At 42.6% G+C, this 57,671-nt stretch carries 50 protein-coding genes, 1 other RNA gene and 1 pseudogene; 23 read left to right on the top strand and 29 right to left on the bottom strand.

What is annotated here, in order from left to right:
- Positions 1-729: 729 nt before the first annotated feature.
- Together AB4160_RS02555 and AB4160_RS02550 are read left to right on the top strand one after the other, a co-directional pair.
- Positions 730-1,041, top strand: a complete 312-nt coding sequence (locus AB4160_RS02555; protein ID WP_303415020.1) for a hypothetical protein — start codon at positions 730-732, stop codon at positions 1,039-1,041.
- Positions 1,042-1,160: 119 nt separating this feature from the next.
- Positions 1,161-1,523, top strand: a complete 363-nt coding sequence (locus AB4160_RS02550) for a hypothetical protein (RefSeq protein WP_102437056.1) — start codon at positions 1,161-1,163, stop codon at positions 1,521-1,523.
- Positions 1,524-1,625: 102 nt separating this feature from the next.
- Here the strand turns inward: AB4160_RS02550 and ltrA are convergent.
- Positions 1,626-2,965 (bottom strand): annotated as a pseudogene (ltrA, locus tag AB4160_RS02545) (group II intron reverse transcriptase/maturase).
- A gap of 150 nt (positions 2,966-3,115) precedes the next feature.
- Here ltrA and AB4160_RS02540 point away from each other — a divergent pair.
- The 3 genes from AB4160_RS02540 to AB4160_RS02530 all read left to right on the top strand — a co-directional run bounded on the left by AB4160_RS02540 (position 3,116) and on the right by AB4160_RS02530 (position 4,938).
- On the top strand, positions 3,116-3,247 hold the full coding sequence (locus AB4160_RS02540; protein ID WP_303461426.1) for a hypothetical protein: 132 nt from the start codon (positions 3,116-3,118) through the stop codon (positions 3,245-3,247).
- A gap of 471 nt (positions 3,248-3,718) precedes the next feature.
- On the top strand, positions 3,719-4,477 hold the full coding sequence (locus AB4160_RS02535; protein WP_303413412.1) for a trypsin-like serine protease: 759 nt from the start codon (positions 3,719-3,721) through the stop codon (positions 4,475-4,477).
- A 113-nt stretch (positions 4,478-4,590) separates the two neighbouring features.
- Positions 4,591-4,938 (top strand): hypothetical protein, encoded by a 348-nt coding sequence (locus tag AB4160_RS02530; RefSeq protein ID WP_102440604.1) that lies wholly within the window; start codon positions 4,591-4,593, stop codon positions 4,936-4,938.
- A 256-nt stretch (positions 4,939-5,194) separates the two neighbouring features.
- Here AB4160_RS02530 and purL read toward each other — a convergent pair whose 3' ends face one another.
- Complete coding sequence (gene purL, locus AB4160_RS02525; RefSeq protein ID WP_303446300.1) at positions 5,195-9,076, bottom strand: phosphoribosylformylglycinamidine synthase; 3,882 nt, start codon at positions 9,074-9,076, stop codon at positions 5,195-5,197.
- A 369-nt stretch (positions 9,077-9,445) separates the two neighbouring features.
- Here purL and mltF point away from each other — a divergent pair, with 369 nt between their 5' ends.
- A complete protein-coding gene (gene mltF, locus AB4160_RS02520; RefSeq protein ID WP_102477228.1) occupies positions 9,446-10,903 on the top strand; it encodes a membrane-bound lytic murein transglycosylase MltF in 1,458 nt (485 codons plus the stop codon).
- A gap of 297 nt (positions 10,904-11,200) precedes the next feature.
- On the opposite strand, the gene tadA is transcribed toward mltF, so the two are convergent.
- From tadA to guaB, 3 genes are all read right to left on the bottom strand, one after another.
- Positions 11,201-11,875 carry a tRNA adenosine(34) deaminase TadA gene (gene tadA / locus AB4160_RS02515; RefSeq protein WP_102440607.1) on the bottom strand — a complete coding sequence of 225 codons (675 nt, stop codon included), beginning with the start codon at positions 11,873-11,875 and terminating at the stop codon, positions 11,201-11,203.
- Between the two features lie 128 nt (positions 11,876-12,003).
- On the bottom strand, positions 12,004-13,581 hold the full coding sequence (gene guaA / locus AB4160_RS02510; protein ID WP_076542725.1) for a glutamine-hydrolyzing GMP synthase: 1,578 nt from the start codon (positions 13,579-13,581) through the stop codon (positions 12,004-12,006).
- A 117-nt stretch (positions 13,582-13,698) separates the two neighbouring features.
- On the bottom strand, positions 13,699-15,171 hold the full coding sequence (gene guaB / locus AB4160_RS02505) for an IMP dehydrogenase (RefSeq protein ID WP_303413421.1): 1,473 nt from the start codon (positions 15,169-15,171) through the stop codon (positions 13,699-13,701).
- Between the two features lie 121 nt (positions 15,172-15,292).
- On the opposite strand from guaB, the gene xseA reads away from it, so the two are divergent.
- Complete coding sequence (gene xseA, locus AB4160_RS02500) at positions 15,293-16,621, top strand: exodeoxyribonuclease VII large subunit (RefSeq protein ID WP_372003512.1); 1,329 nt, start codon at positions 15,293-15,295, stop codon at positions 16,619-16,621.
- 83 nt (positions 16,622-16,704) lie between these two features.
- Here xseA and AB4160_RS02495 read toward each other — a convergent pair whose 3' ends face one another.
- On the bottom strand, positions 16,705-17,634 hold the full coding sequence (locus AB4160_RS02495) for a choice-of-anchor H family protein (protein WP_372003510.1): 930 nt from the start codon (positions 17,632-17,634) through the stop codon (positions 16,705-16,707).
- Positions 17,635-17,866: 232 nt separating this feature from the next.
- Between AB4160_RS02495 and AB4160_RS02490 the strand changes: the two genes are divergently transcribed.
- The 4 genes from AB4160_RS02490 to AB4160_RS02475 all read left to right on the top strand — a co-directional run bounded on the left by AB4160_RS02490 (position 17,867) and on the right by AB4160_RS02475 (position 21,960).
- A complete protein-coding gene (locus AB4160_RS02490; protein ID WP_133126440.1) occupies positions 17,867-18,238 on the top strand; it encodes a PepSY domain-containing protein in 372 nt (123 codons plus the stop codon).
- A gap of 60 nt (positions 18,239-18,298) precedes the next feature.
- Positions 18,299-18,976 carry a response regulator transcription factor gene (locus tag AB4160_RS02485; protein WP_102477216.1) on the top strand — a complete coding sequence of 226 codons (678 nt, stop codon included), beginning with the start codon at positions 18,299-18,301 and terminating at the stop codon, positions 18,974-18,976.
- A 7-nt stretch (positions 18,977-18,983) separates the two neighbouring features.
- Positions 18,984-20,360, top strand: a complete 1,377-nt coding sequence (locus AB4160_RS02480; protein WP_102531698.1) for an ATP-binding protein — start codon at positions 18,984-18,986, stop codon at positions 20,358-20,360.
- A 127-nt stretch (positions 20,361-20,487) separates the two neighbouring features.
- Complete coding sequence (locus tag AB4160_RS02475; protein ID WP_372003508.1) at positions 20,488-21,960, top strand: DUF3300 domain-containing protein; 1,473 nt, start codon at positions 20,488-20,490, stop codon at positions 21,958-21,960.
- Positions 21,961-22,116: 156 nt separating this feature from the next.
- Here the strand turns inward: AB4160_RS02475 and AB4160_RS02470 are convergent, their stop codons facing one another.
- The 15 genes from AB4160_RS02470 to AB4160_RS02400 all read right to left on the bottom strand — a co-directional run bounded on the left by AB4160_RS02470 (position 22,117) and on the right by AB4160_RS02400 (position 37,276).
- Positions 22,117-23,514: an ATP-binding protein gene (locus AB4160_RS02470; protein WP_372003506.1), complete on the bottom strand. Its 1,398-nt coding sequence runs from the start codon at positions 23,512-23,514 to the stop codon at positions 22,117-22,119.
- 33 nt (positions 23,515-23,547) lie between these two features.
- A complete protein-coding gene (locus AB4160_RS02465; RefSeq protein ID WP_102440584.1) occupies positions 23,548-24,207 on the bottom strand; it encodes a response regulator transcription factor in 660 nt (219 codons plus the stop codon).
- Between the two features lie 73 nt (positions 24,208-24,280).
- Positions 24,281-25,108 carry an FAD:protein FMN transferase gene (locus tag AB4160_RS02460; RefSeq protein ID WP_372003524.1) on the bottom strand — a complete coding sequence of 276 codons (828 nt, stop codon included), beginning with the start codon at positions 25,106-25,108 and terminating at the stop codon, positions 24,281-24,283.
- 153 nt (positions 25,109-25,261) lie between these two features.
- Complete coding sequence (locus AB4160_RS02455) at positions 25,262-26,572, bottom strand: DUF3570 domain-containing protein (RefSeq protein WP_102440586.1); 1,311 nt, start codon at positions 26,570-26,572, stop codon at positions 25,262-25,264.
- Entirely contained in the window at positions 26,563-26,802 is a 240-nt protein-coding gene (locus AB4160_RS02450; RefSeq protein ID WP_102440587.1) for a DUF4266 domain-containing protein, read from the bottom strand. The genes AB4160_RS02455 and AB4160_RS02450 overlap by 10 nt, the downstream gene beginning before the upstream one ends.
- A 4-nt stretch (positions 26,803-26,806) precedes the next feature.
- Positions 26,807-27,286 (bottom strand): TlpA disulfide reductase family protein, encoded by a 480-nt coding sequence (locus AB4160_RS02445; protein WP_303413437.1) that lies wholly within the window; start codon positions 27,284-27,286, stop codon positions 26,807-26,809.
- 333 nt (positions 27,287-27,619) lie between these two features.
- Positions 27,620-28,186: a cytochrome b/b6 domain-containing protein gene (locus AB4160_RS02440; protein ID WP_372003505.1), complete on the bottom strand. Its 567-nt coding sequence runs from the start codon at positions 28,184-28,186 to the stop codon at positions 27,620-27,622.
- A gap of 214 nt (positions 28,187-28,400) precedes the next feature.
- On the bottom strand, positions 28,401-29,867 hold the full coding sequence (gene der / locus AB4160_RS02435; protein ID WP_076542701.1) for a ribosome biogenesis GTPase Der: 1,467 nt from the start codon (positions 29,865-29,867) through the stop codon (positions 28,401-28,403).
- 79 nt (positions 29,868-29,946) lie between these two features.
- On the bottom strand, positions 29,947-31,131 hold the full coding sequence (gene bamB, locus AB4160_RS02430; RefSeq protein WP_372003502.1) for an outer membrane protein assembly factor BamB: 1,185 nt from the start codon (positions 31,129-31,131) through the stop codon (positions 29,947-29,949).
- 12 nt (positions 31,132-31,143) lie between these two features.
- Positions 31,144-31,761: a YfgM family protein gene (locus tag AB4160_RS02425; protein WP_372003500.1), complete on the bottom strand. Its 618-nt coding sequence runs from the start codon at positions 31,759-31,761 to the stop codon at positions 31,144-31,146.
- A 52-nt stretch (positions 31,762-31,813) separates the two neighbouring features.
- Positions 31,814-33,088: a histidine--tRNA ligase gene (gene hisS / locus AB4160_RS02420; RefSeq protein WP_102440590.1), complete on the bottom strand. Its 1,275-nt coding sequence runs from the start codon at positions 33,086-33,088 to the stop codon at positions 31,814-31,816.
- A gap of 98 nt (positions 33,089-33,186) precedes the next feature.
- A complete protein-coding gene (gene ispG / locus AB4160_RS02415; protein WP_076542693.1) occupies positions 33,187-34,302 on the bottom strand; it encodes a flavodoxin-dependent (E)-4-hydroxy-3-methylbut-2-enyl-diphosphate synthase in 1,116 nt (371 codons plus the stop codon).
- A gap of 52 nt (positions 34,303-34,354) precedes the next feature.
- Positions 34,355-35,338: a RodZ domain-containing protein gene (locus AB4160_RS02410; protein WP_102440591.1), complete on the bottom strand. Its 984-nt coding sequence runs from the start codon at positions 35,336-35,338 to the stop codon at positions 34,355-34,357.
- Positions 35,338-36,120 carry a type IV pilus biogenesis/stability protein PilW gene (pilW, locus tag AB4160_RS02405; protein ID WP_102477209.1) on the bottom strand — a complete coding sequence of 261 codons (783 nt, stop codon included), beginning with the start codon at positions 36,118-36,120 and terminating at the stop codon, positions 35,338-35,340. The genes AB4160_RS02410 and pilW overlap by 1 nt, the downstream gene beginning before the upstream one ends.
- Before the next feature lie 34 nt (positions 36,121-36,154).
- On the bottom strand, positions 36,155-37,276 hold the full coding sequence (locus tag AB4160_RS02400; protein WP_076542685.1) for a bifunctional tRNA (adenosine(37)-C2)-methyltransferase TrmG/ribosomal RNA large subunit methyltransferase RlmN: 1,122 nt from the start codon (positions 37,274-37,276) through the stop codon (positions 36,155-36,157).
- Between the two features lie 159 nt (positions 37,277-37,435).
- Here AB4160_RS02400 and AB4160_RS02395 point away from each other — a divergent pair, with 159 nt between their 5' ends.
- The 4 genes from AB4160_RS02395 (at position 37,436) to AB4160_RS02380 (ending at position 41,549) form a co-directional block, all read left to right on the top strand.
- The gene (locus AB4160_RS02395; RefSeq protein WP_372003498.1) at positions 37,436-38,518 is read left to right on the top strand and encodes a CNNM domain-containing protein; all 1,083 of its coding nucleotides are present in this window, start codon (positions 37,436-37,438) and stop codon (positions 38,516-38,518) included.
- Between the two features lie 209 nt (positions 38,519-38,727).
- The gene (locus tag AB4160_RS02390; protein WP_102440594.1) at positions 38,728-40,488 is read left to right on the top strand and encodes a bifunctional UDP-sugar hydrolase/5'-nucleotidase; all 1,761 of its coding nucleotides are present in this window, start codon (positions 38,728-38,730) and stop codon (positions 40,486-40,488) included.
- 160 nt (positions 40,489-40,648) lie between these two features.
- Positions 40,649-40,951: an NrfJ gene (locus tag AB4160_RS02385; RefSeq protein ID WP_102440595.1), complete on the top strand. Its 303-nt coding sequence runs from the start codon at positions 40,649-40,651 to the stop codon at positions 40,949-40,951.
- 73 nt (positions 40,952-41,024) lie between these two features.
- Complete coding sequence (locus AB4160_RS02380; RefSeq protein WP_102440596.1) at positions 41,025-41,549, top strand: GNAT family N-acetyltransferase; 525 nt, start codon at positions 41,025-41,027, stop codon at positions 41,547-41,549.
- 75 nt (positions 41,550-41,624) lie between these two features.
- On the opposite strand, the gene AB4160_RS02375 is transcribed toward AB4160_RS02380, so the two are convergent.
- Positions 41,625-41,837: a DUF3820 family protein gene (locus AB4160_RS02375; protein WP_102440597.1), complete on the bottom strand. Its 213-nt coding sequence runs from the start codon at positions 41,835-41,837 to the stop codon at positions 41,625-41,627.
- A gap of 442 nt (positions 41,838-42,279) precedes the next feature.
- Between AB4160_RS02375 and AB4160_RS02370 the strand changes: the two genes are divergently transcribed.
- The 4 genes from AB4160_RS02370 (at position 42,280) to AB4160_RS02355 (ending at position 44,920) form a co-directional block, all read left to right on the top strand.
- Positions 42,280-43,026, top strand: coding sequence for an AAA family ATPase (locus AB4160_RS02370; RefSeq protein WP_076542673.1), 747 nt, complete (start codon positions 42,280-42,282; stop codon positions 43,024-43,026).
- Positions 42,986-43,384: a CopG family transcriptional regulator gene (locus AB4160_RS02365; protein ID WP_133126441.1), complete on the top strand. Its 399-nt coding sequence runs from the start codon at positions 42,986-42,988 to the stop codon at positions 43,382-43,384. Before AB4160_RS02370 ends, AB4160_RS02365 begins: the two co-directional genes overlap by 41 nt.
- A gap of 153 nt (positions 43,385-43,537) precedes the next feature.
- Complete coding sequence (locus tag AB4160_RS02360; protein WP_372003496.1) at positions 43,538-44,362, top strand: zinc-dependent peptidase; 825 nt, start codon at positions 43,538-43,540, stop codon at positions 44,360-44,362.
- 69 nt (positions 44,363-44,431) lie between these two features.
- On the top strand, positions 44,432-44,920 hold the full coding sequence (locus AB4160_RS02355) for a nuclear transport factor 2 family protein (RefSeq protein WP_102440600.1): 489 nt from the start codon (positions 44,432-44,434) through the stop codon (positions 44,918-44,920).
- A 695-nt stretch (positions 44,921-45,615) separates the two neighbouring features.
- Here AB4160_RS02355 and aceB read toward each other — a convergent pair.
- The 4 genes from aceB to AB4160_RS02335 all read right to left on the bottom strand — a co-directional run bounded on the left by aceB (position 45,616) and on the right by AB4160_RS02335 (position 50,921).
- On the bottom strand, positions 45,616-47,271 hold the full coding sequence (gene aceB, locus AB4160_RS02350; RefSeq protein WP_372003494.1) for a malate synthase A: 1,656 nt from the start codon (positions 47,269-47,271) through the stop codon (positions 45,616-45,618).
- A 769-nt stretch (positions 47,272-48,040) separates the two neighbouring features.
- Entirely contained in the window at positions 48,041-49,732 is a 1,692-nt protein-coding gene (locus AB4160_RS02345) for a diguanylate cyclase (RefSeq protein WP_372003492.1), read from the bottom strand.
- Positions 49,733-49,799: 67 nt separating this feature from the next.
- Positions 49,800-50,009 (bottom strand): hypothetical protein, encoded by a 210-nt coding sequence (locus AB4160_RS02340; protein ID WP_372003490.1) that lies wholly within the window; start codon positions 50,007-50,009, stop codon positions 49,800-49,802.
- Between the two features lie 90 nt (positions 50,010-50,099).
- Positions 50,100-50,921 (bottom strand): SAM-dependent methyltransferase, encoded by an 822-nt coding sequence (locus AB4160_RS02335; protein ID WP_372003488.1) that lies wholly within the window; start codon positions 50,919-50,921, stop codon positions 50,100-50,102.
- Positions 50,922-51,243: 322 nt separating this feature from the next.
- Here AB4160_RS02335 and AB4160_RS02330 point away from each other — a divergent pair, with 322 nt between their 5' ends.
- Positions 51,244-51,759, top strand: coding sequence for an outer membrane protein assembly factor BamE (locus AB4160_RS02330; RefSeq protein ID WP_102520534.1), 516 nt, complete (start codon positions 51,244-51,246; stop codon positions 51,757-51,759).
- Positions 51,760-51,863: 104 nt separating this feature from the next.
- Here AB4160_RS02330 and AB4160_RS02325 read toward each other — a convergent pair whose 3' ends face one another.
- Together AB4160_RS02325 and AB4160_RS02320 are read right to left on the bottom strand one after the other, a co-directional pair.
- A complete protein-coding gene (locus AB4160_RS02325) occupies positions 51,864-52,199 on the bottom strand; it encodes an RnfH family protein (RefSeq protein ID WP_102440492.1) in 336 nt (111 codons plus the stop codon).
- Complete coding sequence (locus AB4160_RS02320; protein ID WP_102440491.1) at positions 52,189-52,626, bottom strand: type II toxin-antitoxin system RatA family toxin; 438 nt, start codon at positions 52,624-52,626, stop codon at positions 52,189-52,191. The genes AB4160_RS02325 and AB4160_RS02320 overlap by 11 nt, the downstream gene beginning before the upstream one ends.
- A gap of 204 nt (positions 52,627-52,830) precedes the next feature.
- On the opposite strand from AB4160_RS02320, the gene smpB reads away from it, so the two are divergent.
- Entirely contained in the window at positions 52,831-53,328 is a 498-nt protein-coding gene (gene smpB / locus AB4160_RS02315; protein WP_076542647.1) for an SsrA-binding protein SmpB, read from the top strand.
- A gap of 73 nt (positions 53,329-53,401) precedes the next feature.
- Positions 53,402-53,756, top strand: a transfer-messenger RNA (tmRNA) gene (gene ssrA, locus AB4160_RS02310).
- 176 nt (positions 53,757-53,932) lie between these two features.
- On the opposite strand, the gene AB4160_RS02305 is transcribed toward ssrA, so the two are convergent.
- A complete protein-coding gene (locus tag AB4160_RS02305; protein WP_076542642.1) occupies positions 53,933-54,274 on the bottom strand; it encodes a zinc ribbon domain-containing protein YjdM in 342 nt (113 codons plus the stop codon).
- 396 nt (positions 54,275-54,670) lie between these two features.
- On the opposite strand from AB4160_RS02305, the gene AB4160_RS02300 reads away from it, so the two are divergent.
- Positions 54,671-57,409, top strand: a complete 2,739-nt coding sequence (locus tag AB4160_RS02300) for an EAL domain-containing protein (RefSeq protein WP_372003486.1) — start codon at positions 54,671-54,673, stop codon at positions 57,407-57,409.
- Positions 57,410-57,671 lie beyond the last annotated feature (262 nt).

Raw genomic sequence — 57,671 nt, 5'->3', positions numbered from 1 at the left:
CCCAATGCTGGCTTCTGTATTATCAACGCCAACACTCCTAAACCCGGTCGGGCATGAAATATTGAGTTGCACAGGCTCCTCACTGATCTTTAGGTTCAGGCCTTCACCATGTCCCAACCATTACGATGGGCGTTCGGCTACTATGCCGTCTGCTGACTTCTGCTTAATCACATCCCGAGTTACCCCGTTATGCGCTATCGGTTTTCATCTGGTTCGCTCTTTTCAGTCGATGACGCTGAAAAGCCAAGGCACTTATAAACCAGAGCCTCACTGGTTAGCTTGTACAAAAACTTCGCGATCGCGAGTTAAGCAGATCACCCCACTCTTTATTGGTAGAGAAGGAGCATGAACTTTCTTTGCACTGCTGCATCATTTACGGTGGCCATTAGATCACGTGATTTAGTCGTCTTGTGCCAACTCATCTCTAGCCTACGCCTCATATGATGTTCTTGTTCATCAGCTCGCAAATTTGCTAGCGGCTTCCTCCAGACCAATCCTCGCGGATAAGCCCTTGCCATTCGCTAGTAGTTAACGTTTAATAACAGCATGTTAATAAACGGTGACCTTCCTACAGAGGACTTTCACCTCATTAGTTCATGCCCATGCTGGGCGTACACAAGTGCCGGCAACCGACTGCAAAAACTGTCACTTGTTTTGCTAAAAACCAGCAAAACAACCACCAGTCTTTGCAGCGGCTGCGGCAGGCGTTAGCAGTACAAGGAAAGTTTCGTGGATTCATCTAGTTTCAGAGATAAAATGCTCTCCCAAATCACCATTGGATATGATTGGGATACATTAAATAATTTCGCTGAAATCAAGCTTGTCTCAAATAATGGAGATATATCTTCATTTAAAATTTGTAGACTCACAGAATATTCACTTTACGAAGATTTTTCAGCTAGTTACATTAGTCAATGTAAACTCATTACAAAGAACTCAATGGTCTATTTAAGCTTGGATCCATACGATGAGCTTTCTAACCTCATAGATTTAGACAATGATTGTTTATGGTTTAAAGGTAGTAGCATTGAGCAAGTGTAATGTACTGCTAACAAGTTACTCAAAAGGACGTAAAACACTTGGCTTGCGCTCCTTCGTCGCTAATTTTAGCCAAGTATTTTACGCCCATTAGTAAGGCGTTATAACGATAGGAGTCAGAATTGTCTAAAGATGATATTACAAAGCTGGTAACAACAGCTTTAACATTACCAATTTTCTTTTTTTTACTTGGGTATTCTTTTGAAGGTTTAGAACTATCTTTTATGGCCTTTGCATTTTTATTGTTACTAGCCGTTGTAGGTGGTGCAATTGGTGGTGTGTATGCCTACTTTGCACATAATTTATTTTTCAAGAGCTCATTCTTTGCTGGTCTAATTCCCTCAGTTATTTTAATGTTTATTGCTATAAAAATGGATCTAGATAATTTAATTGTACTTGGCGATTTATGTTTAATTGTAGCTTGTTGGGTTACAGCTTCTGAACTTGCATTTATCAAAAATAAATCAATGAAATCATCGTTATAATCGGGTAGCCGGAGGTATCTAGCCTCCAGCCCCCACACCACCCTGCATGCGGCTCCGCACAGGGCGGTTCATTTAGAACACCTAACTTACTTTCTGGTTAGCCTATTTATTACAATAATGAACTTCGATCCATCCATCTCTTAGTGAATATAATCCTGCTTTCTTCAGATACTCATTACTCAGAGCTTGCTGTATCCCTGGCGTTTTAGAGCTACGCCAAGGGCCTTTGCTTGTGATACCACAACCAACGGCCACTTGAATTTTGACGCCACGTTTAAGTAGGTTTTGCACCTTAGTCCGTGGTTTTCGCCACTGACGCCAGTAGCACATACGTACGCGACGACGGATCCAGTGGTCTAAATCGACACACCCTTGATAAGCATTAGCGATGCCAAAATAGTTGATCCAGCCTTGCATGTATTGACGCACTTTAAACAATTGATAACCCATGCTCAGCCCCAGTTTCGGTTCGTCAGCCGCCTCATCTTTTGTTTGAAAATGTGTAATGTTTTAGCATGCCACTGGATCTTTCCTTGGTTAAAGGTAAACCCGAGGAACTTGCTTTGACTTACCTTAACCACTTGGCTTTTCTGTGTATTAACGACCAGTTTTAGCTTAGTAGCAAGATAGTGAGTAATGCTATTAAGTACCCGTTCACCTGCTCGTTGAGATTTAACCAATATGATAAAGTCGTCCGCGTAGCGGGCGAATTTATGCCCTCGGCTTTCCAGCTCTTTATCCAAACTATCCAACATAATGTTTGATAGTAAAGGCGAGAGTGGACCGCCTTGAGGTACTCCTTCAAAGCTTGCTTCAAATTGGTCGTTGACCATCACCCCTGCACGTAGGTATTTACCAATAAGCGCCAACAGACGCTTATCCTGCACCTTAGTTCTAAGTTGAGTCATCAAGAGATCATGATTAACTCGGTCAAAGAACTTAGACAGATCAACATCGACGGCAAATTTGCGTTTCTGTTTGATGATATCCCTTACTTGCAGTACCGCTTGTTTGGCATTTCTATTCGGCCTAAAACCAAAGCTGTTAGTCGAGAAGAATGGGTCAAACAGTGGCGTGAGTATTTGAGCTATCGCTTGCTGTATCACACGGTCAATGACGTTAGGGATCCCCAATTTGCGTATACCGCCATCGGGTTTGTCGATCTCAACACGCCTTACTGCTGAGGGCTTATACTCACCTCGCTCTAATTGAGATTTACACTGTTGCCAGCCGCCTTGTTGCATCCAAAGCGGGAAAGCTTCGATGGTCATGCCATCGATGCCTGGTGCGCCTTTATTGGCTTTAACTTGACGCCACGCTCGGTGTAGATTTTCAGGTTCGAGTAGTTGCTGGAATAAATCGCTGTTGAAGGCGGGTTGCAGATCAATACGCTGCTGATAGTAATCGTCTGGCGACGTAGTGGGTATCGACAAGTTTGACAAGACTCCTCCTTCTTCTGAATGTTCAGGCCTTCACCATATCCCATCCATTACGATGGGCGTTGGGCTACTCGGCAACTGCTCCTGCGTTGCTCTACCTCCTGCATCCATGCAGTCGTATGCCGTCTGCTGAAATCTCCATGGAAGGAGTGAATGCCAAAAAATGTCGGGAACATTTTAGGTCTTCTGCTTAATCACATGCCAAGTTACCCCGTCATGCGCTATCGGTTTCCATCTGATTCGCTCTTTTCAGTCGATGGCGCTGAAAAGCCAAGGCACTTATAAACCAAAGTCTTACTGGTTAGCTTGTACAAAAACTTCGCGATCGCGAGTTAAGCAGATCTCCCCACTCTTTATTGGTAGATAAGAGCATGAACTTTCTTTGCACTGCTGCATCATTTACGGTGGCCATTAGATCACGTGATTTCGTCGTCTTGTACCCTTGCTTCGCGGGGCAGACCCTGCCAACTCATCTCTAGCCTACGCCTCATATGATGTTCTTGTTCATCAGCTCGCCTGTTGCCGATAAAAAAGTGCTAGCGGCTTCCTCCAGACCAATCCTCGCGGATAAGCCCTTGCCATTCGCTAGTAGTTAACGTTTAATAACAGCATGTTAATAAACGGTGACCTTCCTACAGAGGACTTTCACCTCATTAGTTCATGCCCATGCTGGGCGTACACAAGTCACTGCACTCGGAAATTTTACTCGCTTCGCTCCCAAAATTCCGGTGAGTGAGGCGTTAGAGGACCTTTTAAATGAAATGGATGTATTTACTTACTTTGGTTATTTCTTTGAATGCTCACGCAATTGTTATAAGGCATGACGTACCAGATCAAAAATATCAAGACGCCGCAAAAAGCGATAATTCAACTGTTACATTTTATGGGATTTATCAGGGTGAGGAAATCGTCGAAGGTACGGGTGCACTTATCGCTAGAGATTGGGTTGTTACAGCGGCGCACGTTGCTAAATACTTAAAGAAAGATGGAAAAGTACTGTTCAAAAACTCTCAACATAAAATTGAACAAGTAGTAAGCCATCCGTTGTGGGAGGATAAAAAATTCCCAAACGATATAGCTCTTGTCAAATTGACCAAGCCAATCGAGTCTGCAACGATTGCTAGTCTGTATACGTCTAGCAACGAAATTGGAAAAACAGCAACTTTTATTGGTCGTGGGGATCATGGCAATGGTCTCACTGGAGTAACTGGTGCAGACGGCAAAATCAGACTGGCAAAGAACCAAGTTGATAGTGCGGAAGATCAATGGATAAGGTTTATTTTCGAACAAGGAGATACAGCTCTGCCTTTGGAAGGAATAAGCGGCCCCGGAGACTCGGGAGGGCCTGCTTATGTGAATTTGGACGGGCAATTATACATTATTGGTGTTAGTTCATGGCAGAACGCGGAACCCACTGAGTGGAGAGAGGCCAGATATGGAGTTATCGAAAACTATTCAAGAATTTCACACTTTAAAGAGTGGATTAAAAAAACAGTGGCGGGCGGGGTCCTCTAACAAAACGCTTAACTCGCTCACTTCGTTCACTGGGACAGTAACGCAGCGGCGCTCCGCGATTATGCCGCTACGTCACTGCCCGTTAGCTTAGCGTTATATTTCTAGGAGAACATGTGCTCAATCGTGCAGCCTTAATATTAAGATATAAACAACCCGCAGTTGATTGGGTTAATAAAGCAGATCCATATAACTCCCCAGGGTTGACACTAGATTCAGCTAACGAAGATTTAAATGTTTATCTTATCTCAAACGAAGACTCTGATGATCCCGAGTCATTACAACGATGGATTAAGTTAAACTTAGATTTACTATTCATTGACGAATTAAGTGGGTGGTATACTGATGAATCTCTGTGGCCAAAAACTAGAAATATGAAACTTTTTAATAGTTGGTTCTCTGTAGAGTGTCATACAGTTCTCAATGACACAGTAGGTACACCGTTCGTTGACGACGAAATATAACAAGAATTTAAAGCGGGACTGCTAACAGTTTGCTCGGTTTCGCTTCGCTACACATTTTAGCAAACAAATTTTTAGCCCCTTAACGTGGGCGTTAATTCATCGAAATTTTAATCTGAAACTCACAGATAGAGTTAAATGTCTAACGCGTTTCTATCCAGAAATGAGTTAGCAATACTCTCCACACAAGTCCCATCCAATAAAAAGGCGACCATTTGGTCGCCTTTTTGCTGTTAACTCAATCTAGGTTAAGTGAAGCTTAACCTAACTTAACCCGTGCATTGCGGAACATACGCATCCATGGGCTGTCTTCGCCCCATTCATCTGGATGCCAAGAGTTGGCAACGGTTCTGAATACTCGTTCTGGATGCGGCATCATAATCGTCACTCGGCCATCAGTGGTAGTTAATGCGGTAATCGCATTTGGCGAACCATTGGGGTTTTGTGGGTATTGGGTTGCTATAGCGCCATTACCGTCAACGTAACGCAGTGCCACTGTGCCTGTCGCTTCAGCGGCGGCTAAGGCTTCAACTGACTTAAACTCAGCGCGGCCTTCACCGTGTGATACTGCGATTGGCATACGTGAACCTTGCATACCTTCAAAGAAGATTGATGGGCTCTTTTGTACTTCAACCAAACTCGCACGTGCTTCAAAACGTTCTGAACGGTTACGGACAAAGTGTGGCCAATGCTCACTTCCTGGAATGATTTCTTTCAGGTTAGATAACATCTGACAACCGTTACATACACCTAATGCTAAAGTGCCATCACGTTCAAAGAACTGTGAGAACTCACTGCGAGCACGGTCGTTAAATAAGATTGACTTAGCCCAACCTTCACCTGCGCCCAGTACATCACCGTAAGAGAATCCACCACAAGCCACTAGGCCTTGGAATTCTTCTAGGTTGATGCGACCCGATAAGATGTCAGACATATGCACGTCGCGGCTTTCGAAACCTGCGCGATCAAAGGCTGCTGCCATTTCAACGTGGGAGTTAACCCCTTGCTCACGGATAATCGCCATCTTAGGTGCGACACCTTTTAAGATAAATGGCGCGGCAACGTCTTCGCTTGGGTTAAAGCGTAAATCAACTGTAAGACCTGGGTCTTTGGCTTGCTGCTTAAGTTCAAACTCTTCTTTAGCACATTCAGGATTGTCACGTAGTGACTGCATGCGATAAGTGGTTTCAGACCACATGGTGCGCAGTGCTACGCGGCTGTCACTAAATACTGGCGTCTGGCCATCAACGATAGTGATTTGATCATCTTGGGTGAGCTTGGCAATATATTGGCAAGACACGCCCACGGCAGCGAACTGAGCTTGAATGTTAGCTGAATCAGCTTTAGACACCTGAATAACCGCGCCTAACTCTTCATTAAACAAGCGCTCAAGGTCTGTGCCTTTAAGTGCTGCTAAATCAATATTAAGGCCGGTATTACCCGCAAATGCCATTTCCACTAGTGTCGTGAATAAACCGCCGTCACTGCGGTCATGATAAGCAATGACTTTTTGAGCAGCGACTAATGGCTGAATCACTTCAAAGAAGCCACGTAAGCTTGCTGCATCATCTAAGTCTGGCGCCACATCACCTAACTGGCTGTAAACTTGCGCTAAACAAGAACCGCCTAAACGGTTTTGACCATTAGCCAAATCAATCAGTAACAGTTCTGTATCGCCTTTATCAGTGCGAAGCTCTGGAGTCACAGTGTTGCGAATGTCTTTGACCACACCGAATGCAGTGATAACCAGTGACATTGGTGAAGTAACAGCTTTATCTTCACCGGCTTCGTTCCACGCAGTTTTCATCGACATTGAGTCTTTACCCACTGGGATAGTTAACTCAAGTTCAGGACAAAGCTCTTCACCCACTGCTTTTACTGCTTCATAAAGACCGGCATCTTCACCTGGGTGACCTGCTGCCGACATCCAGTTAGCTGATAATTTAATATGCTTGAATGAACCAATATCAGTACCCGCAATGTTTAAGATTGACTCGGCGACGGCCATACGAGCTGAAGCGCCAAAATCAAGTAATGCTAATGGAGTACGTTCACCAATAGACATGGCTTCACCGGCGTAGCTGTCATAACTTGCTGCAGTTACGGCACAATCAGCAACAGGAACCTGCCAAGGTCCAACCATTTGGTCACGGTTAACTAAACCTGTTACCGAGCGGTCACCAATGGTGATAAGGAAAGACTTATCGGCCACAGTTGGTAAATGCAAGATGCGCGATACCGCTTCTTTAAGGTCAATATTAGCGGTTTCGAGCGCTGAAAACTCAGCATTGGCAGTGACCACATCGCGGCTCATTTTAGGTGCTTTACCTAATAAAACCTCAAGGGGTAAATCAATTGGCTTGTTGTCAAAGTGGCTATCTTCAAGGGTGAGGTGCTGCTCTTCAGTTGCATCACCTACCACAGAAAACGGCGCACGTTCACGCTCACAAATTTTCTTGAAGGTTTCTAAATTCTCAGGTGCCACAGACAGAACATAACGTTCTTGAGATTCGTTACACCAGATCTCAAGTGGGCTCATGCCCGGCTCATCAGATGGTACGTTACGTAAATTAAACAATGCGCCTCTGTCGGCATCATTCACCAGCTCAGGGAAGGCATTTGATAAACCGCCCGCGCCCACATCGTGAATAAATTGAATTGGGTTATCGTCACCCATCTGCCAGCAACGGTCGATCACTTCCTGACAACGACGTTCCATTTCTGGGTTTTCACGTTGTACAGAAGCAAAATCTAAGTCTTCACTTGATTGACCAGAGGCCATTGATGACGCAGCGCCGCCGCCTAAACCAATGTTCATTGCAGGGCCGCCAAGTACAATCAGCTTAGCGCCAACGGTAATTTCGCCTTTTTGAACATGATCTTCACGAATATTACCTAAACCACCAGCAAGCATGATTGGCTTGTGGTAACCGCGTACTTCAACACCGTTATGGCTGGCAACTTCTTGCTCGTAAGTACGGAAGTAACCCACAAGGGCTGGACGACCAAATTCGTTATTAAATGCTGCGCCGCCTAATGGGCCTTCAGTCATGATTTCAAGTGGCGTTACAATACGGCTAGGTTTGCCGTAGTCGCCTTCCCATGGCTGCACAAAGCCTGGGATTTTAAGGTTTGATACGCTAAAGCCTGTTAAACCTGCTTTAGGTTTTGAACCGCGACCGGTTGCGCCTTCATCACGGATCTCACCGCCTGATCCTGTGGCAGCGCCCGGATAGGGGCTAATTGCTGTTGGGTGATTGTGGGTTTCAACCTTCATCAACACGTGCATTGGCTCGGTGTGATAGTTATAAACGCCATCTTGATCAGGGAAGAATCGACCGGCAACAGAGCCTGTCATGACAGCGGCATTATCTTTATAAGCTGATAACACGTTGTCTGGGGTGACTTCGAAGGTGTTTTTAATCATTTTGAATAATGATTTAGGCTGAACTTCACCATCGATAGTCCAGTCTGCATTGAAAATCTTGTGACGACAATGCTCTGAGTTTGCTTGAGCAAACATCATTAGCTCGATGTCGTTAGGATTACGGTTTAAGCGCACAAAGTTATCAACTAAGTAGTCGATTTCATCTTCTGCTAGCGCTAAGCCTAATTGCACGTTTGCCACTTCAAGGGCGCGGCGACCTTCAGCTAAAATATTGATGCTTTTGAAGGGCAATGGCTCAGTGCGTTCAAACAATACTGATGCTGCGGCAAACTCAGGTAAAATCACTTCAACCATACGGTCGTGGATTAAGCCTTTCACTTGCTCTAACTGCTGCGCTGTTAATGATGCTCCTGCAACATAGTAGGCAATACCGCGTTCTAGGCGTTTTACTTTGCCTAAACCACAATTTTGGGCGATGTCAGTTGCTTTAGATGACCAAGGAGAAATCGTTCCAGGGCGAGGTGTTACAAATATCAATGATCCTTCTGGAGTATGAGATTCAATTGCAGGTCCGTAGGTTAGAATGGTTTCAAGTTGCTGATATTCTTTATCATCAAGCTTGTCACTTAAATCGGCTAAATGGACATACTCAGCATAGATTTGCTCAACAGGAAGCGCTGCTGTTTCACAGGCCTCCATAAGCTTTTGAACTCTAAAAGCTGAAAGTGCTGGGGCTCCGCGAATGATCTCAATCACGTCAATTCACCTTATTAATTATAATGGCAGGGTAAGAATTGGCGCTATTATAGGGAATCACACCCTATAAATCACCCACCAAGGCGCGTGAGAACAGTGTTTCCCGTTAACGAAAACAATCAATTTAAATAACACATAAAAGCGCTTAAAATTTAAGCGTTAATTCGCGATTAAAAGCCAATTGTCATTTGGTTTTCTTTAATCAATTCAAACGTGTATTTTACTCAGCTTGAGCCGGTTTCTAGGTGAAATAGCAAACTACTGCTAAAATATCTAAAGCGCTGACATTTTTTAAAACGGTATTATATTTTCAGGCTCAACATTGAATAGTGCACAGTGCCTAATACCAATAGCTTACAGATGGATATGACCAAACTTTTAACGATTATTTCATTCAGCTTTTTACTGGTGGCCTGTGAGCCACCTAGGTTTGAAGTCACTGAATTTGTTGAAACCTCCCCCAAACGTACCGTCTTAAAGGTAGGGACGCTTTACGGCTCGCAAACCTACCTCAACTCAGATCTTGGCGAGAGTGGTTTTGATTATGAAATGGCGGCAAAGTTTGCAGCGTATCTTGATGTGCCATTAGAAATGGTGCCTTACACCCACAGGCAGCAGTTATTCGCCGCTCTGCGAAATGATGAAATCGATATTGTTGCCGCCGCAATTACCACTACCCAAAACCGTCGTGAACAATTTTTACTGGGGCCAGCTTTATATGAGGTCAATCAAGTATTGATTTATAAAACCGGCACTCAAAAGCCAAGAAATCTTGATAATCTGAGCGGTGATATTTATGTCATCTCTGAGTCTGCGGCGGTAGATACATTAACCAGCTTGCAGCAATCACACCCAAACCTTAAATGGCAGCAAGTGTATGACAAAGACAACGAAGAATTGTTTTCTTTGGTGGCGAAAGGCGAGTTGCTTTATACGGTGGCAGACTCTAAAAGTCTACGAATAAATCAACGCTATTTACCTGAGTTACGGGGCAGTATCGTCCTAGATGATAAAACTGACGTTGTATGGTTATTGCGCCCCAATGGCAGCGACCGCTTAATGGGCTCGTTATTGTCGTTTTGGCATCAGCAAAAACGGAATGGCACCCTTGAGCATTTAAATGAAAAGTATTTTGGCCATGTTAAGCGCTTTGACTATGTTGATACTCGCGCGTTTATTCGCGCTATTGATAATGTGCTACCTGAATACCAAGCCTTATTTGAAAAACATGCTGGCGATCTCGACTGGCGTAAAGTGGCCGCCGCCGGTTATCAAGAGTCCCATTGGAACCCTAAAGCGCGCTCACCCACTGGCGTTCGCGGCATGATGATGCTCACCCAGCCAACGGCAAGCTCTGTGGGGGTGGATAACCGCCTCGATGCAGAACAAAGCATTCGCGGTGGCGCAATTTATTTGCAAAAAATGATCGATCGTTTACCAGCATCAATCCCTGACAGTCAGCGTATTTGGTTTGCCCTTGCCTCCTATAATGTGGGTTTAGGTCATGTGGAGGATGCCCGCAAAATAGCCCAAGGGATGGGTAAAGATCCCAGTGCATGGCGAGATGTCAAAGAGGTCTTGCCACTGCTGCAACAACGCAAATATTATCAACATACTCGTTATGGTTATGCTCGTGGTAATGAAGCGGTTCACTATGTGGAAAACATCCGCCGATATTACGACACCTTAGTGTGGGTCGATAGTCAAAATAAACAGCTTGAACTTATGCAGCAACAAGCAGAAAATGACACCACAGGCCAAGCTAAGACTTCAGCCAATGATGATAAAAATCCAGAAGATATTGTAAAATCAGCGGCGCAATAAAACCGTCACTTACTGGCTTTACACTGTCTAGGGTAACTTTTTAACCATCACCTTTATGCTAGTGAATGCAAGTAAGGGATACGAATTAGCAAATGGGGATTGTGAGCTAACCCAGTTTTAGATTTACAGCGAACCGGGCAGCGATGGTTTGTTTTCGAAAGTGATTTATGCTCGCTTTAACTAATATAAAACCTCACCAATGTAGTAAGGCTTAACATGAGAAGAAACACTAATAACAGCGCTCGTCGCCGTAATGCTATCAAGCTTAAACAACGTAAAATGCTTAACCGCCAGAAATTATTTTTCGCCTTTTTGCAGCAACAAGTCTGATTGCTGTTTCAGTAACTTTTTAAGTGCTTTTTTTTCTTCTCTGCGACGTTTAAAAAAAGCACTTAATTGCCCAGCACACTCGCTCGCTAATACCCCAGACGTCACCTCTAGCTGATGATTAAAATCAGCATGTTGAACTAAATTAACCACACTGCCAGCGGCGCCGGTTTTTAAATCATCTGCGCCAAATACCACTCGTTTTATTCGGCTATGCACCATAGCGCCAGCGCACATGGAACAAGGCTCTAGGGTGACATACAAGCTAGTGTCTAACATGCGGTAGTTTTCAAGCACCTGCCCTGCGGCGCGAATACATTCAATTTCAGCATGGGCTGTGGGGTTATGCTCGCAAATACTTAAATTAAAGCCACTAGCAAGCAACTCATCATCTTTAACCAAGACTGCGCCCACGGGCACCTCTCCTTTGGCTTCTGCTAACCTGGCTTGCGCCATTGCTACTCGCATCCACTTTTCATCAATAGCTGTTTGTTCAGCGGTCAGCTCGGTTTCAACTAATTGACCGAGTTGATTGATCTGCTTATTAACCAGTTTATTCACTGGCTCTGAGCTAGGCTCAGTTTCAGGCTTGGTTTCAAGATCGGCATCAATGATAGGATCTGCAATGTCAGTAGATGTTGGCATGGGGGCTCGATAATTCATAACGCTTTAGTTGTAAAAAATAGCTGTAAAACAGTTAGATTGAATTAGATAGTTTAAAACAAAAAAGACGCCGAAGCGCCTTTTTGTTTATTCAGCAATATCTAAATGGGTTATTCCCATTCAATGGTTGCCGGTGGCTTACCTGAAATATCGTAAACCACACGTGAAATACCATCGATTTCATTAATAATGCGGTTAGATACACGACCTAAGAAGTCATAAGGTAAATGTGCCCAGTGGGCTGTCATAAAGTCGATAGTTTCAACTGCGCGCAGCGATACTACCCAATCATATTTACGACCATCGCCCATAACGCCGACAGAACGAACAGGTAGGAATACGGTAAATGCTTGGCTGACTTTGTTGTAAAGGTCAGCTTTGTGCAGCTCTTCAATGAAGATAGCATCCGCTAAACGCAGTAAGTCACAGTACTCTTTTTTCACCTCACCTAAAACGCGCACACCCAGACCCGGTCCTGGGAACGGATGACGGTAAAGCATGTCGTATGGCAGACCAAGCTCTAAACCAATTTTACGCACTTCATCTTTAAATAACTCACGTAATGGCTCAACTAGTCCCATTTCCATATCATCTGGCAAACCGCCAACGTTATGGTGCGACTTAATCACATGGGCTTTGCCTGTGGCGCTGCCTGCAGATTCAATTACATCAGGGTAAATCGTGCCTTGTGCTAACCATTTTGCATTAACGCATTTCTTTGACTCTTCATCGAAAATCTCAACGAAAACGCGGCCAATGATTTTACGTTTAGCTTCTGGCTCTGCTTCGCCAGCCATTTGCTCTAAGAAACGGTGCTCAGCATTAACGTGAACAATATTCAGTCCGAAGTGATCGCCAAACATTTCCATGACTTGGTTGGCTTCGTTTAAACGTAGCAGACCGTTATCAACAAATACACAGGTCAGTTTGTCGCCTATTGCGCGGTGCAATAGCATGGCCACAACCGATGAATCAACACCACCTGATAAACCTAAAATAACTTCATCGTTGCCGATTTGTTTTTTAAGTTTTTCAATAGCATCTTCAATAATTGATGATGGTTTCCAGTTAGCAGGACAGCCACAGATCTCTAGCGCGAAGTGCTCAAGCATGCGCTTACCTTGACGAGTGTGGGTCACTTCTGGGTGAAATTGCACCCCGTAGAAATGCTTATCTTCATTGGCCATTGCAGCGTATGGGCAAGTGTCAGTTTTAGCGACAGTAACAAAACCTTCTGGGATTTCAGATACTTTATCGCCGTGGCTCATCCATACATCCAGTAATGGCTTACCTGTTTCACTGATGGCATCTTCAATGCTTTTGAATAAGGCTGATTCCGTTTGCAGTTCAACCTGCGCGTAACCGAACTCGCCTTCGCCAACGCCTTGGATCACTTTGCCGCCAAGCTGCTCAGACATGGTTTGCATGCCGTAACAAATACCTAAAACAGGTACGCCAGCATTGAACACATATTCTGGTGCTCGTGGTGAGTTAGCAGCGGTAACGCTTTCAGGGCCACCAGCTAAAATGATGCCGTTAGGAGCAAAACCTTTAATTTGCTCTTCAGATACATCCCAAGCCCAAAGCTCACAATAAACACCGATTTCACGAATACGGCGGGCGATTAACTGCGTGTATTGCGATCCAAAATCTAGGATCAGGATTTTATGCTCATGAATGTTGCTCATGGGTTACCTTATATCTGGTTTGATCTAGTAGGTTTGCTTCAATCTCAAATGCATAATTTCAAATGCATAATGAAATTGAAAAAAAGGCGCTCAAATAAATGAGCGCCTTATTAATTATTAAGTGCCGCTACGATAGTTCGGCGCTTCTTTACTGATGGTGACATCGTGCACATGAGACTCGCCCATGCCTGCTGAAGTAATTTTAACGAACTCAGCTTTTTCATTTAATTCTTTAATGGTGGCACAACCGGTAAGACCCATACATGAACGTAAGCCGCCCATGTGCTGGTGAATAATCTCTTTTAATTTACCTTTGTAAGCAACGCGGCCTTCAATACCTTCTGGTACTAATTTGTCAGCAGCATTGTCACTTTGGAAATAGCGATCTGATGAACCTTGAGTTTGAGTCATCGCACCTAAAGAGCCCATACCGCGGTATGACTTATAAGCACGACCATTGTATAGCTCAGTTTCGCCCGGCGCTTCATCAGTACCAGCAAACATTGAACCTGCCATGATGCAAGATGCACCCGCTGCCAATGCTTTAGCTAAATCACCTGAAAAACGAATACCGCCATCGGCAATAACCGGAATATCAAGATGCTTAACTGCCGCTGCTGCGTCAGATACTGCAGTAATTTGCGGCACGCCAACACCGGTTACGATACGCGTAGTACAGATTGACCCTGGGCCAATACCCACTTTAACCGCATCAACGCCAGCTTCAACTAGGGCTAATGCGCCTTCAGCTGTTGCAACGTTACCGCCAACAATTTGTAAGTCAGGGAATGATGCGCGAGTATCACGAATACGTTGCAATACGCCTTCTGAGTGACCATGAGATGAGTCAATCAATAATACGTCAACACCGGCTTTAACCAATGCAGCAATACGCTCTTCGTTACCTGCACCAGCGCCAACGGCTGCACCTACACGTAAACGACCTAACTCGTCTTTACATGCATTTGGTTTACGTTCAGCTTTTTGGAAATCTTTTACAGTAATAAGGCCTTTAAGCTTGAAGTTAACGTCAACCACTAGCACTTTCTCAACGCGGTGAGAATGCATTAATGTTTGTACTTCATCTAATTTAGTGCCTTCTTGAACCGTCACAAGACGATCTTTTGGGGTCATAACTTGTTCAACAGTCATGGTCCAGTCAGTGACAAAGCGCACATCACGGCCAGTGATAATACCCACAAGTTCACTTGCGTCATTAACCACTGGGTAACCAGCAAAACCATTGCGCTCAGTTAATTGCTTAACGTCAGCTAAGGTTGTTGATGGATTAACTGTAACAGGTTGCTGAACAATACCCGCTTCGTAAATTTTAACTTTACGAACTTCTTCAGCTTGCTGCTCAATGGTCATATTTTTATGAATAAAACCTAAACCACCTTCTTGCGCCATTGCGATCGCTAAGCGAGCTTCAGTTACGGTATCCATAGCTGCAGAAACAATTGGGGTGTTTAATTCTATTTTTCTAGTTAGACGTGTTTTTAGAACAGCGGTATTTGGGAGGACGGTTGAGTGAGCAGGCACCAGTAGTACATCATCAAATGTTAGTGCGTCATTTCTTAATCTTAACATGCAACATCTCCCAGAAAGTGTAGGGTTTAGAAAGGGTAAATATTGCGGCGGGATTATACCTTGCATATTGGGGTTGGTAAATGGAAAATAGTCAAAAGTTCCGATTGGGTGGCCTAAATTGATGAAAAGCTCAAAAAATAATGTTTACTCCGTTTCGCGATTAAACGGTGAAGTCCGCCAGCTGCTTGAAGGAGAGCTTGGTAAGGTCTGGCTAGAGGCCGAAATCTCGAACTTTGTTTCCCCAAATTCAGGTCATTGGTATATGACTTTAAAGGACAGTCGCTCACAAATTCGTTGTGCGATGTTTAAAGGTCGTAATCAATCAGTCGCCTTTAGACCGGTTAATGGACAACAGGTTTTAGTTAAAGGCGCCATCAGTGTTTACGAGCCCCGCGGCGATTATCAATTACTATTAGAGTCGATGTTGCCTGCGGGTGATGGATTGCTAGCACAGCAATATGAGGCGCTTAAGCTAAAATTAGCCGCAGAAGGCTTATTTGCAACAGAAACTAAGCGCCCTATTCCACAAAATATCCAACGAATAGGTGTGATTACCTCCGCCACTGGCGCTGCGGTTCGCGATGTTGTGCATGTGTTATCGCGGCGCGATCCGTCCATTGAAGTGGTGATTTACCCCACTCAAGTACAAGGTGCTACTGCCAGTAAATTAATTATCGATGCCATCACTACCGCCAATAAGCGCCTTGAGGTTGATGTGATACTACTCACCCGCGGTGGTGGTTCACTGGAAGACTTATGGTGTTTTAACGATGAAGACTTAGCCCACGCGATTTATAACAGTGCATTGCCCGTAGTGAGCGCTGTGGGCCATGAAATTGATACCACCATCAGTGACTATGTTGCTGATGTAAGAGCGCCGACGCCATCGGCAGGGGCTGAGTTGTTATCTGATGATAAAGGCAATAAAAGCCAAAAATTGACTGCGACTTTTGCGCGTTTAAGACAAGCCTACCGTCATTACATATTGCATCAAAGCACTCAACTTGCTGAATTAAGCCACCAGCTGCAAAGACAAGATCCTAAAAGGCAGCTACAACAGCTTGAACAACGTTTTGATGAAATGCAGTTAAAGCTTGAATCTGCGTTGCTGCACAAACTGGCCCGCGCCCAAATGAGGCAACAACAATTAAAAAGCCGTTTGCAGCAGCAATCGCCAGTGCACAAACTCACCCTTGAGCAAAACAAAATGACCTATCTAAGTAATCGATTAAATGAAGCGATGAAAAGCCGAGTTGATAACGCCAGTAAGCAACTCAGTTACAGCGCTCATAAGCTGGAAACCGTAAGCCCGTTAGCCACCTTAAGCCGTGGTTACAGTATTACTAAAGACAGTGATGGCAAGGTAGTTGAACAGGCGAACCAAGTAAGCTCAGGTGACTTACTGGTTACTCAGCTACATCATGGTGAGATTGAGTCCCTAGTTAAATAAATAGTGAAGTTACAGTGAAGTAGAAATGAATAACCACCGCGACGCTGTTAATTAATAAGAGTCGCGGTGGTGAGTTAATAAGCTCATGACGTCATACTTTTTCGTCTCATTATTAGCAAACCTACAGCTAAGATTAACATGACACCTGAGGTACTACCGCCACTGACTATCACTTCAGTTTCAATGATTTCTTCTTCAATATAAACCGTATCTCTATCGCTACTTTCTAACGGCAAGGCATATAAGCTATCAGCCTCTTCACTACTGATGGTGGCAACAATATCCCCATAACCCACCTCATATAAATCAATCAGTACGTCATAGTAATCAGTTTTATACCCTTGGGCTAAGGTGGTTAGCACCTCATAACTGTCATCTTCAGCTTCGCCATAAATGGTAAAAATATCGGTTGAGTAATAATGCTCCCACGGGCCGCCATTTCGGCTTAAATACAATTCAGCATAAACATTAGCAGGCTCGCCGACACTAAAGCCGTAAACATCAGCATCAAAGGTCACGGTAAAAGTTTGATAAAAACCATCTTCATCAAAATCATCATATAAATGACTGTAGGCCTGATAAATCGTAAAATCCCTAAGCCCCGGCTGCACATACATCATAGAGGCAGTATTGGTTATGGCATTATTGGTTAAGGTATTTTTAGGCGCTGCTTGTGATGTGGTTTGTTTAGATAACTGCGATGGCTGCGATAACTGCGATAACTGCTTGATACGCACTGAACGCTCAACGGCTAGCGCAGGCTCAAGCAGCTTGGCATTATTTACCAATGCGTTAATGCGCTGCGGGTCAACTTTCACTTGGTTTTGCTTTTCTGAGGTAGTTAATTGTCGCCCTTCACTGCTCACTCGCACTTTTGCCTGTGCTTCAGTTGATAAAGCCGCCGTATTTGACAAAGCAGCCGCTTCAGAGGCGACAGCAGTGTGTACAAATCCGCTCATCGATAAAAGCACTACTGCCGTCAGCGACCATTTTGAAATAGATAAAGTCATCATAATCAATCCTTGTTTTCAATGCGCTTGGTGAAACCTGCTTTCTATTTAAGTGCATTGAAAATGAATATAAGCTGAACACGTTCAGCTAGAATTCATCAAAGCCATTAGATAATGATTAAAACTACTGCTGTGAGATAGGCAGTTTTGATAGCGAAGCGCTATTTCTATATTGCAGCAGATCTTTTACACTGATGACTGATTTCAAAGATAAATATTCAATTGGACTTGGCAAATGAGCAAAGTAACAACGAAATTACGCATTCCCCTGACTATCTTAATATTGAGTTTTCTCAGTATCGGATTAGTTCAGGCTGCGCCAGTTTCAGGCAATTGGAGTCAACAAGGCATCCATCAGCGTGCCCATCAATCGCCCAATCAGCATGCGCCCAATCAAAAAAAAACCAACCAGTCGAAAAAGTTAGCCGTTAATAGCTCACAGCAGGCAGCGCAACTGGCTAAAAGGCAATACTCGGCTAAAGTGCTGTCGGTGCAATCAACCTCAGTGAACGGCTCTCCTGGCTATCGGGTTAAACTACTGTCAAATAAAGGCATGGTGTTTTACGCCACCGTCAATGCACGTTCAGGTTCAGTTTCAAGAAACTAATCTTTAACCGCCATCGTTGCCAAAGCTTAATTTTTAGCAACTAAATTCAAGAGGCTAGGCATGAGAATATTATTAGTTGAAGATGATTTAGGCTTACAACACAATCTCACTGAGCACCTTCAAGGGGCAAATTACAGCGTTGATATTTCATCTGATGGCGAAGACGGATTGTTTCAAGCCTCTGAGTATCAATATGATGCCGCTATCATCGATGTGGGGTTACCTAAAATAGATGGCCTGAGCTTAATTACCCAGCTGCGTGAAAAACAAATCGATTATCCGATTTTGATTTTAACCGCTAGAGATGGCTGGCAAGACAAGGTGCTAGGGCTAGATTCTGGCGCAGATGATTACCTCACTAAACCATTTCAGCCTGAAGAGTTAGTCGCCCGTCTCAATGCATTAATCCGCCGCTCAGCTGGGCAAGCAAGTCCGGTGATCAGTAATGGCCCTTTTAGTCTTAATACCCGCACCTTAGCGTTAACGCATTTACAGCAGTCGGTTATTTTAAGTAGCTCTGAATTCAAACTGTTTGAATATTTTATGATGCATCAGGGTGAAGTGATTTCTAAACCCACCTTAATTGAACATATTTACGATCAGGATTTTGACTTGGACTCCAACGTCATTGAAGTGTTTATCCGCCGCTTACGTAAAAAGCTCGACCCTGATAACCAATATAAATTAATTGAAACTTTGCGTGGCCAAGGTTATCGCCTACGCCAGCTAAGTAAATAACCTTCTGATGAAAAAGCCATTAACTTTGCCTCGACTCGCACTCTTTAACTCCTTAAAAGTAAGGTTGATGCTCAGTGGCTTAGTGTTAATTGTGGTGTTACTGCCTCTCATTGGCGCGGCGGTTAATAATGCCTTTAAACATCAAATCGCCCAATCGATTAATAACCAGTTAAAAGCCTATGTGTATTCGGTGCTGGCAGTGGCAGAAGTCAAAGACAATAAGGTGGTGATGCCCAATTACTTATTGGAAAATCAATTTAATATTGTCGGCTCGGGTTTGTATGCACTTATCACTTCAAATTCTCCCTCTGGCGTTAATGAAGTATGGTCATCAGAATCATTTTTAGGCTTAACCCTGCCTCAATTGCCAATACCGGCCATGGGCGAAGGCAAGCTCACTCAAATCATCTTTGATGATGACATTAGTAATGAACCCAATAATCATGTGGTATATAGCTTCACCGTTTCTTTTGAAACAGATGACAAACCGATGCAAATAACGGTTCATATCATTAAAGATGACGCAGATTTTCAAAGGCAAATTAGTGAGTTTAGCAACACTCTATGGACATGGTTAGCAGTGTTAATGGTGGTACTAGCCTTGATACAGGCCATATGGTTGCTGTGGACATTAAAACCGTTAAACCGTTTTACTCAAGAGCTCACGTTAGTCGAGCAAGGTGAGCAAACTCGCATTGAGCAAAACTACCCTATAGAGCTCAACGCGGTGGCAAAACAGCTCAATGTGCTATTAAAAACCGAGCAACAGCAAAGGCAGCGTTATAAAAATGCCTTAGCCGATCTAGCCCATAGTTTAAAAACCCCCTTAGCTGTGCTGCAAAGCCAAAAAGACTTAAGTGCCGACTCCAAAGAGCAAGCCAGCAATATCAATAACATCATTAGCTATCAGCTCAATAAAGCCAAAACTAGCGGTAATAAGCCTTGGCATTTAGGGGTTAAAGTGGATGATGTCGCCAGCAAGTTAATCAGAACCTTAAGTAAAATATACCAACAGCAACACCTTGATATCGATTACCAAGCCCAAGCCAACATACTATTTAAAGGTGAAGAAGCTGACTTAAGTGAAATGCTTGGCAACCTGTTAGACAACGCCTGTAAAGCCGCTAAGGCCCAAGTTTGCCTTAGCGTAGTTCAAACCGATAACCAATTACACTTTATCATTGAAGATGACGGCAAAGGCCTAAGCCCTGAGCAGCAGCAAGGGATTTTTGAACGTGGCATCAGAGCCGATACCTACCAACAAGGTCACGGTATTGGCTTAGCCATAGTGCGTGATATTGTCGAAAGTTATCAGGGGCAATTAAGCGTCGGTGCATCTGACACTTATGGCGGCGCTAAATTCACCATCACATTTAATGACTAGCTTTTACCATTAGCCGCTTAATTCACTCAAAATAAATTCCCTGCTTTCATCTTGTGTTCATTTTCACTTCGTTATCCTATATCTAACATTCAAAAACTGCCTTTATCAAAAAGGAGTTGGAGACGATATGATATTAATGAATACGACGTTTAATCGCATCAGAACAAGCCTAGTTGCCGTGTGCATTATGCTTTCTCCTGCGGCATTCGCGGCCACAGACAGTGGCGCACAAACACTGGTAAGCGATCAAGCCTACAGTCAAGATGCTGAGCAGCTGTCTGAAGCGCAGCTGGCGCAAATGCTTGCTCCTATAGCCTTATATCCAGATAGTTTGTTAACCCATATTCTGATTGCGTCTACCTACCCTCTAGAGGTAGTACAAGCCCATCGCTGGCAGCAAGAAAATAGTCAGCTTGATAGCGAACAGAAAATGCAGCAAGCCGAGCAACAGGATTGGGACCCTAGCGTCATGGCATTGGTGGCCTTTCCCACTGTGCTTGAAAAGCTTAATGAAGATCTTGATTGGACTCAGGAGTTAGGTGAAGCATTTCTGCAAGATGAAGAAACGGTATTAGCCAGCATTCAAACATTGCGCCATCAAGCCGATGAAGCCAATAGTTTTGATGATATGGATAACATGACCATCACCCGTGAAGAAAAGCAGATCATTATTGAGCCTGCCCGTACGGAAGTGGTTTATGTTCCCTATTACGACCCAAGAATTGTTTACGGTAGCTGGCGCTGGAATGCATACCCACCAGTATATTGGCGTTATCCATCTTATGTGCATTACCGCCCGAACCGCCCGATTTATTGGGGGCCAAGTGTTTACATTAACTTTAACTACTTCTTTGGCGCGGTGCATTGGTCAAGTAGACGCGTGGTGGTGATTAATCATCATAAGACTCGTTACTATCGTAAGCCCCATAAGATTGCCTATAGCCAAGGCTCACACCGCTGGAAGCACAAACCTGCTCATCGCCGCGGGGTTGCATATAAAGCGCCGAGAGTAAGCCATAAGTATGATCGTGCCCGTTACAATAAAAGCCACAAGGTGGCTCATTCTCAAAAACCTGGTCATAAAGGTAAGCCTGCACAGCTGCATAACTCTAAGCCAAGCCATATAGCAAAGCAGCAACGTGTTAATAAAGCATTAAAAAATAATCATAATGCTAAGCCGAGCTATAGCTCAAGACCCAGCACTAAGCCCAGTACTAGACCGAGCACTAGACCGAGCACTAGACCAAGTAATACGAATAAAATGCATAATGGCCAGCAGGATAAAGCGCTGAGAACGGCAAATAAATCACAGCCAAACCGTTCAAATAAGGCTAATCAAAGCCAAAAAGCGACCAAGCAACCGAGCAGCAGACAAGCGACAAACAGGCAGGTTACTAATAGACAAGCGACCAGCAGACCGACTGTTAATAAACAGCAAAGTAGCAAGCACTATAACCAAACAGCGCGAGTGAATAACAACCGTAGCGCCCAAAACCACAGCATCAAGCCGCAGCAAAGAGCGAGTAATGCATCCCACAACAACCGTGGTGGTAGTCGCTCAAGCAGTCATCACTCGTCGTCTAAACAGCGAGTGAAATAAGTAACGAGTGAAATAAACTGCGCTTTGTCTGAGTCAGAAGTTAAGTCATAAGCTGGGCCAGAAGCTGAGTTAGAAGCTGGGTCTGAAATAAATAAAAAGCCTGAATCACATTCACTGTGACTCAGGCTTTTTTATCCCAAGATTAAATAAGTTAGTTTAATTGGGTAACACAATGTTGACCTTTAGCCCTTGAGGCTTAGCTTGATGAAAACTCAAATCACCTTGGTGCAACATAATAATTAGCTGACAAATGGATAACCCTAACCCTGCACCTTGGGATACATTTTCATCAACCCGATAAAAACGGTTCTTGGCTAAATCAATTTCGCTTGCAGACATGCCTATGCCTTGATCAATGATATTTATAACGCATTGGTTAGCTTCTTGCTCAGCACCAATGCTAATAACCGATTCTTTAGGGCTGTATTTACAGGCATTTTCGATAATATTTTTTAATACTAATTCAAGATAAAAGCTATCAGCTTTAACGGTAAGTCCCTTAGGAATATCAAGCTGCCACTGATAATCGGCCACAATATGCACTAACTGATTAATCACATTATCAATTAGGCTTTGTAAGTCGCATTCAGCCTTATTAATCGCTTCAATGGCATCAACCCTTGAGAGTAATAACAGTTGCTCAACAGTATGACTCATACGCTTAATGCCCTGCCCCATGGCTTGGGTGTAAGGTATTGCTTGTTGCTTTAAGCTTTCATCGGTTGATGAATTAATCACGCTTTCTAAACCATCACCATGAAGTTTAATGATGGCTAAGGGGGTCTTTAACTCGTGGGCCGCATCAGCACTAAAGCGTCGTTCGCGGATCATCATATCGGCGATACGGGCTAAATAACTATTAAGCGACTGCTGAATTGAAATAAGTTCTGACGGTAAGTGGATATTAATTGGCGCTAGATCTTGAGCACTGCGATAAGCTAAGTGACGTTCAAGTAGTTTGATGGGTTTAAATAAGTAGTAAGTCACCAATAGCATAATCAGCAACATGATAGGCGCAATAATCAGTGGCGTTCGCCAGCTATTGGCGTTAATTTTATCCACCAACTCTTGGCGCACATCATCACGCTGTGCAGTCACAATCCACACCTGTTGCGCCGTTGAAAACAAGCTGTACACATGCCAAGTGTGCTCACCGACGGCCTTATACACATAGCCGTGGTTAAAATCCGTTAACGGTTGCTCGCCAGTATTATCGGAGTATGCAAGTAACTCACCTGCTGCGGTAAACAGTTGAAATGACAACTTACGCTCGTAGGATAGAGTTTCTACCGTAGACTGCTCGGCAAAGGTTTCTATTTCAGACTCTGACACATGAAAGCGAATAGGTTGCTCAATTAAGCTTGCTACTTTGGCGGCAGTAAGCCTTTTGACATAAAACAAATCCAGCACTTTGGCGGTTTGCACCATTTCTGCATCAAATAGCTCTTCTATCTCGTACATGGCATCGCGGCTACTCAGCACACTGGCAACCGATACGGTCAGTAAGATGCCGACTAACATCAATAAACTAAGGGAGAAACGTAACGAAAACATAATATCCTTTTATGATCTACTGACCATTAATGCTTATTGAATTTCAGCTAAAATATAGCCAATGCCTCTAACAGTTTTAATCAGTTCTGGGGCCATTTTTTTACGTAAATGATGAATATGCACTTCAATGGAATTACTGCCGACTTCATCCCAACCATAGGTTAATTGCTCAAGCTGGCTGCGGGTTAGTACTCGCCCTGCTGATTGGGCAAACTCCAATAACAATTGATATTCCCGCCGTGGCAGATTGATTAATTGCTCTCGAAAATGCACTTCACAACAACTGAAATCGATGGTCAATGCGCCGAAACTAAATTGATTGTTATCTAAGCCGTGTTGGCGGCGAACAATCGCTCGCAGTCTTGCAACTAATTCCCGCACATCAAACGGTTTACTGAGATAATCATCTGCGCCAATGTCTAAACAGTTTAAGCGAGTATCAAAATCCGTATTGGCTGTAAGCACAATAATCGGCAAAGATACTCCCGCTTTACGCCAGTGCTTTAATAAATCTTCGCCATTGCCATCAGGCAAACCTAAATCAAGAATAATGGCGCTAAAATCTTCATTATCCAGCGCCGCTAATGCTTGGTTATAAGAACATAAGTGATCCACTTGGATCCCTTCTTTAGCCAAACTCAAAACCACGCCTTGTGCTAATAACTGATTGTCTTCGACTAACAATACCCGCATCGGTTATTCCTTTATTGTTCTTATATATTGTTCTTATGTATTGCTTTTATAGCAATTAAAGCGCGATTTAAGCTTATCTAAACACTTTAAAGTCAACACCTTGCCCACTCAAAAAGGCTTCAGCAGCAGCGCCTTTTAACATTGCCATGGTCGATAGCATTCCCGCGGTAACGCTATTTGGCCCTAATACCGTCACTGAAAGCGGCGCTTGCTCCACAGGATAACCTGTTCGAGGATTAATAATGTGGCCATAGCGTTTTTGATCCACTTCAATGTAGCGCCGAGTGGTGCCGCTAGTGGCTAATGCGCCTTGGCGTATGGTTAACAGCGCCGCGGCATTATCCAATTGCTGCGGGTTTTCAATCCCCACTTGCCAGCCATTGGGGTTAAGGATGGGACAGGCGATATCGCCACCAAAATTAACTAACACAGAGATATCAGGCCAACGCTTGCTGAGTAATTGCGCTGTACTATCCACCGCATACTCTTTGCCTATGCCACCAAAATCTAAACTCATTGCTGCAGGCATAGTCAATTTGCTGTCAGTAAAATCAATGGCGCTAAAATCCACTAGCTTTAATGCCGATTTAATCGCACTAGCTGGTGGCACTTGATGGCTACCATCAAAGCGCCACAACTTCATTAAAGGACCTGCGCTGATATCAAAAGCGCCGTCACTTAATTGATAACATTGCTGGGCAAATTGCAGTAAATGTGCGGTTTCAGCATCAATGTTAACCGCCTGCCCTTGGGCATTATTGAGTTGCCAAACAATATTACCTTGTAAAAAACGGCTATATTTACGCTCTATTCGTTTGGCTTCAGCCACCGCGATATTTAACATCTGCTGGGCAATCTTCTCATCATCTAGTCGCATTAACATTTCACATGGACTTGCCATGGCGCTAAATGAACCTAAAAAGCCCCAAGGGCGACGTGTAAGCGTCGCGACCTGTGGGGCCTTAGATGTAGCGGCTTGTGATGTAACAGCGGCTTTATTTAACAATTTCAATAACTCTGATGTTTTGCGTTTATTTATCTTAAGACTATTTATTTAAAACGAATAGCTTATTTGAGCTACGATTGCTTTCACCGATGGAAATAAATCCTGATTATTTAACTCACCAGGGATATCTGTGCCGTTGTTTTCAGGGTTTTGCTGATAATACTCAATACGATAGCTCAGTTCATGGCCGCCAGATAAGCGATGGCCAAACTTAAGCCCTACCGTATATGCTGACATGTCACCAATGCGATAATCCGCACTGGCATACTCAGGTAATGCTGCTTCTGTACGCAAAAATGGCTGATAAAACTCAGCAGCTTGCTGCTGGTAATAACGCAAATGCAGCTGGCCATATAAGCTTGGAGTAAAGTAATAGCGATAATGGGTTTCTAAAGTGTGCGCTTGAATATCCCAGTCATCAGTATTGTAGCGATAAGAGAAATCAATCACCCCTGAGTCCAATGCGCCTTTTGCTAACAAGAAAACACTGTGCTTAGTGCGCGAGTCTGGGCGGTTTTCGTAGCGATAACCATGGGACTCACCATTACCATCGACCATACTGAGAATTTTATAGGGATCGGTCATATAACCCGACACACTTGAAAAGCCGTAGTTAGCTTGCATTAACCAATTGCGATTCAAGATTTGGGTCACACCTAGCATGACATCAGCGGTTTGCTTGGTATCATCACCGTCTAATCGAGTGGCGTCAAATGCAGCTTGAAAGGCATCATCGCCATCATAATCACCGCGAAATACCATTTCTGATAATGCCACAGGACGACCGCCAACAGGATCAACAGTATCATTAGTATAGGCACCCGATAAGGCAAGAGTGGTGTTGTTTTTGTTAAAACTGCGCTCCACACCCGCATTTAAGCCTAATGATAAATAATCGTATTCTTTAGAGCCATAAACACCCAAGTTAACCGTCCAGTCAGGATTTAAAATCTCCTGCCAATTGGCACTTAACTGCACTCGGGTATCTTGGAACGTATCATCAAGGGGCGTTTCACCTGGGGCGACCGTATACTCTCCCTTACCTGAAGGTCGTGTAAAGGTTTGGCTGATGGATTGTGCTACAGCGCCAGAAGCTGAAGCGCCGGTTAAGCTGTCGACAACGATTTTCATATCGAGCAGCGAATCTTCACCAAAGGCTTTTTGCACATTACCAATAGCTTCAACGGCTTGTACACGGTCTTGCTCACCGTAATACATAATGGCGGCATCGACTTTCCAATCATCGTTTGCCGGTACCGGCTCTTGTGCGCTAGCTTGTTGTGACAACAAACTGCAGCTAGCCATGGCCAATGCACTAGCGATGCTTTGTTTCGGCGTTAGTTTCGAAGTTAGTTGCATCCACAACCTCCACCAGCTAATGAGCGTCCGCCACTGGTGCCTTCTTTACTGAAGTAAATATGGTCATCCAATGCTAAATCTAACTTTTCATTATTAAGTGCCATATCAGCGCGGGCAAATTGATCCTTCTCCCACGGCTCTACCCCTAAACTCGAACAGCCTGCTAAACTGCTGATAATAGACAAGGCCAATAACAGCTTAATGTATTGCTTAAAACTCGATTTTTTCATTGGCTTATTCCTTTAATAACAGTTGAATTTCATGTTCGTAAGCAGGCTTGTTCTTGTCAAAAAAACCAACATGACGCTGAACTAATTCGCCTTGGCGATTAAATAAATAGCTACTTGGCATACCAGGTAAATCAAACTCCCTTGCCACATCCCCTTCTGGATTAAAGCGTAAATTAAAATTAGCGGGGATTTTAGTGAGGAACTCATGGGCTAACTCAGTATCAACATCCAGATTGATAGCAACCACTTCAAAGCCTTGCTGCTGGTATTTGGCCTGCATCTGGTTCATCCAAGGAAAAGACTTTCGACATGGACCGCACCATGATGCCCAAAAATCCACATACACCACCTTGCCAGCAAACTCTTGCAAGCTGGTTTCAGTGCCCTCTTTCGTGAGTACAGTATGATCAAGTGAGGGCGCGGCAAATAATGGGCTGCTAAAGGCCAATGTGAGTAACAAACTCGCTAGTAATGATCGCTTCATGGAGTCTCGCTTTGTTAGTTTTAATTTTTGAGGAGTCATGAATGACTAATTTTTAATGATTCAATATCATCTAAGTTAAATCTTCAATCTTAAGGTTTTATTAAGCATTGTGACGAGTTAGTTTAACAGAGTGTTAAGTTGGAGAGTTAAATAGGTAAAGATTAACCCGTTAACAAGGTCTGACGAGTATAGGATAGCGAACAAGAGTTGGTTAATGAGGACTAATAATCACCGCGCTAGCACTAACGCCATGACGCGGTCTTGAAGCAATAGCTAGAACAACCGCTGATACGCTGCTCAATAGGCTTAGTTCAACACAACTGGTGACTGTGTTTACCCGCCGATGATTCTCGAGACTAAGCCCTTATCGTGGGTAAATTCGGCCAGTATTATTCCGGCCAAATGCAAACTGATAAACGGAATAAAATACCACAAGGCAAGTTTATGCACGGTTTCAGCTTGGTGTTCAATGGACTCTGGGCCAAATTCAATCAACAAACCTGTGCTGACCGATAACCCAATACCCAGATAAAATAACCAATATATCAGAGCTTGAAATTTTTCACGGCCGCTAGCCTGTTTACTGAGTGCGCTAGGGTATTGTAAGCCGCATTTTGCCATGTAGATAAACCGCAGCGACACAAAAACAGCCACCGCATAGCCAAAATAAAGATGCCACTTAAACATCACATTACGAATGCTTTTAGCAATAATGACGGCTTGTTTATCACTGATAACTAAATCAAGCGGCAATAATCCTTGCTGGATCATCTCAGCCATATGATTTTTTTCCATCCAGCCTAAACGCAGTAAGATGGTTAACAGCATCACCAACATTGACAGCGCAAGCCCCCAATGCAAAAGACGATGGATAGCAGGGAAATGGCTGTGAGTACTCATAAAAACCTCAGCGATTGAAAGTGAATGATTATTATAAGAGGTAAAACTTAACATTCGCTTATGCTAGATCATTGAGCGTTTCACCTTACCAAGCCAATAACATTCAATAACCTCGGTTCAAACACCTCAGTTCAAACAACAGTAAATCAGAGACATAAAAAAACCTGAATCACTTTGCAGTCATTCAGGTTTTGCTTAACTCACAGAAAATAATTTATTTTTTGCGGCTATTAATGTGGCTCATTGCGCGTTTACGGCGACGCTCTTGACTAATGGTTAGCTTTTCATGGCGGCCTTCAAATGGATTAGCTCCCTCTTGAAAGCGCATTTGAATTGGCGTACCCACAACTTTCAATGAACGACGGAAGTAGTTCATCATGTAGCGCTTGTATGAGTCAGGTAACTTGCTTACTTGGTTACCGTGTACCACAACGATTGGCGGGTTATAACCACCGGCATGGGCATACTTAAGCTTCACTCGGCGACCATGTACTAATGGTGGCTGATGATCATCTTGTGACATTTGCATAACGCGGGTCAGCATTGAAGTACTTACGCGGCGCGTTGCACTGTCATAGGCTTCTTCAATTGACTCGTATAAATGACCAACACCTGTGCCATGAAGCGCTGAAATAAAGTGAATGCGGGCAAAGTCGATAAAGCCTAAGCGGCGATCTAACTCACTTTTAACGCTTTCTTTAAATGCTTGGTCAAGACCATCCCATTTATTCACAGCAAGTACAATTGCACGACCAGCATTAAGCGCAAAACCAAGCAAACCAAGATCTTGCTCTGTAATACCGTCTTGAGCGTCGATCACTAACAAGACAACGTTAGAATCTTCAACTGCTTTCAGGGTTTTAATCACTGAAAACTTCTCAATAACTTCATGTACTTTCGCGCGGCGACGCACACCAGCAGTATCAATTAATACGTATTGACGACCTTCACGTTCCATTGGAATGTAAATACTGTCACGAGTCGTACCTGGTGCATCATAAACAACCACACGCTCTTCACCTAAAATACGGTTAGTTAGCGTTGATTTACCTACGTTAGGCTTACCAATAATAGCAAGCTTAATCGGTAAGTTTTGCAGGCGCTCTTGTTCAGCTTCGGCTTCTTCTTCAGTGTACTCACGTACATCTTCAACTTCTTCACCGTCTTCTTGGCGAGTAATACCCATAGCTTCAGCATAAGGCGCTAAAGAGTATTCAATCATATTGGTAACACCGCGACCTTGCGCAGCTGCCATTTGATAAACTTCACCTAAGCCTAATGACCAAAACTCAGCACAGGCTGAATCAGCATCAATACCATCAACTTTGTTAGCAACAACAAAGGTAGTTTTATCACGGCTACGTAAATGCTCAGCAATCGCTAAATCAGCTGCTGTTAAGCCTGCACGAGCATCAGTTAAAAATAGCACCACATCTGCTTCTTCAATCGCCGCTAGCGATTGTTCAGCCATCTTAGTTTCAATCCCTTCTTCAGTGCCATCGATACCACCAGTATCAACCACAATGAATTCATAACCAGCTAAAAACGCACGTCCATATTTACGGTCACGAGTTAAACCAGGAAAATCGGCGACAAGCGCATCTCTTGTGCGAGTAAGGCGATTAAATAAAGTTGACTTACCAACATTAGGTCGCCCCACAAGGGCCACTACAGGGATCATGATTTTGCCTCTAAAAACTTTAAAATAAAAAGCCCCCGGAACACACTTCCAGGGGCTCTAATAAGGTTTGCTATTCAATTTATGGCAGTACAATCGTCGCGATTTTGCCGCTACGACCTTGCACATAAATTTTATCTCCAACCACTACTGGTTGTGAGAATAAACCATCACTATCAACCTCAACACGTCCAGCGACTTCGCCAGAGTTGCGGTCAATAAAATGTAAGTAACCTTCAAAGTCACCTACAACAATATAAGAGCCTATAACGGCAGGTGAAGTTAAACTACGATTCATTAACGTAGAGTTACTCCATAATTCAAGACCGTTACGTCTATCTACTGAATAAATTCGGCTGTGGTCATCGACTAAGTATAGTCCAACCCCTGCTGTCGCTAATTCATTGAAGCTTGAATACTTACGCGTCCATACAACACGACCCGTTCTTAGCTCCATAGACACTAAGTTACCATTGTAACTTACCGCGTATAAATTATCGCCCAAAATTAACGGTGTCATGTCCACATCGGCCATACGAGTAAACTCGTTACCACCGGTTGGGTTAAATACCGCCTGCTCCCAAGCCACTTGTCCATTGTTTTTGACAATAACCGCTATTTTACCATCAGCAGTGCCAAGGAAGAAACCACCTGAATCATAAGCTGCTGAGCTAGTGCCGCGTAGCGTTAGATTTGGCAGTTGCATCTCATGGGTCCACAGTTTAGCACCGTCATCAATATCAAATGCTTCAAAGTTACCATCACTGGTATGCACGCCAACTGAATCTTCAGACACAGTTGGAGCCGATAACAGCTCACCGCTTGCAACTGCTGACCATACGGTCTCACCGGTTTGAGCATCTAATGCTACCAATAAACCAGACTCGCCGCCAATAAAGACTTTATTACGGCCAGCGGTAACGCCTGCGGCAATGCGTGCCTCTTTCGTTTTCGCCAGCTCAGTATGTTTAAATTCTGAAGCTAAGTCTTTACGCCAAGCCACTTTGCCTGTTGCTTCTTCAAAGGCGACGACCTCACCGTTGCGATCGGCCACATATACATGGTCATATCGAATAGCCGGTTTAAGTTGAGAATAAAAGTCACCGACTCCGCCCCCAACCTTGGCATGCCAGTTTACTTCTGGAAAAACAGTTGCTTGAATTTCAGTTAGTTCAGTAACAACTTCTTCATTATCATTTGAAGAACAAGCAGATAGCAATGCGACGCTTAAGCCCGCTGCTAGCAAAGTTTTGCATAAAGACTTCATTCGGCTAATTCCTTATGCCTTGTTTAAATTGTCTAGCTTCATTTGTAATGCAGGACTGGTTAACGAACCGCCGTTATCAACAGCAGCTTGGTAAGCTGAACGTGCACTATCCATGTCACCTTGACGCACAAGTAAATCGCCTTTTAACTCATCACGTTGAGCATTAAATGCTTCATCGGTAATTTGCTCTAATGTCGCAATTGCAGTGCCGATGTTACCTTGCTCTGCTTGCACGCGAGATAGACGTAACGTCGCTAAAGACTCTAAAGCAGCACCCGGTTTTGCAGCAATGATTTTAGTAAAAGCCGCTTCAGCTTTATCTAACTCGCCTGCATCGACAGCAGCTTTAGCTGACATGAGTTCAAGCAAAGCTTGGTAACCTTTTTGATCGTGCTGTGCACCAAACTCAGCGATAGCTGCTTGTACTGCACTGCTGTCGCTGTTAGCAGTAATGCGTTGAAATGCTTCTGATGCAGCTTCCGATTTTTCAACTTTAACGTCAGAATAATAATTCCAACCGTACAATCCACCTAGACCTACGACTGCACCCACAATGATTGAGCTGCCGTAATCTTTCCAGAACTGCTTAATAGCATCTACTTGTTGTTCTTCTGTGCTATAAATTTCCACGCGCACTTCCCCTTTCTATTCAGTTCTGTTTTTTATTAGCTAAGGGCTAATATTAAAATAATGATTTTATCGTAGTCGCCAACTCTTCTCGGGCAACTAAAAGTTGTTCGTTCTTATTTCTCAGTGGCTTAATTGCAACTTGGTTATTGGCAATTTCGTTTTCACCAATGATCAGGGCGTACTGCGCACCGCTTTTATCAGCACGTTTCATCTGCTTTTTAAAGTTACCGCCGCCACAATGACTCATGACTTTAAGCGCTGGCAGGCTTTGACGCAACTCTTGGGCAATTTTAATTGCTTCAACTAAGCAGTTTTCGCCCATTGCCGTGACATAAACATCGACAACTGGCGCGACATCTTTATCAAGCTCAAGGGTTTGCAGTAGTAAGACAATACGCTCAAGTCCCATTGCAAAACCTACTGCAGGGGTATCTTTACCACCCAATTGACCAACCAGACCATCATAACGACCACCAGCAAGTACCGTTCCTTGAGAGCCTAAGCTATCCGTTACCCACTCAAAAACGGTGCGGTTATAGTAATCTAAACCACGCACAAGACGAGGATTAATTGTGTATTGGATGCCGACAGCGTCTAAGAGTTCACATAAGGTTGAAAAATGTGTTTTTGATTCTTCACCTAAATAATCCATTAACTCTGGCGCATCAGCTAGCAAGGCTTGAACCTGTGGCGATTTAGAATCCAATACTCGTAGCGGGTTTGAATACATACGGCGCTGTGAGTCTTCATCTAATTGCTCTTTGTGCTGCTCTAAAAATGCAATTAATGCATCACGGTAAGTAGCACGTTCAGCAGGATCACCTAAGGTATTAAGTTCCAGTTTAACGTGGTCTTTAATGCCAAATGAATCCCATAATCTTGCAGATAACATCAATACTTCCGCATCAATGTCCGCACTTGCAATGCCGTACACTTCAACACCAAATTGGTGGAATTGACGGTAACGACCTTTTTGAGGACGTTCATGACGGAACATAGGTCCCATGTACCATAAACGTTGCTCTTGGTTGTACAGTAAACCATGCTCATTTCCCGCACGAACAGTCGATGCTGTGCCTTCTGGGCGCAATGTTAAACTGTCTTCATTGCGATCAGCAAAGGTATACATTTCTTTTTCAACGATATCGGTGACTTCACCAATTGAGCGCTTGAATAAATCAGTACTTTCAACAATAGGAGTACGGATTTCACTGTAACCATAGGCACTAACAGTAGAGCGAATAACCGCTTCGACTTGTTGCCATAAAGGGCTTTGAGTTGGCAGAATGTCGTTCATTCCACGGATTGCTTGGATCTGTTTTGCCACGTTTAATTCGCCTAATTTTTAGCTAATTAATTAATCATATGCCTTACACAAAAAAACACCTACCACTGCTGGTAAGTGTGTTTTTATCTAAAACTAACTTATTCTGTTGCGTCTTTGATATCGATTCGGTTTTGCATTATCGCTGCTTTTGCGCGAATTTTTGCTTCCAGTGAATCCACTATATTGTTGTTATCAAAGCGCTCTTTTTGACGTTTACCGTCATCATAATAACCACTTTTTCCGTGGCTACCGGTTAAACCAATATCTGAAACTAACGCTTCACCTGGGCCATTGACCACACAGCCGATAATCGACACATCCATTGGGGTGGTGATATCTTCAAGGCGCATTTCTAACGCATTGACAGTGTTAATCACATCAAACTCTTGGCGTGAACAAGACGGACAGGCAATAAAGTTAATGCCGCGGCTGCGAATACGTAATGATTTTAAGATATCAAAACCGACTTTAATTTCTTCGACTGGATCTGCCGCTAATGAGATACGTAAAGTATCACCAATACCTTCAGCCAGTAACATGCCTAAGCCCACTGCTGATTTAACCGAACCCGCACGAGCGCCGCCTGCTTCAGTAATGCCTAAATGCAATGGCTGCTTAATTTGCTTGGCGAGTAAACGGTATGATTCAACCGCTAAAAATACGTCTGAAGCTTTTACACTGACTTTAAACTGGTCGAAGTTTAGACGGTCTAAAATATCCACATGACGCATGGCTGATTCAAGCAATGCTTCTGGTGTTGGCTCATGATACTTGTCCATCAGATCTTTTTCTAATGAACCGCCATTAACACCAATGCGAATTGGAATATTTTTATCACGCGCACATTCAACTACATTGCGAATACGTTCTTCATTACCAATGTTGCCGGGGTTAATCCGCAAACAATCAACACCGTATTCAGCCACTTTAAGTGCGATACGGTAATCAAAATGAATATCGGCAACTAAAGGTACACTAACGCGCTGCTTGATAAGCTTAAACGCTTCAGCGGCATCCATTGTTGGTACTGAGACTCGCACTATGTCTGCACCGACTTTTTCAAGGGCCAAAATTTGTGCAACTGTGGCGTCGACATCAGTGGTTTTAGTATTTGTCATCGATTGCACCGCAATTGGTGCACCATCGCCGATCGGAACATCCCCTACATAAATGCGGCTAGAAGGACGGCGGATGATTGGAGATTCGTTATACATAATCTGTTGCTCTACTACTTACCAAAATTGAGTTAACACTAAGCTTTAAAGACTAGGCTTTAGGCAGGGTTAACTTGGCCACACGGTCAGAAAACTCAGCAAGGCTGACATTTTCATTATTAAAGCTCATGGTGACAACTTGCGGCGCACCCAATATCACTTTAAAAGGTGCCTTGCCGGTGACTTCAACGACTCTAGCTGAGCCCTTAACGCCATCAACCAATGTTTTACCATCGGCATCGATAATGTTAACCCAGCAATCATCACTAAAGCTAAGCGATATAGTATCAGTTTCAATCACATCAGCAGTGGTTACTGCAGTATCAACTGCAGCTGTTATTGCTGGTGACACAGCAACAGAGTCAAGTGTGTCAGTCGCCGTTGCTGGCTTAATAACACGGTTACTCTCCTGAACATTACTGCTCACTTGAACTGCGTCATCGTTTTGACTTTGTGCTGAGATTACCTCGCTGGCAACGGGTTCCCGATAAGCCAGTTTAGGATCGATTTCTGGCTCTAATAAGTCTTGTGTTTGCTGCGCCACATTAGCAGCTGCGACTTCTTCTGCTGTCGGCTTTGATAAATCAACTCCCGTTAGCATTGAGTCTTTTTGTACCCACCACAACAATAATAGCGCAAGTAATATCGCTACGATGAGATAAGTAACTAAGGTGAGACGGCTGTCACGGGCTTCGCGGGTAGTTTTGCGAGAAAAGCTTTGCATAGCAGCAGTTTCATCAGGAAGTTGCTGGGCTAAACATTGTTGAACGGCATTAACATCTGCTTCAACGTACTTGGCAAAGTTTTTAGCGTAGCCGCGGGCATAGGTTGCTGAAGCAATATTATCAAAAATATCATTTTCAATATCTTCAATAACACTGGGACGCAAATGCAGCTGTAATGCCACAGCATCTATCGAGACACCCTTTTTTTCGCGGGCAGTGCGTAGCAGCATACCCGCTGTTGAAACAGTTTCGAGTAATTCAGCTTGCTCGAGATTATTATCTGTTTCTATCTCTGTAATTTTATTTGTCATTAATGCAAATTAGCCCTGTATTCTTTCGCTTGTTCTGAAGCAGGATATTTGGCAATTAAAGTAATTCCGTAGCGTTTTACCGCTTCATCATCCGCTAACTCACGGGAAATTTTAATACCTAATGCTAAGCTTTCTGGTGTTTGTTGTGCCACACGGTGAAGACGCGTTAAATTCGCTTTAGCGGCTTGATAATCATTTTCTACTATCGCAAGCTCAATCAATTCTTTCAAGGTTGATTGTCGTCTTGGATCATATCGCAGCGCATCTTCAAAATAGCCCTTGGCTTTTTCGGTGTCACCTGCAGACATACTACACACGCCTAAGTTTTCGTAGCTTGAAGCGGTGCGAGTGTATTGTTTGGTTTCAATCGCGGCTAATAGCATTTCTTCAGCTTGTGCGAATTTATCTTGCTGGCAAAGAAACACGCCAAAGTTATTTTTCGCATCACCACCTGCATCTGGCGCGGCAATGGCTTTACGGTAAGCCGCCTCTGTACGTACAGTATCACCTACCGTTTGGTAATAATACGCCATCGCGATATGCACTGAACTTAACTGCGGTGCATATTCAACCGCACGATTTAAATTAAATTTAGCTTGTTCAATATTGCCTCGATTTAAATAAGTCAGTCCCAGCTGCATTCGCTCAATAGCTGCGGCTTGCTTATCTAAGGTTCTTTCGGCAACAGGAATATCAGTACCGCTATAAGTTCGCTCAGTGACACAACCCGTTAGAGGTAATGCCATCGCGACTACAATCAAAAACTTTGGCAATCCATGCATATTCCAACGCCTATTAATCTATACAAACAATGAGTTAATCCATTGTGACCGAAATCTGATTTTGTTGCATTTGTTTTTTTGCTAAACGTTTAGTGCGATCACGAATATCACCGGCTAATTGTCCACAAGCCGCATCAATATCATCACCACGGGTTTTACGCACAATAACCGTTAAGCCGTATTCCATTAATACTTTAGAAAAACGGTCAATTCTAGAATTAGAAGAGCGACCATATGGCGAACCAGGATAAGGATTAAACGGAATTAAGTTAATCTTACACGGCGTGTCTTTCATTAGCTTGGCTAATTCATGGGCTTGATCTGTACTGTCATTGATATGATCAAGCATCACGTATTCGACTGTAACACGTCCGCGGTTAGCATTGGACTTTTCTAGGTAACGACGAATCCCAGCTAAAAATTCTTCTAGCGGGTATTTCTTGTTTACCGGCACCAATACATCACGCAGCTCATCATTTGGCGCATGAATACTCACCGCTAAAGCCACATCGATCACGTCACCTAATTTGTCTAACGCAGGCACGACACCTGAAGTCGATAAGGTCACACGACGCTTAGACAGACTAAAACCAAAGTCATCTAACATGATGTCCATTGCAGGGATCACATTGGCTAAGTTTAATAGTGGCTCACCCATTCCCATCATAACAACGTTAGTGATTGGACGATCGCCAGTGTCTTTATGGAAACCTAAAAATTCTGATACACGCCATACTTGACCGATGATTTCAGCCACTGAGAGGTTACGGTTGAAGCCTTGCTGCCCTGTTGAGCAGAAAGTACATTCCAATGCACAGCCCACTTGTGATGATACACACAGGGTTGCACGGTCTTCTTCAGGGATGTAAACAGTCTCGACTTCTTGGCCTTGACCAACATTGATCGCAAACTTAATGGTCCCATCAGATGACTTTTGAAAGCTAGCAATCTCAGGGGCAACAATTTCACACTTTCGAGCTAACTTAGCGCGCAGTGCCTTGTTAATATTGTTCATTTCTTCGAAGTCGCTAACACCAAAGTGATAAAGCCATTTCATCAATTGATCGGCTCGGAACGGTTTTTCGCCCATTTCTGCGAATAGCGCTCTCATCGATTTTCGATCAAGATCCAATAAATTGATCTTTTTTTCACTCATGTTGTGTAACCTCAAAAAACCTAAAACTTGCTTGCGGGCGGCGAATTATACAGATCCTAACAAAATTTGGCTATAGAAGTAGCAACAAAGCTTAGAGACTATGCTAGAATTTCCTCGGACTAATATTGGTCTGCCATTTGGAGGTGTAATTCCACCTTTATGATAACCCTTATCATTATAGTATTTATCGCCATTGCAATCTCTTTTCTTTGTAGTGTATTTGAGGCGGTACTACTGTCTGTTACGCCTAGTTATATTGCCACTTTGGCTAAAACGAATCGTAAAGCTGCCGATCGGCTTAATAAACAGAAAGAAAACGTGGAATCACCACTGGTTTCTATCCTGACTCTCAACACCATTTCCCATACCGTAGGCGCAGCTGTTGCTGGTGCTCAAGCGGCAAAGGTCTTTGGCGATGAAATGCTAGGGGTATTTTCCGGGGTACTGACCTTTCTCATCTTATTTTTCTCAGAAATCATTCCTAAAACCTTAGGTGCAAACTATTGGCGTTCATTAGCGCCATCAGTGTCGCTAGTTTTAGTGTGGTTAGAGCGTATTACCAAACCACTAATCTGGATGTCTTCAAAAGTCACCAAATTAATGGGTAAAGGCGACGAAGGGAAGTATATTCGTCAAGAAATGAGTGCGATGGCCGAAATTGGGCGACAATCAGGTGAACTTGATAAACAAGAGTCTGCCATTTTAACGCAAATGTTATCGGTTAAAGAAATGCCCGTTTCAGCGATTATGACACCGCGAACCGTGATGTTTAAATTACCGGTGACTCTGACCCAAGGGCAATTTGTGCAGCAGTTTTTAGCTAAACCCTTTACCCGTATTCCTGTATATGAAGACGACCCTGATAATATTATTGGTTATGTTAACCGTAATAATATCATTCAAGCAGAACGTTACACCCAGAAAGAATCCATTGGTGTATTGAAGAAAAACCTGCTGGTTATCCCTGAAACCGCCAAGATTTTACCGATATTTGAATTGATGATTAAGCGAAATACTAAAATCGCTATGATTGTCGATGAGTATGGTTCTGGTGAAGGTATTGTCACCTTAGAAGATATTGTTGAGTCTTTACTGGGACTAGAAATTGTCGATTCAAACGATCCTGTCACCGATATGCAGCAATTAGCGCGTAAATTGTGGAGTAGCCGCATGAAGCATAAAGGCATTGTATTATCTGATGACGGTGAGTTTACCAAGCAATCTCAAACCCCACCGCAATAATACTCTAGCTTTATAGCTATAGATTTAAGGGAGCTTAAGCTCCCTTTTTAATTTAGTTAATATAACCACAGCCTTGGTTTAACGGCTATGCATTAGCAGCAACTAAAGTAAACAACGACTAAAGTAAACAGCTACAAAAATCAGTCACCCATTAAGTTCATTAAACGCCGGATCAGGAACAGCCTCCTTTTTCTGTATTAGAGTAAAAGATGCCCAATAACTATCGCCTTAGCCTTGCTCATATTAACGATACTCATTCTAATTTTGAGCCTAGCAGTGTTCAATTTTCCTTATCGGTCGAGCAACAGCATTATCACGTCAACACGAAAACAGGTGGCTACGCCCGTTTAGGCCATCAAATTGAATCAGCAAGGCAACAAGCTGCTCAACATAACCATGAGTTTTTGTTTTTGCATGGCGGCGATAGCTTTCAAGGCACCTTATATTTTAGAGAATTTCAAGGCGCGGCTAACGCGCACCTACTCAATATGCTCAAACCCGATGCTATGGTGTTAGGTAATCATGAAATAGATGCAGGTAATAGCCCAGTACTGGCTTTTTTAAATCGTATCGAATTTCCGGTGTTAGCTGGCAATATGGATCTCAGCCAAGAGTTAACCGATAAAGAAGGCCGCCTAAGTGGTCACCCTATGCTTTATGATTACGACAATCAGACCCAATGTGCCAAGGTGCTAGTTAAGCCGTTTTATGATACTCACATCGCCATTGTCGGGATTACGCTGGATCAGATGCCGCTGATTGCTCGCCCCGATCCTGATACCCACTTTATCAATGCCATTGACACGACGGCTAATACCATTGCCAGTCTGCAGCAGCAAGGCATACAGCATATTATTGTCCTCAGCCATTTAGGGCTAGATCAAGACCGAGAGTTAGCAGAAAAAGTATCTGGGATCAGCGTCATAGTTGGTGGGCACTCACATACCTTACAAGGTCAATTCGATGAACTAGGTCTTAGCCACACTCCCTATGCTGAGCGGGTAAATAACACCCCTATCATCCATGCCAGTAAATACGCTGAAGTCTTAGGCTTAGCTAATATCACTTTTGATCGCTCTGGCGCCTGTATTGCCATAAATGGTAATAACTACTTTATGATTGATGATGAATTAGAAGTGCTGTTTAATCCTAAGCAAGATAATCAGCTTACTAACCTCAATACTTTGCCCACAGAGCAGCAAATAAATAGCGTAAAAACCAAACTTATCAGCCACCCTGCTATCCGTGGTGATCAGGCCTGTGAAAGCATTCATAACACTATAATGGAGCAATACCGCCCAGCGCTAAATGCGCTAGAAGAGCAAGTGCTTGCTTACATACCCCATGATTTCATTCATACCCGTTTACCCAGTAAGCACTTTCCCCATGGCAGTGAAATTGCCCCTTGGGTTTGTAGAAGTATGTTTAAAGCCACTAAGCATTCAGGTGAAAAACTCGATTTTGCCTTACATAATGCCGGTGGCGTTCGGCAGTCATTAAATAAAGGCAGCTTATCAATGGCGGATGTATTAGGGCGGATTTTGCCTTTTGAGTTGCCATTAGTGAAATATCAAATTCAAGGCAAATACCTTTATGAAGTGCTGGAGTCGGCCATTAATGCCGCCACCAATAATGGGGTAACTGGCACTGGCGCTGGTAGCTTCCCCTACACTTATGGTATCCGCTATTTCTATGATGGCACCTTAGCGATGCATCAACGTATTACCTCCGTTGAGTTATATCAAGACGGTTTATGGTCGGCAATTGATCCTGAAAAGCTCTATATTGGGGTGTCTTCGGCCTATACCGCCTTAGGTAAAGAAGGTTATGACGCATTACTAAAAGCCCATTGGCAACAAGACTTAGATACCATGACGTTACCTGAAGCCTTTGTTGATTTTGTTACCCAGCATGGAAACTTAATCGAAAACCCATTACAGCCTAATGTTTACTATATTAGCCACAGGTAATATTGAGTTTAAATTTTGCCTTGTGTAGTAATTTAGTATTCACAAATCTGCCGCGGATCACAGACCCTGTGTGCGCTTCATGATTTAATAAACTATCTTTATGTAGATTCATGACCTGAATCATTGCAAAATTTAGCCTAATCAAATAGGGAACGTATTCATGAAAGCAAAACTGATCAAATTAGCTGCAGCAGCAACATTAGCATTAGGCGTATCATCAGCATGGGCTGCTGGTATTATGCACCAAGGTGAAGTAGTAGAAACGATGAACAGCGGTGGTTATACCTATGTTCAAGTTAAAGCAGAAGATAAAACTTTTTGGGCTGCTGGCCCACAAGTTGCGATCACTAAAGGTGACACTGTGATCATGAATGAGCAAATGTGGATGCAAGATTTCACCAGCAGCACATTAAACAAAACCTTTGATAAATTATTATTTGTTGGCAAAATCGAGAAAAAATAACTCGCTTTAGCAATAAATACCCCATAATCGGCTAATTTTCATTAGCCGATTTTTTATCTGATATCAAGCAGCCATGACTCAAACAGCGCAATATTCAATTATCACCTTCAGGCCTGCTTTTGCTCAGCAAGTCAGTGAGCTAGTTCATCAAAGTGTTCGACAAATCTCACACCGACGATACTCTCAAGCCCAGTTAGCCGCATGGTCAACTAAACCGCGCTCAGCAAAACATTGGCAATTACGGCTGACGCGATCGCAATCTTGGTTAATGCTGGCAACAAACAAAGCCGATACTTTAGCAAGTCAGCAGCCAAAGGTTATTGGGGTTATCAATGTCGAAACCCATTTTAAAAGCCGCGGTTATATTGATAGTTTGTATATCGCCCCCGCCTATCAGCAACAAGGGCTAGCATGTCAGCTTTATGAAACCTTAGAAAAGTGGGCTCTCAGCCAAGGCTACGCAGAGTTGAATGTTGATGCGTCATACTTATCAAAAGCATTTTTCATCAAGCAAGGGTTTACACTGATCCAGCCAAGCTACCAAATCAGTCAACAGCAGGTGATTAATAGTTTCTATTTAAGCAAGCCGCTCACTTAAATCTTAATCCTCAGCAGCACAAGGCAAGATATCAACTGATAAAGACAAGTCTTACAAACACGTTAACCAGTGGATTTACTTTGTTAATAACGGCTGCAGCATCTGCTCTAAACCATTAAGTTTTACTTCATACATCAATGCCAATTGCTCGCCTAACTTCCCCTCAGGAAAACCTTTACTATGAAACCACACCAGGTATGGCTCGGGTAATTCCAGTAACTTTCGTCCAGCATATTTACCAAATGGCATGGTTTGGTTAATGGCTTCTAATAATAATTTCTCATTCATAGTGTCAAAGTCTTTTTGTTCAGGAGATTTAGTTAACAATAGCAATATAACATTTTGGAATAGCGATAAATACAAAAGCAAAGTTTAGTTATAGATAAGAGTCATTTACATTTAGCGGTTGGCAACACTAGCCACTTTTCTGGTCATTGATTTATTAAATAATCAACTTAAGCAATTCAATTTATTGATAAATTCTAGTGAATAGCTCATAAGGTTAACACAGTCAAAAAATCGCCATTAGCCGCTATTTTGTCAAAAAACAAACCCCTGTCAAAGCCACTAAAACCGTCAATTTATAGCACATTGACGACCAAGTCATAGCAACATAAAGTTAATAACAAGCGCAACATAAAGCGCCAACAAAAAATCAACCTTTTATAACCAAGCGAATCAATAATGATTGACAATCCAATGGCGTTATACCACATCAGGAGATGTTTTGATGATTATCTTAGTCGGTGGTGAAAAAGGCGGTAGTGGTAAAAGCTGCTTAGCCCAAAATATCGCAGTATTTCTCGCTAAAGAAGCCACAGCCAGTATTATCATGGTCGATTGCGACCCGCAAAGAACCACATCAGATTGGATCCAAGCGCGCAATAACAACCCTGAATTACCAGCAATAAATTGCGTCCAATTGTACGGAAAAATCCGTAACGACTTACTCAGTCTTGAGAAACATTATGATTATGTACTCGTTGACTGCGGCGGCCAAGACAATTTAGCCCTGCGCGCTACATTATCAGTGGCCTCTCACGCCTTAATGCCCCTAAGACCCAAGCGTAGAGACCTAAAAACGGTCAGTCACATGGATGATATTGTCGCTACCTGCAAAATGATTAATCCCACCATGAAAGCCTCTTTTGTGGTAACTCAGTGTCCAAGTTTGCCTAACCAAGCAGGTCGAATACTCGAAGCTAAAGAGGTATGTAAAACTTACGATATTAACGTGCTTGATGCGATTACTTACAGCCGAAATATTTATGACGACAGTGAAGAGTCTGGCTTGTCAGTCATTGAAATAGACCCCAATGGAAAAGCCGCGGTTGAAATCCGTAATATTGCTTGTGAATTGCTAGAAGTAAGCGATGCCAAACAGCTAATCAGGCAGCGAAATAATAACGATAATGTAACGCAATTAGGGGGAAGTTATGGGCCTGGCCGATCTGAAGAAAACCGTTACGCCATGTAGTACGCCTTTTTTGCCGCAAATGTCAGTTGATGACTTTATTGAGGCAGCAAATCTTTACGCTATGGGCAAACCACAGCAGTCGAGCGCCTGTAAAAATGCAGATTCAAACCAACAGGCGATGCAGCAACTATGGGAATTAACCACCCAAGCTGAAGCGAATGAACCCATAAATGAAAAACCTAAACCATTTAGACGGGCAACATTTACCTTAAGTGAAGCGGCAATTGAGCAATTAAACTGCTTAAGTCAAAGCAGCCAATCGGCAAAGTCAAAGTTAATTAGAATATTGATTAAACAGCATTTTTCATTATCACTTGAAGAACAACAGCAAATAGAGCAACGACTGCAAATACGTTAAATCAACTATAAAAATAAACTCCCTCCCCTTCTTTCTGGCAGCAACCTTGGTTGTTTGCCAGTTTTTTTTGTCTCAATAAAAATCAGCCACTTGAATTTGGCGCAAATTCACCCAATAACATAATGACAAGCTAATATAATCTGGGAGAGCTGAATGTTTGCAGTGTTTTTACTTGTCACCGTTGCGGTAACTGCCATCGCGTTGATTATGACTAAGTCTCAACGCACTGAAAAGCGCAGGCAACAGCTTATGACAAGGCCTTTCCCTAAAGCATGGCGGCAAATCCTTAAGCGTCGCTTACCCTATTTTCATGCATTGCCCACAGATCTGCAGCTACAACTAAAAAAGTTAATCCAGATTTTTATTGATGAAAAACAATTTGTCGGCTGTGATGGCTTCAACATTACCGACGAAGTAAGAGTGACCATTGCCGCGCAAGCCTGCTTGTTATTACTCAATCGAAAAACCAATTTTTACCCCAAGTTAAAACAAATTTTAGTGTATCCCTATGCGTTTATTGTTGAGAAAAATAACACCGACTTTGCCGGCGTATCCTCTAATAAACGTAATGTGTTACTGGGAGAGTCCTGGGGTAATGGCAAGATCATCTTGTCGTGGAAAAGTACTTTGGACGGCGCTGCAGCGCCATTTGATGGTCAAAATGTGGTTATTCATGAGTTTGCTCATCAGCTAGATCAGGAAAACGGCAATGCCAATGGCGCACCGCCATTAAAAGAGTTCACCGATTATGCCACTTGGTCAGCAACACTCGGTCGTGAGTTTAAAGCGCTGCAATATTGTGCCCAGCATCAATTACCCTCGCTGTTTAACTACTATGGTGCGACCAATCCTGCTGAGTTTTTTGCCGTCATTAGTGAAACCTTTTTCGAGAAACCGTTAGCGTTTTACCAACAGCATCAATTGCTTTATAAAGAACTGAGTCAGTTTTATCAGCTAGACCCAATCAATTGGCATTAAGATCAGCATTGAGTCATTGATTTTCGCGGCTATCATTACCAGCCAGCATTTAGCAGACAAGGAATTTTCATGCACAAAGCCATCTTAAGATTATTATTAACCACTAGTTTATGTTTAATGTCTTCTTTACCCCTAGCAGCTCAAGAGGCACTCTCTGACGAGTCAAAGCAACAAGCTAATAGCATTCTCGACCAACTACACCAAAATGCCAGCCAGGCGAACTGGGACAGTTACTTTTCGCTATATCACCAGCAAGCGGTGTTTTTAGGCACTGATGCCACAGAGCGCTGGGATATGCAACAATTTGCCGGTTATGCCAGACCTACAGATGGTTGGCATTATGAAGTCAGCTCACGCCAGCTACTGCAGTTTGATAACACCATTGTTTTTGATGAATTACTTGAAAGCGCCAGTTATGGTCTATGTCGCGGTACAGGTGCACTACAATTAACTGATGATGGCTGGAAAATTATTCAATATCATTTAAGTATTGCAGTGCCTAACGACAATGCCAAAGCCGTGGCGCAGTTGATAGGCGCAAAGAAACAAGCTAAATAACCTCTATCGATAAGTTAATATTGATTAAAAACCTAAGCCAGCAACTTAGCTACGCTGGCTTTGCTTACTTGAGCGCTTAAGCCAAACAATCGATTAGTTTCTCAAGATATGAGTTTAACGAGCTATCAGTCAAAAAAGTCCATAAGCAAAAGAATACAGCAACAAAACTCCCCCCTATTAGTGTCTATGTTATTTACTCTAGCATTAGGTGCCTTCGATAATGACTCACTAATCCTTTAGCCGCTTTGGATTGATATTAATCAATAACATAACTAGAAGGTTTAACTGAATCAGCTGTGATTTCGCTATAAATTTTAAGCAAAAAAAAACGGCTCATAAGAGCCGCAACACAAGCAAATGGTTGAAAACTTACTGGGTAGGAAGTAAAAATCCTCGCATTAAGAACGACAACTAGCTTGCGCTAAAATTCCAAATACTGGATAAAACCCGATGTAGCCTGTAGGTAAACTACATCGGGGGACATCAGCTGCATGGCAGCTAAACTGTTACAGAAGTGGTATTAAAACAGCTCTTCTTCGGTAAAGCCGGTCAATGCCCTCACTGAAGATTAACCGCCTTGAATACAGCTTGTCACTTGGTCAAAGTAACCTGTGCCCACTTCTTGTTGATGCGACACGAATCTATAACCTTTCTCAGCCGTTATAAATTAAACTTTTGTAATACGTCTACTGAATTTAAGCTGTTAATAACTCATAACCCGGTAGTGTTAAGAAATCGACCAACTCATCAGAGGTGGTAATTTCCTCAAACAGACTGGCCGCTTTAGTAAACTGACCACTGGTAAACCTTTGCAGCCCTAGCTCTTGCTCGACATTAATTAGCTCTTCAGCCAGCATGGTTTTGAATAAGTCTTTAGTGACTAACTTGCCATTAGAAAGTGACTTTTCATGTTGGATCCACTGCCAGATCGAGGTGCGTGAGATTTCTGCTGTAGCGGCATCTTCCATCAATCCGTAGATAGGAACGCAACCATTACCTTGGATCCACGCTTCGATATATTGCACTGCGATACGAATGTTTAAACGCATGCCCGCTTCGGTACGTTCACCATCACAAGGTGTCAGCAGCTCTTCGGCTAATATCGGTGCATCGACATCACGGGTAATGTGCAACTGGTTAGTTCCGGCGCCAATATAATCATTGAAAATCGCCATGGCGGTATCGGCTAAACCAGGGTGTGCCACCCAAGTACCGTCATGTCCATTACGCGCTTCAAGCTCTTTATCACCTTTTACTTTTTGCAAAATAATTTCATTTTCTTCGGCTGTTTTAGCCGGAATTAATGCTGCCATGCCGCCCATAGCTAATGCGCCACGCTTGTGACAGGTTTTAATCAGTAGACGTGAATAAGCACTTAAAAAAGGCGTATCCATAGTGACTGCTTGGCGATCTGGTAAAACACGGTCAGCATGTTTGTTCAAGGTTTTGATATAGCTGAAAATGTAATCCCAGCGGCCACAATTTAATGCCACAATATTTGAACGTAGTTCATATAAAATCTCGTCCATTTCGAATACTGCCGGCAGCGTTTCAATTAGGCAGGTACATTTTATTGTGCCTGGCTTTAAACAAAAACGTTCTTCAACGAATGCGAACACTTTTGCCCACCAGCGCGCTTCAACATGACTTTCAAGCTTAGGAAGATAAAAGTAAGGGCCGCTGCCATTAGCTAATAATTGATGGTAGTTGTGATAAAAATACATCGCGAAGTCGAACAGACCACCTGGAATAGACTCGCCCTTGAACTCAACGTGCTTTTCTTTAAGGTGTAATCCACGTACTCGACAGATAAGTACTGCAGGATCTTCATCTAAACTGTAATGTTTGCCTGTTGCCTCAGCAGTAAAGCTAATATCGCCTCGCACTGCATCACGTAAGTTAATTTGACCTTGAACGACTTTTTCCCAGCTTGGTGCTAGTGAGTCTTCAAAATCTGCCATGAATACTTTTACGTTGGCATTCAGCGCATTAATAATCATTTTGCGATCTACAGGGCCAGTAATTTCAACTCTACGGTCAGTAAGATCTTCAGGTATCCCTCTAATCGCCCACTCACCATCTCGAATAGCGCGGGTTTCAGGTAAGAAGCCAGGTAATTGACCATCATCAATGCGTTGCTGCTTTAATTTTCGCTGTGATAGCAACTCAGGAACTTCTGCAGCAAAAGCACCACATAAACTAGCCAATAATGACAGTGAGCCATCATTGAAGATAACCTCTTGGCCAGGGACTTCTGGGCCAATCAAAGCAAGCTCTGAGCTTGTTGGTAAATCAGTTTCAGCACTTGGCTGTGATTTAGCATATTTAGCCATTAGTTGTTCTGCTGTCATATTTAGCCCCTTGAGCAATAATTCGTTTTTAAAAGTTAAATGGTGGTCAGTAAGCGTATTTATCTGTACACCTCTATCAGTGTTTATAAACAGACAACTTACTTCCACATATCTAAAAACAAACCCTGCTACTTTTTAACCATCAAATGTTTGTTTCGTACTAAAACCTAACCAGAAACGTTTGCATTTGCAACAACCAAATAACATCCTCAACAAGCCAAACAGCAACCTAATAATTGGTAACACCAACAGCAAAAACACAACAAGACACTGATTTAAAACAGATAAAAATTAAAACAACATTTAATTGGTTTTAGTTGGTAACTTGTCCAACCAATTTACCAACAGCACAAAAAGGTAATTACACAAGTACTTTAATTACATATCGCAAATAATTGTGTACAGCCTTAAGGCAGTTTTCTACTAAAGTAGAAATAGCATTTTGTTTTGAACATACCCTGAGGTAAAGCCATTAAAATAATTAAAATCATTGAGTTATAATATGCTTAATCACAACCAAATTTAAACAACTGTTTTAATTTGACGTTTACGTAAACAAAATAGGCTGTATAGAATATATACTCTAGATTGGTGGAGTTGTAACCGGATCAACATCACAAAAGTTATTGGTTTAGTCGAAAAAAAATGCATCTTTTTTTATAAAAAGTTAAAAACAGTCACAATTTAAAGCATTTTTGCACTAAGGAAGGTCAAAGCTTGCAAATACAGAAGCCATATTGGTGCAGATAAAAACGCCCAAAGCAGGTAGCTATGATAAATAAACCACTTTATTTCGACCTTCAGATTTTGCTTTATATAAGGCTGTATCTGCACGGTTAATGATGGGATCAAGGCTTAGATCATCTGCCGTTATTTGGCTAACCCCAAAACTTGCGGTAATTGTAAATTGATGACCAGAAAAACGAGTATCAATCGACTCAATATCAAATCGTATTTTTTTCGCTAACTCAACTGCTAATTCAATTGTGGTAAAAGGCATAAAAATAGCAAACTCTTCACCACCCATTCGACTGACGATATCTGTACTACGGGTATTCGCCGTTATCACCTCAGCAACCTTTTTCAGTGCCCAATCCCCAGTGCCGTGGCCAAAGGTGTCGTTAATCTGTTTAAAAAAGTCTAAATCAATCACTATAACGCTATATTGTCCGCCACGGGCAAGCACTTGGACAAATTCATCTTCGGCTTTTTCTTCGCCAGTACCACGATTTAACAAGCCGGTGAGTAAATCAATTTGAGCTTGTTTACGAAATTGATTTCTTTGCATCCATGCGGTGGCAAGCAACAAACTCAAAAATGCTACCGTGCCCGTCAAGACGGTAGAAAACATAAACGAAGCGCTTTTTTCGTTATTCATAATGCTGCGCTCTTTCGCTAGCATTTCTTTATCTTGTGCCAGTTTATTTAACTGGCGAGTCTTTTCTGCATTATCGAATTTTGCAACTTGGTATGCCGTTTCTTTGACCTTTTTATCATTAATTAACAGCATCCCTATGGCATGGGCTTGCACATGATATTGATAAGCAACTTTAAATTGACCACGTTTACTGGCCACCATTGAAAGCACATTATAAGCACGCTGCTTAGCCTTATAATTATTAGGCTCGTTAGTCAGTTTATCGACCAATTCGGCATACTCAACCGCCTGTTGAAATTGTTGTAACTGAAAATAAACTTCACTTAAATAAGCGTAAATATTATTAATTTCTAACTCAAAATTAAACGGTTGATAAGCTGCTAACGCTTTAAGAAATAACACTTCTGCGGTTTGATAATGATGGTGTTCAAACTCAACTATAGCCTTGCCTTTAATGGCCATAGCTACAATTAACGGGAAATTATTTTGCTGACAATAATCTTGGGTATCTGCAAATAATTGTAATTGTTCTAGATAAGGGATTTGGTTCAATGATAATTGCGCGGCAGATGTCAGTACCATGGCATAGCAATGGGATTTGCTATCTTGGCCTTTATTTAACATAAAAACAATCTTCGAAAGCCTAAGTACCTCGTCATATTTATCTAAATCTAGATAGGTATTCATTAGCCTGACATAGGAACTGATTTTAATCGAGTTATCTTGAAAGCTGTCAATGCGTGCTAGGCTTTTCTCCAGTAGGCTAAAAGCATCTTCATAGCGCTTTAAAGGAATACTAGCAGAAATTTTATAAGCATAAATATTCGTTAATTGCTCATCGTTCGGGTTGAGTAATAGAGTCTTATCTAAAGTCTGTAAGGCACTTTCATATTTTCCGGCAAGAATAAGCCGTACCGACTCAAAAATATAAAGCCTTATTTTTTGCGCTCGACTTAGACTATCAAACAAACCAAACAGTTCATTAATGCTGGCGCTAGAGGTATCAATATCTTTAAGTATTGATACATCTAGCAGATCTAATTTTTGGTCAATATCGTCAGCGCTGACGTCATCGGCACTCACTGCTGCGCAGAAAATGAATAACGTGGAGCAAAGTAACCGATTAAGCGCTTTTAGCATGAGGTTAAAATTACGATAAGTGATGGACGAGTAAAATTGATTTCAGTTCAACATCACCCACCAAGGATTTAACTTGCCCCATATCCCCTGACATCACAGCGTCAATGTCTTTATCTGATAAACCATTGGCCTGCATAACGCCGCGAGGATCTTTCTTATAAGCCTCTAACAACTTGGCATCTGAGCTTAATTGAGTAAAAAACTCGGTTAAATTTGACATGTTATTTCCTTATTTGTCTTCAAGGTTGTTATCACTATTGATTAGTACAGCTATCAAGCGCGGTTATTGTCCACAATAACCCGTATTCTGTTAACCAATATCATTGGCATTAATCCCTAATTTTTTCATCATCAGCTGATTTAACTTCAGCGGAATTGAAGGTGGGATTAATAAAGTACTGATCATACTTAACGGCGCAAACGGCAAATCCTTTAAAGGAATTTGGTCAATTCTTGGAGATTGAATTGGCAAGTTTGCCGCTTCATATATAATAACTTGGTGATCAAGTGGGTACCATTGGCTTAAGTGATCAACCAAAATCTCCAGGCGGTGTTGATCAGTACTAAACTCGGTCAAAGTATGCTCACCAGCCAAAGCGATTTGCCATAATAGCAAGTAAGTCGCAGGATCTGGATGATGCTGGTAAAGCATAAATTGTGTTGCTTCAAAGCTTTGATGACCATTAGAGCCGGGGTCAATGCCTAAATCTGCCCACAAACATGCTTCAGCGGAAATACCCGGCAGCATATTTGCCTCATAGCCTTCGTTAACCGCTTGCTTAATGGCTAAATGAGATACACAAGAAAATACCCCAGGGTGACCATATAAGGCTACCACCACCAGCTTATCCTGACGAACTTGCTGCAAAATCGCCTCAACCATCTCAGCATAGCTGTCGCGGCGATTCTTCACTTCACCCTCTTGAGCATAATGGCACTGTAATGAGATATGATTGCCATTTAAGCTTTCAAGCCAACGGTTAGCAAAACCATCGGGCACAATAGAAAATACAATATCTGCATTCTCAATATAACTTTGACTTAATTTACTGATATGGCCGGCAAGTTGCAGTCCCGTCCCTACAAAAACTAAACGTCCAGTCTCACCCGGTTCAACTCTTGTTAATGACATTGTGCTCAATTTTTTTCAAAAAAAGGTTAAGAGTTTTCTGCACTAAATGCCCTAGCATTACCATGGCGGCACACGGCATTTAAAAATAACTCCAGTTACTATCAAACTTATATAAATAGCAGCGCTATTACCACCTCTTTTAAACATTTGCACAACATATTTAGCGCCAATAAAATCATCATTGGTCAAATTTGGGGAACTAACTGAGTCACTAATGAGTCATAACCGTCATTGAAGTAGTAATGAAGTATCAATAGCCACTTGTCAGCATAGGGAAGCCTTGGGTATGATGGCGTCAGATTTTTAGGAAATAGCGCAGACAATGATAAATAAAAAACAAAGTCTTACCCTTTTAGGCGCCGTTGCGCTTTCTGTATCACTAAGTGCATGTAGCGTTTTTGACTACTTAATTTACAAGCCAGATATACCGCAAGGTAACTACATGGAGTTACAGCAAGTTGAAAAACTGCGTATCGACATGACTAAAGAGCAGGCTGAATACATCTTAGGTCGCCCAGTGTTGCGTGATAGTTTCGCAGACAATATTTGGTATTACGTTTATCACTTTAAAAGTGGCCGTAACGCTAAAGTGACTCATAAAGAACTTATTTTATACTTTGATGGCGACTTACTCACCAAAGTTGAAGGCGACTATAAGCTTAGTGATGACTTTAATACGCCTTTAAACGAAGGGGCATTGCCAACAGTGTCAGCCCCAGTTGTTGCACCATTACTACCTGAGCAAGAACCTAAAGCGATGAGGGGCGATATTCACCCACTTGTTGAAGAAGAGCGCTTAGAAACTGAAAATGATGTACCGCAGCAAGATGAGCAGTAATGAAAAACAGATTTAAGCAATAAAAATAAAAACGGAGAGAATGTTTCATTCTCTCCGTTTTTATTTATGTAATAGCAGTAATACATGACCGCTTTTAGTTCAAATCAGTTAACTTTTGCACCCGTTATCTTATTGCTGCGGCCTTCTTCTTTGGCTTTTTCAGCACGCTTGCGACGCACATCTTTAGGATCTGCAATTAATGGCCGATATATTTCTATTCGTTGACCGGACACCAATACTTCATCATGCTTGACCTGACGGCTAAACACCCCTAGCTTCACCTTGGCTAAATCAATTTCTGGAAAAAAGCTGACAATATTGCTTTGCTTTACCGCCTCAATAAATGTGGTGCCAGGCAGCACATTCACGCTAATAATTTTTTGCTGAGTCGGTAGCGCATAAATCACATCCACCGCAAATGTTTCAACATCATTTGTCATTGTAAATCACCTTGGCTCTTTCAGTGAATGCCGTCACCATTGAATTCATCAGATCTTTAAACACTTTGCCAAAGGCCAAATCAGCTAATGGATTTGAAAAATCGAAATTTAAATCAAATTCAACTTTACAGGCATCGTCCGTTAACTCGGTAAAGCGCCATAAACCGTCTAAATGTTTAAAAGGGCCATTCTCAAGCCTTAACTCAATCGTTTTACCTGGCACCACTTGGTTACGAGTGGTGAAGGTTTTACGGATCCCAGCTTTAGAGACATCAACCGACGCCACCATAGTTTGTCCATCAAACTCCAGCACTTTCCCACCCACACAGCCGGGTAAAAATGCATGATATGACTCCACATCATTAACCAGATCATACATCTGCATTGCACTAAATCGAACCAGTACACTTTTTGAAATTTTTGGCATGAAAAACAACACTCATATTAACAATGAGTCGATTTTAACATGCTCCCAAGAAAACGCATCCATTACAGCTTGATGAATGTACTCGCATCTTTAAGCCGTTTGGGTATAATCCACAGATTAGTTTTCTCTCTCCCCCATCTCTGCCACACGTCAACGAGTAAGCAGAGTTTTTAAATGGGATAACAGCGGGTATCACACGCGATTATGGTAAAAAAGAATTCAAAAAAATCAAAGAATCCGCCCGCTACGATTACACGTAATAAGCGCGCCACCTTTGAATTTAAAATCGAAGAAAAAGTCGAAGCCGGTTTAGAGCTTCAAGGCTGGGAAGTAAAATCTTTGCGTATGGGTAAAGTGACCCTCGCAGATTGCTACGTTTTTATTAAAAACGGTGAAGCCTTTATGCATGGCTGTACCATTCAGCCACTTAACACTGCAACCACCCATGTAGTTTGCGACCCAGTGCGTACTAAAAAGCTGTTATTAAAGCGCAGTGAAATTGATAAACTTGAAGGCTTAATTGAGCGTCAAGGCTACACCTTAGTGCCATTGTCACTTTACTGGCGCAAAAGCGCTTGGGTAAAGGTGGAAATAGGACTCGGTAAAGGTAAAAAAGATCACGATAAACGCCAAGACACTAAAGAACGTGAGTGGAAAGTTGAACAATCTCGAGTAATGAAGAAGTCGAGACTGGACGGATAATGAACAAACGATTGTAACTGTGGTCAAATACATTAGGTATTTTAGTATTTACCCGATACAATCAACAAACTTTGGGGGCGATTCTGGATTCGACAGGATTCACGAAACCCTGGGAGCATGTCGAGGGGCGGTTGGCCTCGTAAAAAGCCGCACTGTTATAGTTGCTAACGACTCTAACTACTCTCTAGCAGCTTAGGCTAGCTAGCCATCTTACCCACGTCTCTCAAATGGGCAGGGATTCAAGATGGTCATATTACATTTGATAGCGAGGGAACTCCGTCCGAGGGTGAACCGCGAAATAGTATCGGACTCGCCAATTGCAATCCTGTCTTTCGGAGTGTACTTGGTTAACCAAAAGAGAGACTAAACATGTAGCGCCTTGGATGTAGGCTTTCTGGACGCGGGTTCAAATCCCGCCGCCTCCACCAAATTCTAAAAGGGCTTAACCGCAAGGTTAAGCCCTTTTTCTTTGGCTAGTTCAAACAACTTTTATCAATCCCAATCAATAACTTTCTCGATTCCAATGAGGCGGTGGCAACTGAACTGCCGGCCATAAAAAAACCTGCACTTGGCAGGTTTTTATCAAACTCAATTAAAAAGCGATTTAGTTTTGCTTTCTAACAAACTTTGATTTGAGCATCATTTGGCCGTGACCATCAACTTTACAGTCAATATCATGGTCAGCATCAACAAAACGTTTGATAACCGCTTTAGTACCAACTTTAAGCACTAATGAAGAACCTTTTACTTTAAGGTCTTTAATCAGCGTCACTTTGTCTTCTTCTGCAAGTAGGTTACCTACTGCATCTTTTAGGATGATTGCATCTGGATCAACGATTTCTTCGTTTGGGTTCCATTCATGAGCACATTCTGGACAAACTAGTTGTGAGCCATCTTCGTATACGTAGGCTGATTCACATTTTGGACATGGTGGGATATTGCTCATGGTGAGTTCTCTTTAAATGAATGATTGTCTGCCTTTAAGTGGCTTAAATAGCACTTTTATTGCAGAAACAGATAGCGGTTATTATACGCAAAATAAGCTATATCTGCTAGACAGCTTATTTGCTGAGCTTCACAAATTAGCACCTTGATGTGAGACTGAACTGGCCAAGGTGTTATTTTTCATACAAGTGTGTAAAACATGTTACATCAGTTATTTTAAGCCCAAACTCTGGCCTCATAAGGGCTTGCGATCATTGGTGATTTTTCCGAACACTGTTTAAGGCATTTTTTATACTGCTATTTGTTGACCTCTGTGAAATTGCAGCTCATATTGCTTACCAAAGGCTAAGTAATATAGTCATCTGTAGTTACTTTTTTAAGATACAAGGTCGTGTCTGTGAGTATAGTTGCTCATTATTTACATAAATGGAAAATGAGGCTGGGCATTTTGGTTGCACTAGTCTGTTTGTGGCCGATTCAAACTTGGCTAATTAATGCAATGACTACAGATGCGTTAAGCCCTTATCGCATCACGCTAACCTTGCCGCTCTCTGACGCCCTCAATCAAGATTATGGTCTTAGCCCTGATGCTAAAGTGAATAAGGTTTTTGTCAGTGGCAGTTTTTCTGACTGGTATAGTGACGACCCTTATTATCAAATGCAGCAAGTCTCTGCTAACCAGTGGCAATATGATCTTTCCATTCATCCCGGTGACATTGAATATAAACTGGTGCTGCATCTCGATGGACAGCCGACACCGATTTGGATTTTAGACCCGAATACCCCTAACACAGCCAGTAACCCTTGGGGTGATACCAACTCTGTGTTACACGTGTTTGACTGGCCCAAGATTGCCACCACAGTGCAGCTATTTACTCTATCGATTGTGGGGGCATTTTTACTATTTTGTGTATTAGAGCCTTTTTTATATTGGTTACTGCATTTAAAAATGCCCTTTCACCGTAAACTGATGATCAGCAACATGTTGATCCTTATTTGTGTACAAGTGGTGTTTTTTGGCTATCAACTGCATCAAAGCCGCCAATTGATAAAGCTTTCGGTTAGTGACACCTTGCATAACATGCACTTACTGCTAGCCAGTGAACAAATTGATTTTGACAACATAGCAAGCCAGCAACAACAAATCTCAGCGACCATTGAGCGTTTTTTTTCTCAAGCGACTACCCGCATCGATAAAAAACAAAACAGCTTATTTCAAATTACCTTGTCTGATTTTGCGGTGCTGGATAAAAACGGCCAATTAGTCAGTTTGCATCACCGCCGTCAGAATGAAACCATCCAACAAGATAGAGCCTCAAAACTTGGCTTTGCTAGCTCTGAAGATTACTTTATGAAGGGCTTATGGGCGCAATTAATTCCCAAGGCACAACAACAAGCGCTTACTGGGCAATTACAGGTAAAAAAACGCCCACGTAATATGCGTAAAATAGAAACCGCCCGTACCCAACAAGCTGAATGGGTACTAGGTTTTAGCCAGTTGATGCAGCCTATTGTCTACCGAGGTCAATTAAAAGGCTTTTATGGTGCGTCGATTCAAGTAAAGCTTTATGGCACTGAACTATTAAATATACTGTTTTTTCAGTTGTTGCTTTTGCTGGGGCTGATTGCTGTCGCTAGCTGGTTGTTTATGCGCGTCGGTAAAATTGTCACCAAAGACATTCTAATACTGACCAGTTGGACCCAAAGAATCGTTAAGGGTAATTTAAACCAAAAACTTTACATAAATAGCCAAGATGAAATTCAACAACTGGCCGAAGACTTCGAATTAATGCGTCAGTCCTTGGTCACCAGTTTTAATAAAATTGAGCAGCAAAATACTAATCTGTATACCGAGGCTTATTTTAATAATCTTACAGGCTTGCCTAACCGCAAAAAGCTTTACGCAGATTTAGCAGGCAAAACTGCGCACTCTTTAATTGCCTTTAACATTAATCAGTTTGGCCAAATAAATGATTTTTACGGGGTAAAAACTGGCGATGCGATTATCAAAGTTATTGCCAAGCGGATCGTCGCTGCCGCTAGTCAGCACACGGTTTACAAAACGGGCGCTAACGAGTTTGTCGTCACCCTTAGCAATCAAGTTGAAGATCTGCACTTACAACAACTAGCAGAAGCCATTATTGATGATGTCACTCAACATGCCATCACCATAGATGGCAACGAGGTATATGTTAACCTCAGCGCCGGTGGAGCCCACTGTATTGATAGTAATTACTCACAACTGCATCAACATGCTGATTTAGCCAGAAGAATTGCCCTTAAACAGTTTCAGCGTTATCAGCTGTTTTCTTTATCAATGGTCAACCCACAAGCTTTTGAACACAACATGCAGCAAAGCCGTATGTTGGCGCTGGCAATACAAAATGATGCCGTAGTGCCCTTTGTACAATTAATCCAGCCACTGGATGGTAATAGCGCCCCGAAATTTGAATGTTTAATGCGAATAAAACAAGCTGATGGCGATTATTTAACGCCTGCAATGTTTATGAAAACCGCCGTGCAATCGCGTATTTACCCACTATTGATGCAGAGTATGCTAACAAAATCTTTTGCATTATTTCATCTACAGCCCTACGAGTTTTCAGTCAATATCTCTATCGATGATGTTGCCCTACCTGAACAAGTGAATCAGCTGCTTAATTTACTGAAGCAATACTCTGGGGTGGCGCAAAGATTAACCTTTGAATTACTTGAAAGTGATGAGATCACCAACTACCAATTAGTAAAAGACTTCATTGCAAAAGTAAAACCTTTTGGCTGTAAAATAGCCATTGATGACTTTGGAGCTGGTTATTCTAACTTTAGTCATTTACTCAGCTTAGATGTGGATATCATTAAGATTGATGGCTCGCTTATCCGTCACCTAGATCATGATAAAAAAGCCCAACATTTAGTTGAAACCGTATCTGAGTTTGCTCGCAAAATGCATATTCAAACCGTGGCTGAATTTGTGGATTCTGACAAGGTGCTAAATATGGTCAAGCACTACCAAATTGATTACGCCCAAGGCTATTTACTGGGTAAACCCCAGCCAACAATTGAGGCAGCATTAGGCTTACCGCGCCCAGTAAAAAAACAGCTGACAAATAGCGTTATTGAGCCAGTATTTAGTTAACCCTCAGCACTATCTGCAAGCACTAATCACTAATCACTAATCACTAAGGAGTTAGGAGTTAGGAGTTAGGAGTTAGAAGTAAGTGCTAATCACTAACAAAAAATACCGCTACTCAGTTGCGGTATGTTGTCACTCACCAAGCCGGCTCAATCAGCGATGAGCTGTGTTTTTATGAGTCTGGTTGCAATTAAACTCGCTCAGACAACATGGCATCAGATTAGTGTGAAACACAAAACCGTGGCCATTAAATAAAACTAGGGCG

Source organism: Shewanella sp. 10N.286.51.B8, from assembly GCF_041469325.1.
GTDB lineage: Bacteria > Pseudomonadota > Gammaproteobacteria > Enterobacterales > Shewanellaceae > Shewanella.
Note: the sequence above shows the minus strand (reverse complement) of the source record. Positions and strands in the feature narration are given on the sequence as shown.

Bases quoted from the DNA above. Each gene is read 5' to 3' on its own strand.
- AB4160_RS02450 (WP_102440587.1), bottom strand. From the start codon at position 26,802: ATGAAAAAATCGAGTTTTAAGCAATACATTAAGCTGTTATTGGCCTTG.
- AB4160_RS02540 (WP_303461426.1), top strand. From the start codon at position 3,116: ATGCCAAAAAATGTCGGGAACATTTTAGGTCTTCTGCTTAATCACATG.
- AB4160_RS02365 (WP_133126441.1), top strand. From the start codon at position 42,986: ATGGGCCTGGCCGATCTGAAGAAAACCGTTACGCCATGTAGTACGCCT.
- guaA (WP_076542725.1), bottom strand. From the start codon at position 13,581: ATGAGCAACATTCATGAGCATAAAATCCTGATCCTAGATTTTGGATCG.
- AB4160_RS02455 (WP_102440586.1), bottom strand. From the start codon at position 26,572: ATGCAACTAACTTCGAAACTAACGCCGAAACAAAGCATCGCTAGTGCA.
- AB4160_RS02340 (WP_372003490.1), bottom strand. From the start codon at position 50,009: ATGTCAAATTTAACCGAGTTTTTTACTCAATTAAGCTCAGATGCCAAG.
- AB4160_RS02390 (WP_102440594.1), top strand. From the start codon at position 38,728: ATGCCCAATAACTATCGCCTTAGCCTTGCTCATATTAACGATACTCAT.
- mltF (WP_102477228.1), top strand. From the start codon at position 9,446: ATGACCAAACTTTTAACGATTATTTCATTCAGCTTTTTACTGGTGGCC.
- xseA (WP_372003512.1), top strand. From the start codon at position 15,293: ATGAAAAGCTCAAAAAATAATGTTTACTCCGTTTCGCGATTAAACGGT.
- AB4160_RS02485 (WP_102477216.1), top strand. From the start codon at position 18,299: ATGAGAATATTATTAGTTGAAGATGATTTAGGCTTACAACACAATCTC.
- guaB (WP_303413421.1), bottom strand. From the start codon at position 15,171: ATGTTAAGATTAAGAAATGACGCACTAACATTTGATGATGTACTACTG.
- AB4160_RS02440 (WP_372003505.1), bottom strand. From the start codon at position 28,186: ATGAGTACTCACAGCCATTTCCCTGCTATCCATCGTCTTTTGCATTGG.
- AB4160_RS02355 (WP_102440600.1), top strand. From the start codon at position 44,432: ATGCACAAAGCCATCTTAAGATTATTATTAACCACTAGTTTATGTTTA.
- bamB (WP_372003502.1), bottom strand. From the start codon at position 31,131: ATGAAGTCTTTATGCAAAACTTTGCTAGCAGCGGGCTTAAGCGTCGCA.
- tadA (WP_102440607.1), bottom strand. From the start codon at position 11,875: ATGCCAACATCTACTGACATTGCAGATCCTATCATTGATGCCGATCTT.
- AB4160_RS02410 (WP_102440591.1), bottom strand. From the start codon at position 35,338: ATGACAAATAAAATTACAGAGATAGAAACAGATAATAATCTCGAGCAA.
- AB4160_RS02320 (WP_102440491.1), bottom strand. From the start codon at position 52,626: ATGCCAAAAATTTCAAAAAGTGTACTGGTTCGATTTAGTGCAATGCAG.
- AB4160_RS02325 (WP_102440492.1), bottom strand. From the start codon at position 52,199: ATGACAAATGATGTTGAAACATTTGCGGTGGATGTGATTTATGCGCTA.
- AB4160_RS02305 (WP_076542642.1), bottom strand. From the start codon at position 54,274: ATGAGCAATATCCCACCATGTCCAAAATGTGAATCAGCCTACGTATAC.
- AB4160_RS02395 (WP_372003498.1), top strand. From the start codon at position 37,436: ATGATAACCCTTATCATTATAGTATTTATCGCCATTGCAATCTCTTTT.
- AB4160_RS02475 (WP_372003508.1), top strand. From the start codon at position 20,488: ATGATATTAATGAATACGACGTTTAATCGCATCAGAACAAGCCTAGTT.
- AB4160_RS02400 (WP_076542685.1), bottom strand. From the start codon at position 37,276: ATGAGTGAAAAAAAGATCAATTTATTGGATCTTGATCGAAAATCGATG.
- aceB (WP_372003494.1), bottom strand. From the start codon at position 47,271: ATGACAGCAGAACAACTAATGGCTAAATATGCTAAATCACAGCCAAGT.
- AB4160_RS02375 (WP_102440597.1), bottom strand. From the start codon at position 41,837: ATGAATGAGAAATTATTATTAGAAGCCATTAACCAAACCATGCCATTT.
- AB4160_RS02535 (WP_303413412.1), top strand. From the start codon at position 3,719: ATGAAATGGATGTATTTACTTACTTTGGTTATTTCTTTGAATGCTCAC.
- AB4160_RS02460 (WP_372003524.1), bottom strand. From the start codon at position 25,108: ATGGCAAGTCCATGTGAAATGTTAATGCGACTAGATGATGAGAAGATT.
- AB4160_RS02465 (WP_102440584.1), bottom strand. From the start codon at position 24,207: ATGCGGGTATTGTTAGTCGAAGACAATCAGTTATTAGCACAAGGCGTG.
- AB4160_RS02470 (WP_372003506.1), bottom strand. From the start codon at position 23,514: ATGTTTTCGTTACGTTTCTCCCTTAGTTTATTGATGTTAGTCGGCATC.
- pilW (WP_102477209.1), bottom strand. From the start codon at position 36,120: ATGCATGGATTGCCAAAGTTTTTGATTGTAGTCGCGATGGCATTACCT.
- AB4160_RS02360 (WP_372003496.1), top strand. From the start codon at position 43,538: ATGTTTGCAGTGTTTTTACTTGTCACCGTTGCGGTAACTGCCATCGCG.
- AB4160_RS02445 (WP_303413437.1), bottom strand. From the start codon at position 27,286: ATGAAGCGATCATTACTAGCGAGTTTGTTACTCACATTGGCCTTTAGC.
- AB4160_RS02480 (WP_102531698.1), top strand. From the start codon at position 18,984: ATGAAAAAGCCATTAACTTTGCCTCGACTCGCACTCTTTAACTCCTTA.
- AB4160_RS02490 (WP_133126440.1), top strand. From the start codon at position 17,867: ATGAGCAAAGTAACAACGAAATTACGCATTCCCCTGACTATCTTAATA.
- AB4160_RS02330 (WP_102520534.1), top strand. From the start codon at position 51,244: ATGATAAATAAAAAACAAAGTCTTACCCTTTTAGGCGCCGTTGCGCTT.
- der (WP_076542701.1), bottom strand. From the start codon at position 29,867: ATGATCCCTGTAGTGGCCCTTGTGGGGCGACCTAATGTTGGTAAGTCA.
- AB4160_RS02385 (WP_102440595.1), top strand. From the start codon at position 40,649: ATGAAAGCAAAACTGATCAAATTAGCTGCAGCAGCAACATTAGCATTA.
- AB4160_RS02335 (WP_372003488.1), bottom strand. From the start codon at position 50,921: ATGTCATTAACAAGAGTTGAACCGGGTGAGACTGGACGTTTAGTTTTT.
- smpB (WP_076542647.1), top strand. From the start codon at position 52,831: ATGGTAAAAAAGAATTCAAAAAAATCAAAGAATCCGCCCGCTACGATT.
- AB4160_RS02370 (WP_076542673.1), top strand. From the start codon at position 42,280: ATGATTATCTTAGTCGGTGGTGAAAAAGGCGGTAGTGGTAAAAGCTGC.
- AB4160_RS02380 (WP_102440596.1), top strand. From the start codon at position 41,025: ATGACTCAAACAGCGCAATATTCAATTATCACCTTCAGGCCTGCTTTT.
- ispG (WP_076542693.1), bottom strand. From the start codon at position 34,302: ATGTATAACGAATCTCCAATCATCCGCCGTCCTTCTAGCCGCATTTAT.
- AB4160_RS02495 (WP_372003510.1), bottom strand. From the start codon at position 17,634: ATGATGACTTTATCTATTTCAAAATGGTCGCTGACGGCAGTAGTGCTT.